We start from the raw sequence: 55,848 nt of genomic DNA, 5'->3' as shown, positions 1-55,848 counted from the left end.
GCCGCCCGGTGCTGCCCCCGCTCGGCCTGTCCCTGATCTGCCGGGTGATCGGTCAGCTGATCGGCATCGCCCTGCTCGCCGTCGCCGCCGCCGGGATCGCCCGGGTCGCGACCGACCCGACCGCCGCGATCGCCCCGACCGTGTGGACCCTGGTGGTCCTCTCCCTGGTCAAGGGCGTGCTGCGCTACCTGGAGCAGTTCTCCGGCCACGCGGTCGCGTTCCGGGCCCTCGCCATGCTGCGGGTGGACTTCTACGACCACCTGGCCCCGCAGTCCCCGGCCGGGGTGCTGTCCCGCCGCACCGGCGACCTGGTGAACCGCGCCACGAAGGACGTCGACCGGGTCGAGGTGTTCTTCGCGCACACCCTGGTGCCCGCGCTCAGCGCCGTCCTCGTGCCGGTGATCACGCTGACCGCCCTGGCCGTCACCACCGACCCGGTGCTCGCGCTGGTGCTGCTGCCGTTCCTGGTGCTGGTCGGGGCCGGGGTGCCTGCCTGGGGCCGCGGCCCGAGCGCCGAGGCCGCCACCCGGGTCCGCGGTGAGCGCGGTCGCCTCGCCCAGCTGGTCACCGAGTCCCTGCAGGGCGTCCGGGAAGTCCTGGCATTCGGTGCCGCACGTCGCCGTCGCGACGAGGCGCGGGAGCTGGCCGACCGGGTCGGCTCCGGCCTGGACGTGCTCGCGGTCTGGACCGCACGCCGCCGCGCCGCCAACGCGGTGCTGATGGTCGCCGCGGTCGCCGCGGTGGCGCTGATCGGCGCGGCCCGGACCGCGGACGGCCTGCTCGCCTGGGACGGCCTGGTCGTCACCGTCGTGGTCGCGCTCGCGGTCTTCACCCCGGTGCTCGCGGTCGAGGACGTCGCCCCCGACCTGGAACAGGCCTTCGCCGCCGCCCGCCGGATCTGGCGGATCACCGACGCCGCACCTGCCACCACCAGCCCCGCCGACCCGGTCCCGCTGCCCGACGGACCGCTCGACATCCGGTTCGAGGACGTCACCTTCGGCTATCCGGTGCCCGAGCTCGACCCCGACGACGCCCTGCCCACCCGGGCCCGCGCCGCCGGGCCGGTGCTCGACCGGGTCGGACTGGAGATCCCCGCGGGCAGCACCACCGCCGTGGTCGGCCCCTCCGGCTCCGGCAAGTCCACCCTGGTCAGCCTGCTCACCCGGGCCTGGGACCCGCAGTCCGGCCGGGTCCTGCTCGGCGGTGTCGACATTCGCGACGTCGCCCTGGACGACCTGCGCGCGCACATCGCCGTCGTCGGCCAGAGCACCTACCTGTTCAACGACACCCTGGCCGCCAACCTCCGGCTCGCCGCCCCCGACGCCACCGACGCCGACCTCGAGCAGGCCTGCCGTCGTGCCGCTCTGCACGACGCCGTCGTCGCCATGCCCGACGGCTACGACACCCGGGTCGGGGAGATGGGCGAGCGCCTGTCCGGTGGGCAGCGCCAGCGCCTGGCGATCGCCCGCGCCCTGCTGCTCGACGCCCCGATCCTGATCCTGGACGAGGCCACCAGCCAGCTCGACGTCGCCACCGAGGCGGAGATCCAGGACGCCCTGGTCGAGGTCTGCCGCGGCCGGACCGTGCTGGTGATCGCGCACCGTCCGGGGGCCGTGCGGACCGCGGACCGGGTGGTGGGGATCGGGGAGCTGAACGGCTGACGGCGCTCACCCCTGAAGTTCGCCCACTCAATCCCCGGGTTCGCGCACTCAACACGCCGTGATCCCCTGGACCAGGACCACCCAGCGCTCCCGACGATGCCCTCGACCGTTCAGCAACGGGGCTGGGGTGTCGCGAGCGGCCGAAAGAGGTGGTTCCCCATGACAGGACGCCAGGGTCATGGCGATCGAAGGTCCAGTGTGATCGCGATGGTGCTGCTGGCACTCGGCATCATCGCCGTCAGCCGTCTCCGAGTGTTCGCTGACGTGGCGGTGCTGTTCTGGCTCGCAGGATTCAGCATGCTCGTGGGGGCGGGCATCATCGCGCTCCACGTCGGCCGTGGACAGCGACCACCGCGCTGGACCGGTTCGGTGGTGGTCGCTGTGGCTGCGGCCCTGGTCGCATGCGGGCTGGCGACGGCGACGATCAGCGCGCGACCTCCCACCGTCCCGGACTCCCTCGTGCTGCCGTCCTCCGCGGTCGGCCTCGTGGCGACGCGCATCAGCGCGCCGGACACGACGGTGACGCCTGACCTGAGTGAGGGCGCGGTCTCGGACCTCGTGAGTGAGATCGCCGCGACGCAGAGTGAACTCGGCGCGGTATCGGACTCGCACGCGCAGGATGTTCTCGCAACGGTGCGGGCGGCAGGCTTCGTCCCGGCCAGCGGGTTGCGCGCCGATGACACGTCGGCGACCGTCCACACGATCGACGCCACCACCCTCGTGACGGTGCCGTTGATCGGCACCGACCTGCCCGAGGTGTCGTGCGTGACGTTCTCGATCGTCGGTGACGACGTCGCGATCGTGGAGATGGCTGCGCGATGGCGGGTGACGATGCCGTGGCCTTCCGGATGTGGGCCGACGGCGTTCTCGTCCAGGACCTGACCCTCCTCGATCCTGAGGCCGAGGTGTCATCCGCCGAGGTCGTGCCGGTGGGATTGAGCTGGAAGAAGCTCAACAACTGCCTGAACCAGATCGGGATCAACTGGGCCGTTCTCGCGGTCATCAGCGTCGCGTGCTCCGCCGCCTGCGCCACGATGGTGGCGTGCGCGCCCTGTATCGCCGTCGCAGCGGGATGGACGGGAGGCTCCATCGGCGCGTGTGTGAAGCACGCCTGGACCTGATCGACAGATCGAGGGCGGTCAGTCCACGGTCCTGACCCCTACCAGGTCCCGGATCGTCCGGCCCGCGTCCACGCCGCGCTGCTCGAACCGGGTCACCGGGCGGGTGGCCGACCGGGGGGCGAAGCCGCCGTGCGGGTTGCTCAGCCCGGGGTCCGCGGTCAGCACCTCCAGCATCTGCTCCGCGTAGGGCTCCCAGTCGGTGGCGCAGTGCAGCACGCCACCGGGGCGCAGCCGGGACCGGATCAGGGCGACGTGCTCGGGCGCGATGATCCGTCGCTTGTGGTGCCGTGCCTTGGGCCAGGGATCGGGGAAGAAGACGTGCACCGCATCCAGGCTGTCCGGTGCGATCCGGGTGCGGAACAGCTCGAGCGCGTCGCCGTGCGCCAGCCGGACGTTCGTGAGGTCGGCGTCCTCGATCAGGGTCAGCAGGTGCGCGATGCCGGGCAGGTGCACCTCGATCGCCAGGTAGTCCCGGTCCGGGTCGTCGGCGGCCATCGCGGCGGTGGCGTCGCCCATGCCGGAGCCGATCTCGACCACCAGGGGCGCCCTCCGGCCGAACAGGGCCGTGGTGTCGAGCGTGCCGGTGGACGTCAGCGGGGGCAGGCCGAGCTCGGGGTCGTGCACCGAGACCCCGTAGGACGGCCAGAGGCGTTCCAGGGCGTCCGCTCGGTGCGCCCCGAGCGGTGCCCGGCGTGGGTGGAAGGTGCGCAGCGGCCCCCCGCGCAGCTGAGGGGCGGGGTGGAAGTCGGAACCGGGCAGCCGGTCGGACGTGTCGTTCTGCACGGCGACGAGGGTAGTGCGCCGCACCGGGCCCGTGGGTGGACTCAGTCCCCGCCGAGGGCCCGCACGATCGGGCAGGGCGCCGCCGGGTCGGGACACTGGTCGTCGAGCAGACCGGTGGGTCCACCTCGCACCGTGGTGCAGGGTCAAATCGCTCAGCCCGCTCGACCCGCTCAGCCCGTGACCCAGACCGCCTCGGTCGACCCCACCGGCAGCGTCACCGCGCCGAAGTCGCCGATCGTCACGCTCAGGTCGCTGTCCGCCCGCACCCCGTCCGGCAGGGCGATCACGGTCGTGGCGGGCACGTAGTCCAGGGTGCACGGGCCGTCGGTCGGGGTCGGGAAGGTGACCGTCACGGCGCTGTCCGTACCGGTGGCGGGGGAGTCGGGGACCTGCGGGCAGGTGGAGGAGCCGAAGGTGACGATGGCGATCAGGCCGTCGTCGGCGATGCGGGCCGCACCGGCGGCGGAGTCGGTGGGTGCCGTGCCGAGCTCGGCGGGCAGGCCGATCATGCTGGAGCCGGCGGTCAGGTCCAGGGTCGCCGTGTCGCTCTCGGATGCGGTGGGTGTGGCGGTCGCGGCGGTGCCGTCGCCGGGGTCGACACCGCCGGCACAGCCGGCGAGCAGCAGGAGGGCGGCCAGGCCGGAGAGGGCGGGGCCCAGGGTCATCGGTCAGGCCTCCGGGGTGTCCGGCCGGCCGGTCGACATCAGGTAGAACCGCTCGCCGAAGGGTCCGGCGATCCCGGCGATCCGGCCGTAGGGGCTGTCCTCGGGCTCGTGGTGCACGGTGCCGCCGAGCCGCACGGCCTCCGCGACCGAGGCGTCGGTGTCGGCGACCGCGAAGGTGACGACCCAGCGGGCGATCTCCGAGCCGCCGCCCATGCCGCCGATCTCCCCGTGGCCGACGTCGAAGGTGGCGTACTCGAAGCCGGGGGCGCTCATGTCGTCGTAGTGGTAGCCGAACAAGGTCCGGTAGAAGTCCTGGGCGGCGGCGAGGTGCGGGGACATGTGCTCGTTCCAGTACATCGCGCCGGGCTCGTCGACGATCTGCGCGCCGATGTCGCTCTTGGCCTGCCAGAGTGCGAACACCGCGCCGAACGGGTCGGCGATCACGGCCAGGGTGCCGAACTCCATCACCGGCATCGGGGCACGGAGGACCTGTGCCCCGGCGGAGGCGGCGCGGGCGGCGGAGGCGGTGGCGTCTGCGGTGCTCAGGTGGGTGAGCCAGCCCGCCGGTTGCGGGGCGCCGGGCATCGGCGGATTGAAGGCCGCGGCACGGTGACCGTGCAGCAGGGCGGTGGTGTAGTGGTTCATCTCCGCGGGACCCCGGTCGAAGGTCCAGCCGAACAGCGGCCCGTAGAAGGCCTCGGCCGCGTCCAGGTCGGGTGTGGTCAGTTCGGCGAAACAGGGGGTGCCCTCGGGCCAGGGCTGGTCGCGCACGGTCATGACGCTCTCCTCGAGCTGGGCGGTCGTGACCTCTATCACAGCACCGGGGGTGCCGGATCGCCTCCCCTGGACGGCGGTCCGGCACCCCCGATGGGCCTCAGGCCGCGGGTGCGACGCTCCGGCCGAGCCCGGCGAACTCCCAGCCCGCCCCGCGCCAGGTCTGCGGGTCGAGCTTGCCGCGGGCGTCGATCACCCGCGGGGCGTGGGTCAGCGGGGCGAGGGCGGTGGGGTCGGCGGTGGTGAACTGGTCCCACTCGGTGAGGACCAGGACCACGTCGGTGCCCTCGACCGCCTCCTCGACGCTGGTCGCGTAGGACAGGGTCGGGAACGACCGGCGGGCGGTGTCCCCGGCCTCCGGGTCGAAGACGGTGACCTGGGCGCCGCGCAGGTGCAGCGCGGCGGCGACGTTCAGCGCGGGGGAGTCCCGGACGTCGTCGGTGTGCGGCTTGAAGGCCGCGCCCAGCACGCCGATCCGGTGGTTGAGCACCGAGCCGCCGCAGGCCTGGACCGCCAGGTCGAGCACGCGCTCGCGCTGGCCCATGTTGATCTCGTCCACCTGTTGCAGCAGGGCGGATGCGCGGTAGGCGCCGAGCTCGTTCGCCCGGTGCATGAGCGCGCGGATGTCCTTGGGCAGGCAGCCGCCGCCGAAGCCGAGTCCGGCGTCCAGGAACTGGCGGCCGATCCGGGTGTCGTGGCCGAGGGCGTCGGCGAGCACGGTGACGTCGGCACCGGCGGCCTCGCACACCCCGGAGATGGCGTTGATGAAGCTGATCTTGGTGGCCAGGAAGGCGTTGGCGGAGACCTTGACCAGCTCGGCGGTCGGCAGGTCGGTGACCACGACCGGGGTGCCCTCGGCGATCGGGCCGGCGTAGACCTCACGCAGCGTGGCCTCGGCCTGCGCGCTGGTGCCGCCGAGCACGATCCGGTCCGGGTGCAGGGTGTCCTGGACGGCCTTTCCCTCCCGGAGGAACTCCGGGTTCCAGACCAGCTCCGCCCGCAGCCCGGCGGGCACCTCGGCGGCGATCAGCTCACGAAGCCGGGCGGCGGTGCCGACCGGGACGGTGGACTTGCCGACGATCAGCGCGTCCTTGGTCAGGTTCCGGGCGATGGTGGTCGCGGCGGACTCGACGTAGGACAGATTCGCGGCGTGCGAGGTCTTCTGCTGCGGGGTGCCGACGCAGATGAAGTGCACGTCGCCCCAGGCGGCCGCTGCGGCGAGGTCGGTGGTGAACCGGATCCGACCGGCGTCCAGGTGCTGGGCGAGCAGTGGGTCGAGTCCGGGCTCGTAGAACGGCACCTTCCCCGCGGCCAGGGCGTCGACCTTGCTCTGGTCGGTGTCGGCGCCCCAGACCTCGAAGCCGAGTTCGGCCATCGCGACGGCGTGGGTGGCGCCCAGGTAGCCGGTGCCGAAGACGGCGATCCGGATCGGGGAGCCGTCGGGTGCCGGGGCGGGCACGGCCTCGGACAGGTCGGCGGCGGAGAGCTCGGCGGCGTTCAGGAACGGGTCGTTCATGGCGGTCTCCTCGGAAAGTCGGCGGGTGCGGCGGGTCGGGCGGTTCACGGGGTGGCCCCGGTGCCGCTGGCTGAGGGGGTGGGCGTGGGGTCGGCGCTCGTGCCGGGTGTCGCGGTCGGCTCGGCGGTGGGTACGGCCGTCGGCTCGGCGGTCGGCTCGGCGGTCGGCTCCGGGGTGGCCGCGGGTGCGGTGAGCTGGGCCTGGGCGGTGGACTGCTCGGTGGTCCCGGTGGTGGCCGTGGCGAGCACCTGTCCGCCGAAGTTCCGGGCCGGGTCGGCGAGGCCGGTGCTGAACGCGGCGAGCGAGTTCGCCCGGGAGTCCACCCGCCAGTCGTTGGTGGAGAGCTGTCCGTCGACGTAGGTGGTCACCGCGAGGTTGAACCAGGCGAAGCCGATCACGTCGTCGTTGCGGCCGGGGTCGAAGCCCTGGAAGAACGACTGCACCCAGGCGGGTTTGGTGCCACCGGTCTCGGAGGCGCCGACCTCGGCCAGGAGGATCTTCTTGTCGGTCAGCTGCCGGAGCTGGTTCAGCGTGCGGTCGAAGGTGTAGCTGAAGGTGGCGTCGTTGTCGGCCTTGTAGGGCGGGCGCTGGTAGCCGGAGACTCCGACCCAGTCGACGTAGTCGTCGCCGGGGTAGAGGCCCTGGAGGGTGTCCAGCCCCTGCTTGGCGGTGGGCAGGTTGTTGACGATGTTCGGCGACCAGACCCAGATCACCAGGTCGTTCGCGCCGTTGGCCTCGAAGATGTCGTGCACGTGCTGCCACATCTTCACGAAGTCACCAGGGCTGTTGCCGTTGATCGACTCGCCCGACCCGGTGGACTCGGCCCACGGGTACCAGACGCCGTTCATCTCGTGGTCGAGCCGGATCGCCAGCGGCAGACCGGTGGCGACGATGTCCTGGGCGTACTGGGTCAGGTAGGCGTCGAAGTCGCCGTCGATGATCTTCGGCAGCGTGTAGTCCGGCTCCTCGACCACGTCGTTCTTGGCGGCGATCGGCCGGGACTCCCAGGTCAGCATGGGCAGCAGCCCACGCTCCCAGGACCGGGTGACCGCGTTGGACCGGTAGGTCTGGTCCCAGCCGCCGAAGTAGCCGACCAGGTTCTGGCTGCGGCCGACCTCCTGCGCGGCGTCGTCGAAGGTCGCCCAGTTGAAGGGTGCCTGCTCGGTGTACATCCCGAAGTACCGGGTGCTGGGGTTCAGCAGCTCGGCCTTGGTCGGGGCGCTGGGCTTGGTGACCGGTGCGGGTGCGTCCGGCTCGGTGGGCTGCGGGGCGGAGGGGTTGGCGGCGCCGCCCTCGCTGCCGGCGGCCGGTGCGGCGGCACTGGCGGTGCCCCGGTTGCCCGAGCCCGAGGTGCGACCCGACGACCCGGACGAGGAGGACGACCCGGACGAGGACCCGGAGGACGCCGAGGACCCGGCCGAGGCCTGGCGCTCGGCCTCGGCCTGGGCGCGGGCGTCCTCGCCCTTCTTGCGGGCGGCCTGCTCGTCCGCGACCACGTCGCGGAGCGAGTCGGACTGCGCACGGGAGGTGTCGAGCTCGTCCTGGAGCCGCTGGTTCTCGGCCATCAGTTCCTGCTCGCGGGCGGTGAGCTCCGGTGTGGTGCTCTCCCCGGTGACGATCTGGGAGACCGTCGGCAGGTTCCACACCACCAGGGTGATCGCCAGCAGTGCGGCGACGATGGACACGGTCGCGATCCGGGCCTTGGTGGTCATCCGGCCCATGGAGGGCGCCCACCAGGCCTTGCCGGGTGTGGCCCCGGGTCCGGTCAGCTTGATCGGTGCGTCAGACATAGAGCAGGGCCTCCAGCGCGAAGATCACCACGGCGATGCCGTAGGGGATGGCGGCGAGCGGGTTGAGCCGGCGGCGCTTCGGGGCCGGCGCGGGTGCGGGCACCGGCGCACGGTGCGCGCGTCGGGTGGGTGCGGTGACCGGGGCGGTCCGGGTCTCGGTGACCAGCGCACCGTCGGCGGTGCGCTGGTCGACCGGCCGGGGACCGCCGAGGCCGGGCTCGTCCCGGTCCACCACGTCGACCGGAGCCGGACGGCTCATCAGCTCGAGCTCGGCCAGCAGTCCCCGGTCGTCCGGCTGTGGCGCGGCGGGTGCGGTCTCGGTGCCCGGGTCGCCACCGGCATAGGCCCCGGCGCGGGTGCCCCAGCCGGAGGCGTGCGCCATCCGCAGGAAGCCGAGCAGCCGGACCGGCATCAGGAAGAAGGTCGACACGATGATGAACACCGGCAGGCGGAAGAAGTCGCCAGGGACCTCCTGCAGGTGCCGGATCTGCCGGATCGCCATCGAGAGCACCGAGGAGGTGATCATCAGCGCGATCACCCAGAACCAGCCGGCATGGGCGCCGTAGGCCTCCAGCACCGCCTGGTAGAGGTTCACGCCGGTGCCGCTGGCCGAGCGGTAGATCCAGCCCGCGATCGTCCCGACCAGCAGGAAGGGCAGCAGGATGTCGGACAGGAAGAACACCGCCAGGATCGGGGCATGCCCGAGCATCCAGGGCAGCATCCGCAGGGTGTTGTACTGGCTGCCGCGTGCCCAGCGGAGCTGCTGCTTGAACAGCTTCTTCACCTCGAGCGGGGCGTCGGTGTAGACCAGCGAGGTGTGCTGGTAGACGGTCCGGTACCCGGCCTTGAGCGTGAGGTTGGTCAGCGTGCGGTCGTCGGAGACCTCCAGGAAGACGCCCATGAACCGCTGGGTCATGAAGTCCTCCATGACGTGGTCCAGGATCGTCCGCCGGAACGCGATGGTCCGGCCGGGCAGGCAGCCGACCTGGCCGAGCACCGACTGGGCGGGCATCGAGTACAGCGAGCGGGAGTTCTCCAGCCAGTCCGCCCAGCGGGTGATCCAGGAGCGGGTCGGCTCCAGGATCCGCTGCCGGGTGGTGACCCCGCCGATCTTCGGGTCGGCGAACGGCTTGACCAGCTCGCGGAGGGTCCCGGGGGTCCAGATCGTGTCCGAGTCCAGCAGCACCGTGATGTCGAACCGAGACAGCTCCGTCCCGATCTTCACCGCGTTCCGCTTGCCCGGGATCGGGGTGTGCACCCAGCTGACCAGCGGCGCGAATTCCTCGCAGATCGCCTCCAGGCCGGGGTTGGGCTTGCCGTTGATCACCACGATGACCTCGTCCGGCCGCTGCTCGGTGACCCGGGTCAGCACGTCACGGAACAGGTCGAGGGGCTCGTCGACCACGGGGACGACCACGCTGGTGGTCTCGTGGTGCTCCTCGAGGTAGGGCCGGTAGCGCCGGGACAGCGCGACCTTGATCAGCCAGAGCGCCCAGACCAGGGCGGAGAACACCGTGAACAGGTACAGCTCGGCCTGTTCGTCGAGCATGTGGCGGATCTGCAGGATGAAGATGAACATGCGCGTCACCTCGTCGGCTGTCGGAGCGGAGGGGCTCGGAGGATGCCGTCGGCGACGTTGACGCGGCGCTGGAGTGCGCTTCCCGGAGGTGGGACGTCAACTGGGTGCTGACGTCGTCGGGGAGGACTGCGCTGTGACTGGATCGGGGATCGTATCACCCGTTCAGGTGAACAGATCGGGTGAGAGGGAGGGGTCGGCTCGCTCGCCCGGTTCGCGGTGCGGCGAGGTGCCCAGACTGTGGGCGGCTGGTGCGGCGTGGCAAACCCAACTCAGGCGTTTGTGAGATGTGTCACACAAAGCTGCCCGGTGTGCCCGTATTTGTCCGGTCATGAATCGCCAGAACCAGACATAACACCGGAGTCTCGGCAGCTCCGTGCCCGCTACCTCTCCGGTCGCAGAGGCGTTACCGGCAGGTGTCCGCCGGGGGTCCGGGGAGTCACAGAACGGTGTGACTGCCGAGTCAACGCTCGGGCCGCCCGACTGTCACCCAGTTGCGGCTCCTCGCGACTCAAGGTTGAGCGGAATACACTCAACTTCGCCTCGGTTGGACCTGGTAGCAGTCATCGACACACACCCGGAGGGACAGCGTTGGACGCGAAGTTCACCACCAAGTCGCAGGACGCCCTCGGCGACGCCGTGCAGCAGGCGACCGCCGCGGGCAATCCCCAGATCGAGCCGGCCCACCTGCTGAACGCCCTGCTCCAGCAGGACGGCGGAGTCGCGAACGGGCTGCTGGACGCGGTCGGCGTCGACCGTCAGTCGCTGGGCCGCTCGGTGCGCGCCGTGCTGGTCGGGCTGCCGAGCGCATCGGGCTCCACGGCCGCGGCGCCCGCCGCCTCCCGGCAGCTCGCCACGGTGCTGACCACCGCCTCGGACGAGGCTCGCACCCTGGGTGACGACTACGTCTCCACCGAGCACCTGCTGATCGCGCTCGCGGCCGGGCAGACCGGTGTCGCCGACGCGCTGCGTGCCCAGGGGGCCTCCCGGGAGGCCCTGCTCGCCGCCCTGCCGTCCGTCCGGGGCACCGGCAAGGTCAGCAGCCCGAATCCGGAGGGCATCTACAAGGCCCTGGAGCAGTACGGCCTCGACCTCACCCAACGGGCCGCCGACGGTCGACTGGACCCGGTGATCGGCCGCGACTCGGAGATTCGCCGCGTCATCCAGGTGCTGTCCCGGCGCACCAAGAACAACCCGGTGCTGATCGGTGAACCCGGGGTGGGCAAGACCGCCGTCGTGGAGGGCCTGGCCCAGCGGATCGTGGCCGGAGACGTCCCCGAGTCGTTGCGCGGCAAGCGCCTGATCTCGCTCGACCTGGCCGCGATGGTCGCCGGGGCGAAGTACCGCGGGGAGTTCGAGGAGCGCCTGAAGGCCGTGCTGTCCGAGATCACCTCCTCCGACGGCGAGGTGATCACCTTCATCGACGAGCTGCACACCGTAGTCGGTGCCGGCGCGGGCGGTGAGGGTGCGATGGACGCGGGCAACATGCTCAAGCCGATGCTGGCCCGCGGCGAGCTCCGGCTGGTCGGTGCCACCACCCTGGACGAGTACCGGGAGCGGATCGAGAAAGACCCCGCCCTGGAGCGCCGGTTCCAGCAGGTGTACGTCGGCGAGCCCAGCGTCGAGGACACCGTGGCGATCCTGCGCGGGCTGAAGGAGCGTTACGAGGCGCACCACAAGGTCACGATCTCGGACGCCGCGCTGGTCGCCGCCGCCGGTCTGTCCGACCGGTACATCGCCGGTCGGCAGCTGCCGGACAAGGCGATCGACCTGGTCGACGAGGCCGCGTCCCGGCTGCGGATGGAGCTGGACTCCTCCCCGGTCGAGGTGGACGAGCTGCAGCGTGCGGTCACCCGGCTGGAGATGGAGGAGCTGGCGCTGGCCGAGGCGGACGACCCGGCCAGTGCCGAACGGCTGGAGAAGCTGCGCGCCGACCTCGCCGACCGCCGGGAGGAACTGGCGGGTCTGACCGCCCGCTGGGAGCAGGAGAAGGCCGGGCACAACCTGGTCGGCGACCTGAAGGCGAAGCTGGACGAGCTGCGCACGGCGGCCGACCGGGCGGTCCGGGAGGGCGACCTGGCGACCGCGAGCCGGATCAACTACGGCGAGATCCCGGAGGTCGAGAAGCAGATCGCGGCCGCGGAGTCCGCGGAGGAGGTCGCACTCGCCCAGGAGCCGATGATCGCGGACCGGGTCGGCCCGGACCAGATCGCCGAGGTGGTCGCCGCCTGGACCGGCATCCCGGCCGGGCGACTGCTGGAGGGCGAGACCGCGAAGCTGCTCCGGATGGAGGAGGTGCTCGGCGAGCGCCTGATCGGGCAGCAGCAGGCGGTCGCCGCCGTGTCGGACGCGGTGCGCCGGGCCCGGGCGGGCATCTCCGACCCGGACCGGCCCACCGGCTCGTTCCTGTTCCTCGGCCCCACCGGTGTCGGCAAGACGGAGCTGGCCAAGGCGCTGGCGGACTTCCTCTTCGACGACGAGCGGGCCATGGTCCGGATCGACATGTCCGAGTACGCCGAGCGGCACGCGGTCGCCCGGCTGATCGGTGCCCCGCCCGGCTACGTCGGCTACGAGGAGGGCGGCCAGCTGACCGAGGCGGTCCGTCGCCGGCCCTACTCCGTGCTGCTGCTGGACGAGGTGGAGAAAGCGCACCCCGAGGTGTTCGACATCCTGCTCCAGGTGCTGGACGACGGGCGCCTGACCGACGGCCAGGGCCGGACGGTCGACTTCCGGAACGTGATCCTGATCCTCACGTCCAACCTCGGCTCGCAGTTCCTCGCCGACCCGATGCTCGACCCGTCCGCCAAGCAGGACGCCGTGATGGGCGCGGTCCGCGAGCACTTCAAGCCGGAGTTCCTCAACCGGTTGGACGACGTGGTGATGTTCCAGCCGCTGTCCCTGGCCGAGCTGACCGAGATCACCGACCTGCAGGTGGCCGCGCTGGCGGCCCGGTTGCGCGACCGCCGTCTGCACCTGGACGTCACCCCCGCCGCCCGGGAGTGGCTGGCCATCGAGGGCTTCGACCCCGCGTACGGGGCCCGGCCGCTGCGCCGGCTGGTGCAGCGGGAGATCGGCGACCGGCTGGCCCGGCTGCTGCTCGCGGGGCAGGTGCACGACGGCGACACGGTGCGGGTGGACCGGCCGGCCGGCGACGTGTCCGGCCTGGACCTGACCCGTGTGGAGCCGGTGAACGACTGAGCGCCCGGCCACCGGCCGTGTGAGGATCACGGGGATGAATCCGACCCTCGCCCTGGCCGGTGGCCCCGCTGCGCCCATCACCGCTGCGTTCACGACCGCACCCCTGTCCGCCGCCGCGACGGGCGGCCCCGAGCTGACCGGCCTGGCCGGCTGGGTGGTGAGCGTCGTCGAGGCGCTCGGCCCGCTCGGCGTCGGCCTGCTGGTGGCGCTGGAGAACCTGTTCCCGCCGATCCCGTCCGAGGTGGTGCTGCCGGTCGCGGGATACGTGGCCTCGCAGGGCCAGATGTCCCTCGGCTGGGCGATCGTCGGAGCCACGCTGGGCGCGGTGCTCGGCGCGTGGGTCCTGTACGGGCTGGGTGCCTGGTTCGGCCGGGACCGGCTGCGGCGCTGGCTGGACCGGATGCCGCTGATGGAGGTCGGGGACCTGGACCGGGCCGAGGGCTGGTTCACCCGGCACGGCGGCGCGGCCGTGCTGATCGGCCGCTGCGTGCCCGTGGTGCGCTCGCTGGTGTCGATCCCGGCCGGGCTGGAGAAGATGTCCCAGCCGAAGTTCCTGCTCTACACCACCCTCGGGTCGGCGGTCTGGAACAGCGCGCTGGTCACCGCCGGGTACGTGCTGGGCGCCCAGTGGGAGGACGTCGGGCACTACTCGGACTACATCAACTACGCCGTGTACGCGGTGATCGTGGTCCTGCTGGCGAAGTTCGTCGTCGGGCGACTCCGCAACCAGCGCGCTCAGAACTGACCGAACAGCTCCGCGATGTCGGAGCTGAACAGGTCCTGGCCCTTGATCCGGCTGGTCTCCTCGGCGCCGAGGATCCGGCGCTCGCCGTCGGCGTCGACGATCTGGGAGGCCCCGCCCCGGGTGCCCAGCGGCAGGACGATCCGTTCCGGCTCGGGGTGGTGGGTGGCGGTGGGCCGCTGTCCGGCGATCAGCGCGCGCAGGTTCGCGGCGACCACGTCGGCGTGCGTGCGGGCCGCCGACGCGCGCTTGGACTCCGGGACGTCGGTGATGTCACCGACCGCGAACACGGTCGGCAGGCCGCGGACCTGCAGCGTCGGCTCCACCCGGACCTGGCCCAGACCGGTGCGCTCGGCGGCCAGCGCCCCGGCCAGGTAGTCGCTGGCGGCCTGGTTGCCGTAGCAGCGGAACCACATCTGTGCCTCGATCCGGGCCCCGGACTCGGTCTCCACCGCGAAGGGCTCGTACACGCCGACGTCGACCGGCGGCAGGTAGCCGAGCCGGGAGCCGAACACGAAGTCCACGCCGTCCAGCTGCTCGTGCACGGCGGTTCGCAGCTCGGGGGCGTACTCGCCGGTGCTCAGCGCGTCCTCGGCCTGGTCGACCACGGTGATCCGCAGTGCCGGGAAGTGCTCGCGGAGCTCGCCGACCAGCTCCAGGCCGACCGGCCCGGCGCCCACGACGAGCACCCGCTCGGCGGCGGCCAGGCCCTCGCGCATCCGGGCCAGGCGGGCCCGGGCGACCACGGTCTCGGACTCCAGGAACTTGGCCGGGAACGGGTAGGCGGTGCCGGTGGCGAGCACCAGGTAGTCGGCGTCGATCGTGGTGCCGTCGCCCAGCTGCACCCGGTCCGGCAGTGCGCGCTCGACCCGCTGGTGCACCACGGTGCCCCGGGTCAGCAGCCGGTCGTAGGGGACGAAGACCCGCTCCTCCCAGGCCGGGTCGACCGCGCCGCGCAGAGCCGCCGAGGCGTGCACGAAGGCGTCCTTCGGCTCGATCAGGGTCACCTCGGCCACGTCGTCGAGCAGCGAGGCCACCCGTGCGCCTCCGTAGCCGCCGCCGACCACCACGACCTGCGTCATCTCTCCGCGCCCCTCGTCCGTGGGCACCGTCCGCGCCCGACGCCGTCAGCCTCTCATCCGGCCTCCGACCGGCACCGGGACCACCGCCCCAGCCCTGACGTGATGCCTCCCACAACCCGCGGGTCCGGCACGTCGGCCGCGAGGTCGGTGCCCCGGTGGCCGACCTCGCGGCGGAGGTGCCGACGTCGGCAGCGAAGGCGACGGGCCCGCCGCGGAAGGATCCGTGGCGGGCCCGTCGTGGGGTGCGGGGTCAGACCCGGGCGAGCATGCCCTCGAGGCCGTCCTCGCCGGGGTCCACCATGCCGAAGCCGATCAGCGAGCGCAGCGGTGCGTCCGCCAGCATCGCGATCATCTCCGACTCGAGCATGCCCTCGGGCAGCAGACCGGTGAGCACCGCGCCGCCGGTCGGGTGGTGCAGCCACTCGTTGAAGGTCGACTCGGTGTCCAGCGGGGTCACGATCGGCTCGCCGGAGACGGTGACCTCGGCGGTGGCCCGGATGTCCCGGGAGGACGCGCCGACCTCGATCACGGTCCGGCCGCCGCCGACCACCCAGCGCCGCAGCACCGGGTGCCAGTAGGACAGGTCCCGGGCGTCCAGCTCGATCTCGATCAGGCGGGACTCGCCCGGTGCCAGCTCGACCTTCGCGAAGCCCTTGAGCTCGCGCACCGGTCGCAGCACCGCGGCCTCCGGGTCGCCGACGTAGACCTGCACCACCTCGGCACCGGCCCGGTCGCCGGTGTTGGTGACCGTGACGGCGACCCGCACCGCACTGTCCGCGCCGGTGCCGGAGACCTCGGCGGTCAGGCCGTCGTAGCCGAAGCTGGTGTAGGACAGGCCGTGCCCGAACGGGTACGCCACGTCGATCGCACGGGTGTCGTACCAGCGGTAGCCGATCAGGATGCCCTCGCCGTAGCGGACCTGCCCGCCCTCGCCCGGGAAGTTGCCGAACGCGGGGGTGTCCTCGATCCGGTGCGGGATGGTCTCGGCCAGGCGACCCGACGGGTTGCGGACGCCCAGCAGCAGGTCGGCGGCCGCGGAGCCACCGGCCTGGCCGCCCAGCCAGCACTCCAGCACCGCGACGGCGTCGTCCTGCCACTCGACGGTGACCGCCGAGCCGTTGGCCAGTACCACGGCCACCCGCGGGTTGACCGCGGCCACCGCGCGCAGCACGGCGAGCTGGTTGGCGGGCAGCCCGAGATGGGTGCGGTCGTAGCCCTCAGACTCGTCCGGCGCCGGCAGGCCCAGGAACAGCAGAACGGTCCCGGCGTCCTGCGCGGCGGCGACCGCCTCGGCCAGCAGCGCGTCGTCGTCCGCGTCCTGCGAGCCGGGGACCCCGGCCACCGAGAACCCGGCGGCGAACGGCAGCTCGGTCCCGGTGGCGGTCCGCAGCGCGGTCAGCGCGTCGTCCAGACGGGTCGGGTTCACCTGCGAGGAGCCGGCGCCCTGGTAGCGCGGAGTCCGGGCGAACTCGCCGATCACCACGGCGCGGGTCGCGTCGTCGCCGGTCAGCGGGAGCAGGCCGTCGTTCTTCAGCAGCACGGACCCGGCGGCGGCGGCCTCCCGGGCCAGCTCGTGGTGCGCGGGGTGGTCGAGGGTGCCCGGCTCGGCCAGGGCCGGCAGGGCGCGCGCGATCATGCCCAGCACCCGGCGGACCGCCACGTCCAGCACGGCCTCGTCCAGCGAGCCGTCCCGCACCGCGGCGACGAGCTCGGCGTCGGTGCGCCCGTCGGAGGCGGGCATCTCCAGGTCCAGACCCGCGGCCAGTGCGGCGACCCGGTCGAAGACGGCGCCCCAGTCGGAGACGACCAGGCCCTCGAAGCCCCACTCGTCCCGGAGCACCTCGGTCAGCAGCCAGTGGTTCTGCGAGGCGTAGGTGCCGTTGATCTTGTTGTAGGAGCACATCACCGTCCACGGCTGCGCCTCCTTCACCACCCGCTCGAAGGCGGGCAGGTAGATCTCGCGCAGGGTCCGCTCGTCGACCTCCGCGGAGACCCGCATCCGGTCGGCCTCCTGGTTGTTGGCGGCGTAGTGCTTGAGCGAGGTGCCCACGCCCTGGCTCTGCACGCCGGACACCAGGGCGACGCCCAGCCGGCCGGCCAGCGCCGGGTCCTCGGCCAGGTACTCGAAGTTCCGGCCGCACAACGGCGAGCGCTTCATGTTGATGCCCGGGCCGAGCAGGACCGCGACGTCGTTGGCCCGGGTCTCCCGGCCGAGGGCGGCGCCCACCCGGTGCAGCAGGTCGGCGTCCCAGGACGAGCCCAGCGCGGCGGCCGGCGGGAAGCAGGTGGCCGGCACCGAGTCGTTGAGGCCCAGGTGGTCGGCCTCGGTGGCCTGCTTGCGCAGACCGTGCGGGCCGTCGGTGACCATCACCCGGGGCACGCCCAGCCGGTCGGCCGAGTCGGTGTGCCAGAAGTCGGAGCCGGAGGTCAGGGCCGCCTTCTCCTCCAGGGTGAGCTCGGCCAGAACGCGCTCGACGTCGAAGACGTCGGTCATGGGGCACCTCCGCGTGCGATGGCCCGGGGGTCGGTCGCCGGGCGGTTGCTACTAACCTACCGTTCGGTCGGCATTGTGCCCAGCCCGCTCGGCGGGACTGGTCGGTGTCACAATCGCCTGTCGGCGCCGACCATCGACGGAGAGGGCGAGCGAATGAGCACCGAGGCATTGCCGGGATACGCCAAGGGGCGGGCCAAGAAGGCGGAGATCCTGGCGCAGGCGGTGGCGATCTTCGGCGAGTCCGGGTACCGCGGCGCCAGTCTGCGCGACATCGCCGCCCGGTGCGGCATCTCGCACCCGGGACTGCTGCACCACTTCCCGACCAAGGAGGCTCTGCTGCTGGCCGTGCTGGAGCAGCGCGACGTCGCCGCCCGGCGGCAGATGGCCGGTGCGGGCACCCGCGGGGTCGAGACGCTGCGGCGGACCGTCGACCTGGTGCGGCTGAACGCCGGCCGTCGCGGGATCGTCGAGCTGTTCGCGGTGGTCTCCGCGGAGGCGACCGCCGCCGACCACCCCGCGCACGACTACTTCGTCGACCGGTACGAGCAGAGCGTCGAGGCGATCGCGGTGTCCTACCGGGAGGCCGCCGAGGACGGCCAGCTGCGCGAGGGCGTCGATCCGCAGACCGCCGCGCGCCAGCTGATCGCGGTGATGGACGGCATGCAGGTCCAGTGGCTGCTGTCCGACGGTCGCATCGACATGCTCGCCCCGGTCCGCGCCCAGGTGCAGGCGAACCTCACCGTCGCGCTGTAGCTCAGAATCCGGTGCCGAACGCCCAGAGCACCAGCCCGAGGAGCGCGACCAGCGCCAGGATCCCGAGGGTGCCGAGCCCGCCCAGCACCAGGCCGGTGATCGCCAGGGCCTTGCCCTGCGCGCCGGTCCGCCGGACCCGGACCAGCGACCAGATGCCGAGCGCGAGACCGACCGGTGCGGCCAGCAGGAAGAACGGGGTCAGGAAGGCGAGCACGACCGCCGCGCCGCTGGTGGAGATCGAGGCGATCGCCAGGCCGTCGTAGGGCGGGGGCGGCGCCCAGATCTGGGGGTACCCGCCGGGCGTCGTGTACGACTGGCCGACGTAGGGCGGGAAGGGCGCGCCGTAGGGCACCGGCACCGGCGGCGGGTACCCGGGATGCTGGACCGGTGCCGGCTGCCACGACGGAGCGTTCCCGGTCGCCCAGGCCTCGGTGGATCGGGTCGGGTCCTGCGGCCCGGGCAGGAACGTGCCCGGCGGCGGCTGGTAGCCGGGGAGCTGCGCCGCGGCGCCCTGCGACTCCGCGGCGCCCTGCGGCTCTCCGGCGGCAGGCGTCCACCCGCCCGCAGGACCGTAGGGCGAGCGGCGCTCGGCACCCTGGTCGTCGCTGCTCATACCGGGCAACCTAGCCCAGCGGCGGTGTCGGCACCGGCGGGTTCACCCGGTCAGGCGGCGTCGGCGATCTCGAGTACCACCGGCACGTGGTCGGAGGCGCCCTTGCCCTTGCGCTCGTTCCGGTCGATGGTCACCTCGGACACCCGGGCGGCCAGGGTGGGGGAGGCCCAGGTGAAGTCGATCCGCATGCCCTGGTTCTTGGGGAACCGGAGCTGCTGGTAGTCCCAGTAGGTGTACGTGTGCTCGGCGGGCAGGTGCTCGCGGGAGACCTCGGTGTACCCCGCGGCGGCGAAGGCGGCGAACGCGTCCCGTTCCGCCGGGGTGACGTGGGTCCGCCCGGCGAAGACGTCGATGTCCCAGACGTCGGTGTCCAGCGGGGCCACGTTCCAGTCGCCGACCATCGCCACCGGCAGGGCCGGGTCCTCGGCGAGCCAGCGGGTCGACTCGGTGCGCAGCGCCTCCAGCCAGGCCAGCTTGTAGGCGAAGTGCGGGTCGTCGATCTCCCGGCCGTTGGGGATGTAGAGGCTCCACACCCGCACCCCGCCGCACGAGGCGCCGAGCGCCCGGGCCTCGGTGACCGGGTCCTCGCCCCAGCCGGGCTGCCCGGCGAAGGCGTGCTCGACGTCGGTGATCCCGACCCGGGAGGCGATCGCCACCCCGTTCCACTGGCTGAACCCGCTGGTGACGATCTCGTACCCGGCGGCCTCGAAGGCCTCGCGCGGGAACTGCTCGTCCTTGCACTTGGTCTCCTGCATGGCGAGCACGTCGGTGCCGGACCGCTCCAGGAAGGCGATCACCCGGTCGACGCGGGCACGGATCGAGTTCACGTTCCAGGTGGCGAGGCGCATGACGGGCACGCTACCGGTTCGTCCCGACAGTGCGGGGGAGTCCTGCGTAGGGTGACGCCCATGGGAACCGCACTCGTCACCGGAGCCTCCGCCGGGCTGGGCCTGGAGTTCGCCTGGCAGCTGGCCACCGCCCGTCACGACGTCGTCCTGGTCGCCCGGGACGCCGACCGGCTGGAGCGGTTGGCGGCCCAGCTGCGGGCCGCCGCGGGGATCCACGTCGAGGTGCTGCCCGCCGACCTCACGGACTCCGGCGACCTGGAACGGGTCGCCGAGCGGCTGCGGAGCACCGAGCGACCGGTCGGCCTGCTGGTGAACAACGCCGGGCTGGGGCTGCATCAGCGGTTCGTCACCGGTGACCTGGCGCGGGAGCTGGCGGCGCTCGACCTGATGGTCCGGGCGGTGCTGGTGCTGTCCCGCGCCGCGGCCGAACCGATGGTGCGCCGGGGCCGGGGCGCGATCCTCAACGTCGCGTCGGTGGCCGCGCTCACCGCCACCGGCACCTACTCCGCGCACAAGGCATGGGTCCGGACCTTCACCGAGGGCCTGGCCTCCGAGCTGCACGGCACCGGGGTCACCGCGACCGTGCTGTGCCCCGGTCTGACCCACACCGAGTTCCACGAGCGGGCCGGCATCGACCAGCGCGTCCCGGAGATCGCCTGGTTGAGCGCGGAGCGCGTGGTCGCCACCGCGCTGGCCGACGTGCGCCGCGGCGCGGTGATCTCCACCCCGAGCCTGCGCTACCGGGCCGGCTCGGCCCTGCTGCGGGTGCTGCCCCGTTCCGCGGTGCGCGCGCTGAACCAGCCCCGGCGGACGCTGGGCTTCGGCGACTGAGCCGTACCCTGGGGGACGTGAACACCGCGATGTCCCCCACCCCGCGCGAGCAGCTGCGCGACCTGATCACCGAGCTGGCCGTCGTGCGCGGCAGGGTCACCCTGTCCTCGGGCAAGGAGGCCGACTACTACGTCGACCTGCGCCGGATCACCCTGCACCACCGGGCCGCCCCGCTGGTCGGCCACGTGCTGCTGGACCACCTGGAGGAGGTCGGGCTCGGCACCGCGGACATCGAGGCGGTCGGCGGCCTGACCCTGGGCGCCGACCCGGTCGCGACCGCGCTGCTGCACGCCGCGGCTTCCCGTGGCCAGGACCTGGACGCCTTCGTGGTCCGCAAGGAGGCCAAGGCGCACGGGATGCAGCGCCGGATCGAGGGCCCGGACATCGCCGGTCGCCCGGTGGTGATCCTGGAGGACACCTCGACCACCGGCGGGTCGCCTATCACCGCGCTGGAGGCCGCCCGGGAGGCCGGTGCCGACGTGCGCGGCGTCGCGGTGATCGTGGACCGGGACACCGGGGCGCAGCAGAAGATCGAGGCCTACGGCGTGCCCTACCACTATCTGTTCAGCCTGTCCGACCTCGGGCTGGCGTGACGCCGCGCAGGCTCGACCCCTTCCCACTGGCCCTGCTGGCGCTCGCCGTGGTCGGCGGGGTCGGCGCCGCCGTGCTGGACGGCCCGGAGCGGGGCTGGGCGTTGCTCGTCCTGGTGCCGATGATCGCCCTGGTGGGGTTCTCGGTGCTGCGGACCCGGTCCCGGCAGCGGCGCGAGGCGGTCGCGGACTGGGCCGGGCGCAACGGGTGGACCGCGACCGTCGCCCCCGACGGCCCGTGGCGCGGGTCGCCGCCGTTCACCGAGCCGACCGGCCGGGCGAGCGAGGAGCTGGGCCGGTCCTACCGGGGGTTCCCGGTCAGCTCGTTCACCTGGACCTGGAACGGCCGGCGGCGCCCCGGCACGACGACCACCCCGCAGCACCAGCGGCACGTGATCGTGCTGGAGCTGCCCGGTGACGGCCCGGTGGTGCAGCTGACCCCGCGGATCCTGGCCCCGACCCTCGAGCTGATGCCCGAGTCGCCCACCGGCGACCCGCGGTTCGACGCGGTGTGGCACGTCGGGGCGGTGGAGCCGGGGGTCCTGGTGCTGGACGAGCAGCTGCGCAACCGGCTGCTGCGGGAGGACGCCCAGCTGCAGGTGCTGCGGTTCCAGGGCGGCAGTGCGCTGTCCTGGGCGGTCGGGGAGACCGACGTCGAGCGGATCCTGCCCCGGGTGGCGACGCTGTGGGCGGTGGCGGACCTGCTCGGCCGGACCGGCTGACTCAGAGCACCAGCAGCGTGCCGGCGACGACCGCGACCGTCGCGACGACCTCCCCCGCGCCGACCACCGCCGGACGCACCCGGTCCCGCCGCGGCAGCAGCGCGGCCCGCAGCAGCAGTGCGACCGCGATCGCCACCAGCAGCCAGGTCCGCCCCGGGCTGCCCGGCCACCAGGCGGCCTCCGACGCCCCGATCAGCAGCGCCGCGTGGTACCCGAGGGAGATCCGGTAGGTGCGGGGCTTCCCCCGGTCCCGGATCATCGTCTTCACATAGGGCACGGTGCCGAGGAAGTACGCCGCGAGCAGCCCCGCCGCGATCCAGGAGTCACCGGGAGCAGGACCGTCCAGCCCCGCGGCGACCACGGTCATCAGCGACGCGGACAGCACGGTGACCACGTCGTTCAGCCAGGACCGGTCGGCCCGGCGGTGCGAGCAGACCAGGGACACCGCCAGCAGCACCGCGTAGACCGGCGCCCACCGGAGCAGGCCGGGCCGGGCGATCAGCAGCCCGCCGCCGAGCACCACCAGGAGCGCGGCGTGCCCGAGCAGCGGTGGGCGGTACCGCGCCCGCCGTCCCGACCGCAGCCAGCGGGTCGCGGCGAAGTAGGTGCCGTACGACGACAGCCAGGCGACGGCCAGCAGCAGGTGCCACCAGGAGGTGTCACCGATCAGCGAGCCGACCAGGACCGGGGCGAGCAGCATGGCCCACGCGCCGTGCTGGTCCGGGATCCAGCCCTTCGGCACCCGCACGTCCCCGGCCCCTCAGCGCTCGGCGGCCCAGTCCGGCACCCGCTCGACCAGGTCGGCGATCGAGTCGACGACCTGGGTGGGCCGGAACGGGTAGCGCGCGACGTCGTCCGGGCGGGTCGAGCCGGTCAGCACCAGGAAGGTGCGCAGCCCGGCCTCGATCCCGGCCACCACGTCGGTGTCCATCCGGTCGCCGATCATGGCGGTGGTCTCCGAGTGCGCGTCGATCCGGTTCAGCGCGGACCGGATCATCATCGGGTTCGGCTTCCCGACGAAGTACGGCTGGCGGCCGGTGGCGGCGGTGATCATCGCGGCGACCGCGCCGGTGGCGGGCAGGTCGCCCTCCTGGCTGGGGCCGGTCACGTCCGGGTTGGTCGCGATGAATCGCGCGCCGCCCTGGATCAGCCGGATCGCCCGGGTGATCGCCTCGAAGGAGTAGGTCCTGGTCTCGCCCAGCACCACGAAGTCCGGGTCGGCGGAGGTGAGGGTGTACCCGGCCTCGTAGAGCGCGGTGGTCAGCCCGGCCTCGCCGATCACGTAGGCGGAGCCGTTCGGCATCTGGTCGGTGAGGAACTGCGCGGTGGCCAGCGCCGAGGTCCACAGCGACGACTCGTCGATGTCGATCCCGGACCCGGCCAGCCGGGCGCGCAGGTCGCGCGGGGTGAAGATCGAGTTGTTGGTCAGCACCAGGAAGGGCAGTTCGGCCTCGCGCAGGCTGCGGACGAACTCCGGTGCGCCGGGCAGGGCCACGCCCTCGTGCACCAGCACGCCGTCCATGTCGGACAGCCAGGAGGAGATCGGCCGTGCGGTCATGCCGCGCTCCCCGGTGTGCTCCGCTCCCGCTTCGCGTCGCGGCGGGCCCGGAGGATCTCGATGCCCATCGGGATCACCGAGACCAGCACGATCAGCACGATCAGCGCCTCGATGTTGTCCTTGACGAACTGGATGTTGCCGAGCGCGTAGCCGAGCAGTGTGACCCCGACCCCCCAGAACAGGGCGCCGAGCACGTTGAAGGACACGAAGTGCCGGTAGCTCATCCTGCCGACCCCGGCCGCGACCGGGGCGTAGGTCCGCACGATCGGCACGAAGCGGGCGATGATGATGGTCCGGCCGCCGTACTTGTCGAAGTACTTGTAGGTCTCGTCGATGTACTTCTGCTTGAAGATCCGCGAGTCCGGGCGGGAGAACAGCTTGCGGCCGCCCTTGGCTCCGATCAGGTAGGCCAGCTGGTCGCCGGCGAACGCCGCGGTGAAGATCAGCAGGCAGAGCAGCCAGAGCGGGAAGTCCAGCTGCTGCTGGGCGACCAGCGCGCCGGCGGTGAACAGCAGGGAGTCGCCGGGCAGCAGCGGGAACAGCAGGCCGGTCTCGATGAAGACCACGATGACGATCCCGATCAGCGCGTAGGTCCCGAAGGACTGGATCAGGTGATCGGCGTTCAGCCAGTCCGGGCCCAGCGCCGGCCGGGGTCCGATCATGGGGAGGGCGGCCAGCGTGGTCGTCAGGGACATGACCACCAGCGTACGGCCGCCGGGCCGCGCGGCCCCCGGGACCCGGTGTGAGGGCACTGTGCGGATCGGGGACGATGTCCGGTGTGACCAACGATGACCGTGAGGTGGGCGTCGGGCCCTGGACCGGGCCGCTGCCCGACGACCCGCGCTACGACCCGCAGCTGCTCGCCGAGGGCGACCGCCGCAATGTCGCCGACCGGTACCGGTACTGGACGGTGGAGGCGATCGTCGCGGACCTGGACACCCGGCGGCACCCGTTCCATGTCGCGATCGAGAACTGGGCGCACGACCTCAACATCGGGTCGGTGGTGCGGACCGCCAACGCGTTCAACGTGGCCGGGGTGCACGTGGTCGGCCGGCGGCGCTGGAACCGGCGCGGGGCGATGGTCACCGACCGCTACCTGCACGTCCGGCACCACCCGGAGGCCTCGGACCTGGTGGCGTGGGCGGCGGAGGCCGGGCTGCCGGTGATCGGGATCGACAACGTGCCGGGGTCGGTGCCGCTGGAGGGCTACCCGCTGCCCCGGGAGTGCGTGCTGCTGTTCGGGCAGGAGTCGACCGGGCTCACCCCGGCCGCCCAGGAGGCGGCCGAGGCGGTGCTGCACATCACGCAGTACGGGTCCACCCGGTCGATGAACGCGGGCGCGGCCGCGGCGATCGCGATGCACGCCTGGATGCTGCGGCACGCCTGACCTCAGGCGTGGCTCAGCGGCTCCCGTGCGGTCTCCCGGGCGCGGAGCACGACGACCAGGGTGACCGCCGCGGCGGCCATCACGTAGAACGCCGGGGCCAGGTTGTCGCCGGTCCGGCTGATCAGGAAGGCGGCGAAGGCGGGGGTGATGCCGCCGAAGATCGCCACCGAGACGTTGTACGCGATGGACATGCCGCCGTAGCGGATGTTGGTCGGGAACAGCTCGGCCATCGCGGCGTTCATCGCGCCGTCGTACGCGGCCATGAACAGGCCGAGCAGGGCCATCGCGAGCGTGGCCGCCCAGAAGTGCCCGGAGCCCATCAGCATCAGCGTCGGGTAGCTGAACAGCAGGAACCCGGTGCAGCCGAAGATCATCACCGGTCGGCGGCCGATCCGGTCCGACAGCAGGCCGAACACCGGCACCAGCGCGGCGATCACGATGAAGCCGATCACGGTGGCGCCGTAGGCGACGGTGGCGCTGTAGCCGAGGTCCTGCTTGAGGTAGCTCGGCATGAAGGTCTGCAGGATCCAGTGCCCGACCGCCTTGATCACCACGAACCCGACGCAGAACAGCAGCGACCTCCAGCCCTTGGTGATCGACTGCCGCAGCGGGTTCTTCACCGTGTCGCCGGAGGCCTTCGCGGCCTGGAACTCCGGGGTGTCCTCCAGCCGGGACCGCAGGTACAGCCCGATCAGGCCGAGCGGCAGCGCGAGCATGAACAGCACGCGCCAGGCCCAGCCGTTCAGCACGTCCTCGCCGGCCAGCGCGGTCACCAGGAACACCAGCCCGCCGCCGACGATGAATGCCGCGAAGCCGAACACGTCGATGAAGCTGGTGACGAACCCGCGGCGGTTGCTCGGGGCGTACTCCGCGAGCAGCGCGGTCGCCCCGGAGCTCTCGCCGCCCGCCGCGAATCCCTGCACCAGGCGCACGACCACCAGCAGCGCCGGCGCCAGCAGCCCCACCGACTGGTAGGTCGGCAGCAGGCCCATCACGAAGGTCGCCCCGCTGGTCAGCAGGATGACCGACGCGAGGGTGGTCTTGCGGCCGATCCGGTCGCCCATCGAGCCCCAGAACAGGCCGCCGAGCGGTCGCATGACGAAGCCGGCGCCGAAGATCGCGAAGGTGGACAGCATGGCCGCCTGGGCGTTGCCCTCGCGGAAGAAGTGCATCGAGATGACGGTGGCGAGCGTGCCGTAGAGGCCGAAGTCGAACCACTCGACGAAGTGCCCGGCGCCCGCGGTCAGGATCACCTTGCGCATCCTGCGCTGGCGGTCGCCGTCGCTCATCACGGCCTCGCCGCTGTCGCGGCTCGCCTTCCTCAGGTCCTCGGTCATCGGATCCTCACCTCGTCGTGGAGAACGTCGCCCCTGCGGTGCCGCAACGTAGCACTGTTCGGGGATTAGTTGCCACTGAGTGGGAATACACACCCGCTGGATGGGTATAGCCTCGGGTCATGCAGTCACGCACCGTCGCGTTCGATGTCGTCGTCATCGGAGGCGGGCTGGCCGGCACCGCCGCCGCCGTCTCCGCCGCCCGTCTGGGGTCCCGGGTCGCCCTGATCACCAACCGGCCGGTGCTGGGCGGGAACTCGTCCAGCGAGATCCGGGTGTGGGTGGTCGGGGCCACCGCACACGGCACCCAGCGGTTCGCCCGCGAGACCGGGATCATGGGCGAGCTCTTCCTGGAGAACCAGTTCCGGAACCCGCAGGGCAACGCCATCTACTGGGATCAGGTGGTGCTGGACCTGGTGCGGGCCGAGCCCAACGTCTCCCTGCACCTGAACACCGACGTGCGCACCCTCGCGCTGGCCGACGACGACCCGTCCCGGATCGCCTCGGTCACCGGCTGGACCATGGGCTCCGAGATCGAGACCACCTTCACCGCGCCGGTGTTCCTGGACTGCACCGGGGACGGCCTGATCGGCGCGATGGCCGGGGCCGAGCACCGGATCGGCCGGGAGGGGCGCGCGCAGTACGACGAGCCCTGGGCGCCCGAGCTCCCCGACGACGAGCTGCTCGGCTCCTCGATCTTCTTCTCCACCCACGACACCGGGAAGCCGGAGAAGTTCGTCCCGCCGAGCATCGCCCGGGACATCGCCGGCACCCCGATCCTGGCCAACCGCGCGATCCGCACCGGGGACAACGGGTGCAACTACTGGTGGATCGAGTGGGGCGGCGAACTGGACACCGTCGCGGACAACGAGCGGATCCGCGACGAGCTGTGGAGCGTGGTCTACGGCATCTGGGACCACATCAAGAACTCCGGCAGCTTCGAGGCCGACACCCTCACGCTGGACTGGGTCGGGGCGATCCCCGGCAAGCGGGAGTACCGGCGGTTCGTCGGCGATCACACCCTCACCCAGCAGGACCTGCTGGAGCAGCGCCGGTTCCCGGACGCGGTGGCCTTCGGCGGCTGGTCGATCGATCTGCACCCGGTGGAGGGCGTGTACGCGGAGAAGGCCGGCGCCCAGCAGCGGTACACCGACGGCACCTACGACATCCCGTTCCGGAGCCTCTACTCCCGGAACGTGACCAACCTGCTGTTCGCCGGGCGGGACATCTCCGCCTCGCACGTGGCCTTCGGCTCCACCCGGGTGATGGCCACCTGCTGCACCCAGGGCCAGGCAGCGGGCACGGCGGCGCACCTGATCACCACCCGGGGCCTCACCCCGCGCGACCTCGGCACCGTCCCCGAGCACACCCGGCTGCTGCAGCAGACCCTGATCCGGACCGACGCGCCGTTGATCGGGGTCCGGGCCGACGACCCCACCGACCTCGCACCGGGCGCGAGTCTCACCGCCACCAGCGAGCTCACCGCGCTCAGCACCCTGCCGTACCCGGTGGAGGGCAGCTTCGACCTGGACCGGGACGCGGCGGTCGTGCTGCCGGTCGACCCCGCGATCGGTACCCTGCGGCTGCGCACCGAGTCCGACGAGGCCACCACGCTGCACGCGGAGCTGTGGTCCACCGGCCGGCCGCAGAACTACGTGCCGGTCCGGCACCTGCGCTCGCTGACCGCCCCCGTGCCGGCCGGATCGGGGGAGACCGTGCTGAGCCTGGACCACCACGACGACGGGAACGTCGTCCTGGTGCTGCGTGCCGCACCCGGCGTGCGCCTGCCGCTGACCACCGGTCACCCGTACGGCGTGCAGATCATGCGGGCCAAGCACGCCGGCGACCAGGCCTTCGACGACCACATCCCGGACGAGCAGGACCAGCCGGTCACCGACTGGGAGGTGCGCTCGCTGCGCGGCCGGTCGTTCGCGTTCTCGGTCGACGAGCCCTCCGGGGCGTGGCGCGCGGAGCGGGTCGCCGACGGGTACCAGCGACCGTTCGGCGGGCCGCACCTGTGGTCGTCGCGGCCCGGGGCCCTGGCGGACGGCCCGGTCGCCCTGGAGCTGCGCTGGCCGGAGCCGGTCGCCGTCACCGAGGTCGACCTGGTGCTGAACGACGACGTCGACGCCGACCTGATCAACCTGCACCACCACCGCACCCACTGGGAGGTCGCCCCCGACCTGCTGCGCGACTACCGGATCGAGGCCCTGGCCGACGGGGAGTGGACCGTGCTGACCGAGGTCACCGGCAACCGGCACCGGCACCGGGTGCACCCGGTCGCCGAGACCCGGACCACCGGTCTGCGGCTGGTCGTCACGGCGACCAACGGGTCGCCCGCGGTGACCGTGTGCGCGGTCAAGGTGCACTGAGTGCCACCTGCCACACTGTCGGCCATGCCGAACACGCCGCCGAACCAGAGCATCGAGCGGGCAGCACTGGTGCTGCAGGCCCTCGGGTCCGCGGAGACCGGTGCGCTGCGCGCCTCGGACATCGGCCGTGCGGTGGGGCTCGGGCCCTCGACGACCAGCCGGCTGCTCACCACCCTGGAACGTCTGGACTACGTCCGCCGTGACCCGTCGACCCAGGAGTACCGGATCGGCACCGCCGTGCTGCTGCTCGCCAGCCAGGGCCTGAACCACAACCCGGTGCACCGCGAGTCGCGCGCGGCGGCCCAGGAGCTCGCCCACCGCACCGGCCTGACCGCCAACGTCGCCGTGCGCGACCGGGACCACGCGGTCTACCTGTGCCACTTCGAGGGGGCGCTGACCCGCAAGTCGCACACCATGGTCGGGATGGCCCAGCCGCTGCACGCCTCGGCGCTCGGCAAGGTGCTGCTGCTCGACCTCAGCCAGGCGGAACGGGTCGAGCTGCTGGGGGACCTGGAGCAGTACACCGAGCGCACTCTCACCGACCACGACGCCCTCACCGCCGACCTGTGCACGTCGGCCGCCCGGGGCTGGTGCTACGAGGACCAGGAGCTCGCCCTGGGCCGGTTCTGCGTGGCGGTGCCGATCCGGAACGCCGGCGGGTCGGTGGTGGCGGCGCTGAGCATCTCCGGGGGCCTGACCGTGCTGCGCGACCGGGACCTGGCCGGGATCGCGGAGGACCTGATCGAGGTCGGGGACCGGATCAGCGTGGGACTCGGGCTGCTGGGCGCGGTGCGGACGTCGGCGGCGCAGACCGGACGATGAGGTCACGACCTGTGGATTCGCCGGTCCGGCGTCTCATGGGCACAGGGTCCCGTCCACCCACTGCCGAGAACGTGCCAGACTTTGACCGATAGCGAACCCTTCCGACAGGAGCTGCCGCGATGCCCATCGCAACCCCCGAGGTGTACGCCGAGATGATCGACCGGGCCAAGGCGGGCAAGTTCGCCTACCCGGCCGTGAACGTCACCTCTTCCCAGACTGTCACCGCGGCGCTGCAGGGCTTCGCCGAGGCCGAGTCCGACGGCATCCTCCAGGTGTCCGTCGGTGGCGCGGAGTACGCCTCCGGCTCCACCGTCAAGGACCGCGTCTCCGGCACCCTGGCGCTGGCCGCCTACGCCCAGGAGGTCGCGAAGGGCTACGGGATCACCGTCGCCCTGCACACCGACCACTGCGTGAAGAAGAACCTGGACTCCTGGGTCCGCCCGCTGCTGGCCCTGGAGGCCGAGCAGGTCAAGCGCGGTGAGAACCCGACCTTCCAGTCGCACATGTTCGACGGTTCGGACATCCCGCTGGACGAGAACCTCGTGATCGCCGCCGAGCTGCTCGAGCTCTCGCAGGCCGCCCGCACCATCCTCGAGATCGAGGTCGGCGTGGTCGGTGGCGAGGAGGACGGCCACGAGGCCGAGATCAACGAGAAGCTCTACACCACCGCCGAGGACGGCCTGGCCACGGTCCGTGCGCTGGGCTCGGGCGAGAAGGGCCGCTACCTGACCGCCCTGACCTTCGGCAACGTGCACGGCGTGTACAAGCCGGGCGCGGTCAAGCTGCGTCCGTCGATCCTGGCCGACATCCAGAAGGCCGTCGGCGCGGAGCTCGGCAAGGAGTCGCCCTTCGACCTGGTGTTCCACGGCGGCTCCGGCTCCACCGCGGAGGAGATCTCCGAGGCGGTCGACAACGGCGTCATCAAGATGAACATCGACACCGACACCCAGTACGCGTTCACGCGTCCGGTCGTGGGTCACATGTTCAGCCAGTACGACGGCGTGCTCAAGATCGACGGCGAGGTGGGCAACAAGAAGGCCTACGACCCGCGCGCCTGGGGCAAGCTGGCCGAGGCCGGCATGGCTGCTCGCATCGTCGAGGCCAGCCAGCAGCTGCGCTCGGCCGGTCAGCGCATGCGCTGATCCACCGCCGGGCCGACGCCCGACAGCACGAGGCCCCGCGCACCTCAGGGTGCGCGGGGCCTCGTCGTGCGTGCTCCGGGAGGCGTGCGCCGCGGGTCAGGCCTGCGGGTCCTCGACCACGTCGAGCAGTTCGCCGATCCGGGTGATCTCCAGCAGGAACTGCACGGTCGGCGGGACGTTGATCAGCCGGATCCGGTGCTCGGTGCGCTGGGCCAGACGGGCGAGGAACGCGACGCCCGAGGAGTCCATGAACGTGACGTGGTGGGCGTCGATGTCGATCGGCAGCCCGGCCGCCTCGGCGTCGTCCCCGGCCTGGGCCAGATCGGCGCCGAGATCCGCGTCCACCTCGCCGGACAGCACGATCCGGGTGCGGTCCTCCGCCCGGATCACATGCACCGAACCGGGCTCGCCGGCGTCGTGCGGGGTGCCGGCGGTGGCGGGGTCGGGCTGATCCGCGCGGTGGCCCGTGCTGGGCCCGCTCGGCGGGGTGCTGTTACCGTCGCGCACGGTGCTCCTCTCGTCCGGTTCTCGGACCGGATGACTGACCCGTCATTCTGCCCTTGGCATCGCCTGCCGGGAACGCTAGACGATCGGAGGTGGTGGTGGTCAACTCCGCTGAGCGCGCCGACGCCTCCGGACGTCTGGACGCCCTGCTCGACGGCGCCTCCCATCTGACCGGGCTGCCGGTGCTGGTGGTCTCCGCGACGGCGCCGGGACGACCCGTCGTCTTCGTGAACGCCGCCTTCACCGAGATGACCGGTCTGGGTCTGGACGACCTGGTGGACCCGGTCGACCGGTTGCGCCGGACCACGGGTGACGCGGCGCTGTCCGCGGTGCGCGGCGCGCTCGCCGAGGGCCGGCCGTCCAGTGTGCTGATGCGGCTGCCGCGGGCGGACGGCGGCACGCTCTGGGCCCGCAGCGTGCTCACTCCGGTGCGGGACGACGAGGACGCGATCACGCACTGGATCGTGGTGATGGTCGACGTGTCGGCCGAGGTCGAGCGGGACGCGGTGCTCTCCGCCGAGGTCGAGGGCGCACGCCGGGAGAGCGCGGCGCTCGGTCTGGTGGCCCGGGTCTCCGACCTGATCATGGACCTGGAGGACCCGGGCGGTCTGCGGGACATCGCCGACCTGCTGGGGGCCAGCGTGGTCCGGTGGGCGGCGTTCTACCTGGACGACGGCGGGCTCGCGCACGCGGACGGCGTCGCCCCGGAGCTGCCCGCGGGCCGGCGCCCGGTGGCGCCGGGACCGACGAGCGGGCACCCGCGCCGGTTCTCCAACGCCGGCTGCGACCCGGTGCAGCGGCTGCTGGACGAGCCGCTCGAACCGGTGGTGCTGGACCTCGCGGACGCCGCACCGGGCACCGCCTCCGGGTGGCTCGCCGCCGACCTGCGCCTGCGGATGGCGGGCACCGCGGCGGAGGGGTCGGAGCAGGTGCTGGTGCTGCCGGTGCCCGGTCGGCACCGGGTGCTGGGCGTGATGGTCGTGGTGCTCCGGCCGGTCGAGGGCGCGGCGGATCCGGAGACCCGCACGGTGCTGACGCTGACCGCGCGCCGGGTCGGGCTCGCGGTGGAGAACGTGCGGCTCTACGCCCGTGAGCACCGGGTGGCCGAGACCCTGCAACGCGCGATGCTGCCCGAGCAGGCCGAGGTCGACGGGCTGGACGTGTGGTCCTACTACGCGCCGAACGTGGTCTACGCCCAGGTCGGCGGGGACTGGTACGACGTGGCGCAGATCGACCCCGATGTGGTCGGGATCGTGATCGGCGACGTGGTCGGGCACGACGTGGAGGCCGCGGCGGCGATGGGCCAGCTGCGTTCCGTGGTGCGGGCCTACGCCTTCGAGGTCACCGAGCCGGGGTTGGTCCTGGAGCGGGTGGACACCCTCGTCGCCGGGATGCGGATCCCGCGTTCGGCCGGTCTGGTGCTGACCACGCTGACCCGTCGGCGGGACGAGGGGTCCGGGTGTCCGTCCTGGCGGTTGGCGTACTCGCGGGCGGGTCACCTGCCGGCACTGCTGGTGCGGTCCGGCGCGGTGACCACCTTGGACGGTGCCGGTGGCCCGCTGGTCGGGTTCGGGAACGGCCCGCGGAAGACCGCGGAGATCGACCTGGAGCCGGGTGACGTGCTGATCTTCTACACCGACGGCCTGATCGAGCGCCGGGCGCGACCGTTGCGGGACGGGCTGTCCGCCCTGCAGCAGGTGGCGGCCGGGGCGACGGCGGTGGACGCGGCGGGCATCGGTGAGGAGTTGCTGGCCCGGCTGGCCGACGGGCCGGAGGACGACGTCGCGGTCGTGGTGGTGCGGATCCCGGACCTGGCCGACGGGGTCGGGGTCGCGGGCAACGTGCGCAGCCGGCGGTGGCAGCTGCCCGGTGAGCCGGCCTCGATCGCCCGGGCGCGGCACGCGGTGGTCCGCACCTGCGCGGCCTGGGAGCTGGGCGACCCGGCGAATGCCGAACTGGTGGTCTCCGAGCTGGTGGCGAACGCGGTGCTGCACGGCTGGGGCCGCGTGACGCTGCGGCTGCACGACACCGGCGACGGCCTGCGGATCGAGGTCGAGGACTCGAATCCGGTGCCCCCGGTGGCCACCGAGGGTCATCCCGGCCGGATCGGCGGGTTCGGGATGCGGATCGTCGAACGACTGGCCGACTGGGGGTGGCGCCCGTCCCGCGCCGGCAAGGTGGTGTGGGCGCGGGTGCGACCCGACGTCGAGGCGCTGTCCCGCAGGTGAGTCTCAGGCGGTGCTGCCGGCCTCCGTGGCTGCGGCCCGCTCGGTGTCGCGCGGCGGACACTCGTGGTCGTTGTCCAGCCGGAACAGCTCCAGGGCGCCGCAGATCTCCAGCACGAACAGGTCGCGGGGGTCCGCGCCGCGCAGCACCGTCGCGCCGCCGCGCTTGCGGGAGGAGTCGGCGAGCGAGATCAGGAACGCGGCGCCGGTGGAGTCCATGAAGGTGACTCCGCACATGTCGATCACCAGGAGCTGCCGGCGCAGGCCGACCACGCGCGCGGTGATCTCGGGGAACTGGTCCCGCTCGGCCAGGTCCAGATCGCCGGAGATGGCGATCGTGGTGGTGGTGGCCGAGGTGGCGATCTCGATCATCGATCCTCCGGCGCGGGCGGGGCAGGGGGAGGGGTCCGCGACACGCGCGCGATCGAGGGTAATCAGCAGTCGTGCCCTGCGCACGCCGGTCGGGCATGCGGGTGACAGACTGGCGCGATGACCGGTCACAATCTGCTCCAGCCCGAGCCCACCCTGCTCCCGGAGGGCGCGGACGGCGACGCGCGCGTCGTGCTCGGTTCCGGGGGCGACCCGCGCGAGGCCGCGCGTCAGGTCCCGGCGTCGTCGCTGGCCTGGGCGCTGCTGGCCGAGCGGGCGCTCGCGGACGAGGGCGACCCGGTCGCGGCCTACGCCTACGCCCGGACCGGTTACCACCGGGGGCTCGACGCGCTGCGTCGGGCGGGCTGGCGCGGGCAGGGGCCGATCCCCGCCGACCACGCCCCGAACCAGGGCTTCCTGCGGGCGCTGCTGGCCCTCGCCGAGGCCGCGGAGGCGATCGAGGAGGACGAGGAGGCGGCCCGGTGCGCCCAGTTCCTGGTGGACTCCGGGACCTCCGCGGCCGAGGTCGCCGCGCTGCGCTGAGCCTCGGCGCTGACCAGCGGGGGTGCCGCCCGGTACGCTCTGACGATGGTGCGCGGCTGCCTGCTGCCCTGCGCCCGGGCTGTCCGCGTGAGCGGGGCCCGACGCTGGAGCGGGCGGGAGTGGTGAGGACATGCCGGCAGTCGTGGTGCTCGGGACCCAGTGGGGCGACGAGGGCAAGGGCAAGGCCACCGACCAGCTCGGGTCGCGGATCGACTACGTGGTGAAGTTCAACGGCGGCAACAACGCCGGGCACACCGTGGTGGTCGGCGGCGAGAAGTACGCCCTGCACCTGCTGCCCAGCGGGATCCTGTCGCCCGGTGTGGTGCCGGTGATCGGCAACGGCGTCGTGGTCGACATCGAGGTGCTGTTCGAGGAGATCGACGCGCTGGAGGCCCGGGGCGTCAGCGCCGAGCGGCTGCTGGTGTCCTCCGCGGCGCACGTGATCGCCCCGTACCACCGCACCATCGACAAGGTCACCGAGCGGTTCCTCGGCAAGCGCCGGATCGGCACCACCGGTCGCGGGATCGGCCCGGCCTACGCCGACAAGATCAACCGGGTCGGCATCCGGATCCAGGACCTGTTCGACGAGAAGATCCTGCGGCAGAAGGTCGAGGGTTCCCTCGACCAGAAGAACCACCTGCTGCTGAAGGTCTACAACCGCCGGGCGATCACCGTGGACGAGGCGGTCGAGGACCTGCTGCGCTACGCCGACCGGCTGCGCCCGTACGTCGCGGACACCCCCCTGGTGCTGAACCGGGCGCTGGACGAGGGCAAGACCCTGGTGTTCGAGGCCGGGCAGGCGACCATGCTGGACATCGACCACGGCACCTACCCGTTCGTGACGTCCTCGTCGGCGACCGCGGGCGGTGCCTGCACCGGCTCCGGCGTCGGTCCGACCCGGTTAGACCGGATCGTCGGCGTCGCGAAGGCGTACACCACCCGGGTGGGTGAGGGCCCGTACCCCACGGAGCTGTTCGACGAGGACGGCGAGTGGCTGCGCCGGACCGGCGGCGAGTTCGGCACCACGACCGGTCGTCCGCGCCGCACCGGCTGGTACGACTCCGTGGTCGCCCGGTACTCCTCCCGGATCAACGGCCTGACCGACATCGTGCTGACCAAGCTCGACGTCCTGACCGGCCGGGACCGGATCCCGGTGGCGGTGGCCTACGACGTCGACGGCCGCCGGGTGGACGAGATGCCGGACGACCAGAGCGACTTCCACCACGCGAAGCCGGTCTACGAGTACCTGGACGGCTGGACCGAGGACATCACCGGCGCCCGCGAGTTCGACGACCTGCCGCTGAACGCGCGCCGCTACCTGGAGCGCCTCGAGGAGCTGTCCGGGTGCCGGATCTCCGCGATCGGGGTCGGTCCCGGCCGGGAGGCGACGGTCAGCCGGTACGACCTGCTGGGCTGAGTCCGTCAGTCGACCATCCGCTGGCGGACGGTCGCGAGCGGGTAGGCGAGGACGAGCAGGGCGAGCAGCGTCGCGGCGAGCAGGGCGGTGCCGACGCCCGCGTGCCCGGCGACCACGCCACCGAGCAGGGCACCGAGCGGCATCAGGCCGTAGCCGATCGCCCGGGAGGCACCGCCGACCCGGCCGAGCAGCCGACCGGGGATCAATCGCTGGCGCAGGGACTGGCTCAGCACGTTCGACCCGGTGCTCGCCATCCCGATCAGGGCGAGGGCCGCGCCGATGGCGACCGGGTGCGGGACGGCCACCGGCACCAGGAGCAGGAGCGGCATCAGGACCCAGCCGCCGAGCAGCACCCGGATCTCGCCCAGTCGGCGGACCAGGGGCTCGACCAGCACCGAGCCGGCGAGGGCGCCGAGCGCCAGACCGGTGGTCAGCAGCGGGTAGAACCCGGCGTCCAGCCCGACCCGGGAGCCGGGGCCGACCACCCAGAGCACGAGCATGGTCGTGTAGGCGGTGAAGCACATGTTGGTGACCGACCCGCTGACCAGCAGCGGGCGCAGCACCGGGTGGCCGAACAGTGCGGCGAAGCCCTCGCGCAGGTCGGGGGTGACGAGCCGGCTCCAGCCACGGGGTCGCGGCTCGGCGGCCGGGCGGTCGCCGCCCTCGTCGGAGGGTGCCGGTGCGGCGGCGCGGTAGCGGCCCCGGACGCCGAGCAGCAGGACCAGGACGGCGACCGCGGCGATCAGCGCGGGGGTGCCGAAGACCCACCCCGCGCCCAGGGCGAGCAGCAGCCCGGCCAGCGGAGCGCCCAGGAATGCCCCGGCGACCTGCTGCGCACCGATGATCCGGCCGTTCGCGGCCGCCAGCCGGGCGCGCGGCACCAGGTCGGGCACCAGGGCGGACTCGGCCAGGTCGACCAGCACGTCGGTGACCCCGTAGAGCAGGAGCAGGACGATCAGCGCGGTCATCGACATCGCGCCGGTGATCGCGAGGACGGCGGCGGCGGACAGCAGGGCGACGCGTGCGCCGAGGGCGAGCGCCTGGACCCGGCGGCGGTCGGTGCGGTCGACCAGGACCCCGGCGTGCGAGCCGAGCAGCAGCCAGGGCAGCCAGGCGGCGGCGGTGAGCAGGGCGATCTGGCCGGGGTCGCGGGTCAGGGTCAACGCGTAGAGCGGCGCGGCGGCCTGGATCACACCGTCGGCGAGGTTCGCGGCGGCGGTGCTGCCGAGCAGCGCGTGGAACCGGCGGCCGAGCGGGGCCGGTCGCGGGTCGGCCGTGTCCGTGTCCCTGGGGTCGGTGTCCGCGGGGGACACGGTGGCGGTGACGGACATCGGACCTCGCTAGGCTGAGAGAGGAAGATCTGCAAAGAAGTCTCTGCAAAGGTATCTCTGCATATGTCCGATGGCAACCGTCCCGTCGACGCCAGCGCGCTCAAGGCGCTGGCGCACCCGCTGCGCACCGCGATGCTCAGCCGGCTGATGGACCACGGCTCCGCCACGGCGACCCAGCTCGCCAAGGAGCTCGGGGAGAGCACCGGGCAGACCTCGTACCACCTGCGCCAGCTGGAGCGGCACGGGCTGGTGGAGGACGACCCGGAACGTTCCGGCGGGCGCGAGCGCTGGTGGCGGCCGGTCGCGTTCCGGGCGGAGGCAGCCGAGCTGCGGGACGACCCGCAGGGCAGGGCCGGTCTGGACAGCGCGCGGCAGTGGGCGCTGGCCGACCGGGTGCAGGCGCTGACCCGGTGGGGCGCGCGGGCCTTCGACGACCGGGTGTGGTCCGAGCCGGCGACCATGCTGACCAGCGGCGGCCGGCTCACGGTGGCGGAGGCCGAGGCGCTGGGCGGCGCACTGGAGGCGGTCGTCGTCGACCACCTGGACCGGGCCCGGGCGGCGGAGGCCGAGGGCGGGCACGACCCGCGGCGCCGGATCCGGGTCTACGTCGACGTGGTCCCGGTGGTGGACGACGACGCCCCCGCCCCGCACGACTGAGCGCGCGGACCGGGGGCGGCGAGGGGGCGGACGGACTCAGGGGGTCGGCGTGCCGCCGTTGACGTTCAGGGTCTCCCCGGAGACGTAGCTGGACTCCTGGGAGGCCAGGTACACATAGGCCGGGGCGAGCTCCGCGGGCTGACCGGCCCGGCCGAACGGGGTCTGCTCGCCGAACTCCGGCAGCTTCTCCGGCGGCTGGCCGCCCGCGACCTGCAACGGGGTCCAGATCGGACCCGGAGCGACCACGTTCACCCGGATCCCCTTCGGCGCGAGTTGCTGGGCCAGCGCCTTGGAGATCGTGTTGATCGCGGCCTTCGTCGTCGCGTAGTCGACCAGGATCGGTGACGGGTTGTACGCCTGGATCGAGGAGGTGTTGATGATGCTCGCGCCCTTCGGCAGGTGCGGCAGCGCCTCCTGGACGATCCAGAACAGCGCGTGCACGTTGGTCCGGAAGGTCTGGTCGAAGGACTCCGAGCTCAGGTCGGCCAGGTCCTCGACGAACTGCTGGCGACCGGCGATGTTCGCGATGAGGTCGAGGCCGCCCAGCTCGTCGACGGCGGTGTGCACCAGCGACCGGGCGTAGGTCTCGTCCGCGACGTCGCCCGGGGCCAGCACGGCGCGGCGACCGGCGTCCCGGACCAGCTGGGCGATGCGCTCGGCGTCCTCCTGCTCCTCGGGCAGGTAGGAGAGCACCACGTCGGCCCCCTCGCGGGCGAAGGCGATCGCGACCGCGGCGCCGATCCCGGAGTCGCCACCGGTGATCAGGGCCTTGCGGCCGGTCAGGCGGTCGGAGCCGCGGTAGGTGTCCTCGCCGTGGTCGGCGCGCGGGGTCAGGGCGCTGTCCAGTCCGGGGCCGTCCTGGCTCTGCTCCGGCGGCTGCGGCATGGGGTACTGGGCGATCGGGTCCTGGAAGGTGTACTGATCGGACATGGGTCGCGTCCTCCTGCTCCTGGGGTGAAGGCGGACGGCGCCCACCGTCGTCGTGGACGGAGGGCGCCGCGCTGGGGCGATCCTCCGGTCGTGGCGCCGGGTCCGCAACCGGACGGGGAGCCCGTCGGACGCCGGGCCTGGGTAGGGTCACCCGCGTGAAGATCCTCATCGTCGGCACCGGGGCGCGGGAGCACGCGCTGGCCCGGTCGCTGTCCCTGGACCCCGCCGTCACCGAACTGCACGCCGCCCCCGGGAATCCCGGCATCGGCACGGTCGCCACCCTGCACGAGGTGGACCAGCTGGACGGGGACGCGGTGACCGCGCTCGCGACCCGGCTGGGTGCGGAGCTGGTGGTCGTCGGACCGGAGGCGCCGCTGGTGGCGGGGGTGTCGGACGCGGTGCGGGCCGCCGGGATCCCGGTGTTCGGGCCCAGCGCCGCCGGTGCCCGGCTCGAGGGGTCGAAGGCCTTCGCCAAGGAGGTGATGGCCGCCGCCGGGGTGCCGACCGCGGAGCCGCGGGTGGTGACCGAGCCCGGACAGATCGACGCCGCACTGGACGCGTTCGGAGCGCCCTACGTGGTCAAGGACGACGGGCTGGCCGCGGGCAAGGGCGTCGTGGTCACGTCGGACCGGGCGGAGGCCGCGGCGCACGCCGCGGAGTGCCTGGCCAAGCCGGGCGGCCGGGTGGTGGTCGAGGACTTCCTGGACGGGCCGGAGGTGTCGCTGTTCGTGCTCTGCGACGGCACCCGGGTGCTGCCGCTGGTCCCGGCGCAGGACTTCAAGCGGGTGGGCGACGGTGACTCCGGCCCGAACACCGGCGGCATGGGGGCGTACTCGCCGCTGCCGTGGGCGCCGGCCGGTCTGGTGGAGGAGGTCGTGCAGCAGGTCGCCCAGCCGACCGTGGACGAGATGGCCCGGCGCGGCACGCCGTTCGTGGGGGTGCTGTACTGCGGGCTGGCGCTGACCGGGCGAGGCACCCGGGTGGTGGAGTTCAACGCCCGGTTCGGCGACCCGGAGACCCAGGTGGTGCTGGCCCGGCTCGCGACCCCACTGGCCGGGGTGCTGCACGCGGCGGCGACCGGGGCGCTGGACACGCTCCCCGCCCTGGAATGGCGCGACGACGCGGCGGTGACCGTGGTGGTCGCCTCCGCGGGCTACCCGGCCGCACCGCGCACCGGTGATCCGATCACCGGGCTGGCCGAGGCCGAGTCGCTGGACGCGGTGCACGTGCTGCACGCCGGCACCCGGCAGGAGGGCGACGCGGTGGTCTCCGCCGGGGGCCGGGTGCTGTCGGTGGTGGGCGTCGGAGCGGATCTCGCGACGGCGCGGACCGCCGCCTACGCGGGGGTGGAGCGGATCGGCCTGGCCGGGTCGCACCACCGGACCGACATCGCCGCGAAGGTCTGAGCCTCAGACCAGGGTCAGGACGCCCAGCACGACCAGCAGGACACCGAGCAGCAGCGAGACGCCGATCAGGACCAGGTGCACGGTGAGGAAGGTGGTCGGGCGTCCGTCGGCGTCCCGGGCCCGCGGGTCCTTGGCGATCCGCTGCCCGAACCGGGGCCAGACGATCAGGTTCCACAGTCCCGCGACCAGGACCAGCAGCGACCACACCAGGGGAAGATCCATGGGGCGAGCATCGCACGCCCTGCGGCAGGATGGACGCCATGACCGCTCCCACGCTGCCCGGCTGGACCCACACGTACTCCGGCAAGGTCCGCGACCTCTACGTCCCGGACACCACGCAGGAGGAGGGGGCAGCGGTCACCGAGGCGCACGGCGACGTGGTGCTGGTGGTCGCCTCGGACCGGGTGAGCGCCTACGACCACGTGCTCAGCCCCGGCATCCCGGGCAAGGGCGTGGTGCTGACCCAGCTCAGCCTGTGGTGGTTCGACCAGCTGGCGGACCTGGTGCCGCACCACGTGGTCGGTGCGGCGGCGCCGGACGTGCCGGTCGACGTGCTCGGCCGGGCGATGGTCTGCCGGCGGCTGGACATGTTCCCGGTGGAGTGCGTGGCCCGGGGCTACCTGACCGGGTCGGGTCTGGCGGAGTACGTGACCGGTGGTGAGGTGACCGGGATCCCGCTGCCCGCCGGAATGGTGGACGGATCCCGGCTGCCGGAGCCGATCTTCACCCCTGCCACGAAGGCCGAGCTGGGCGAGCACGACGAGAACGTCACGCTGGCGCAGGTCGCCGAGCGGATCGGGGCCGACCGGGCCGAGCAGCTGCGCGACCTGACCCTGGCGGTCTACGCCCGGGCCGAGTCGATCGCGCGGGACCGGGGCGTGATCCTGGCCGACACCAAGCTCGAGTTCGGCATCGACCCCACCACCGGGCAGGTCGCGCTCGGCGACGAGGTGCTCACCCCGGACTCCTCCCGGTTCTGGCCCGCCGACGGGTGGCAGCCGGGGCGCGCGCAGCCGAGCTTCGACAAGCAGTTCGTCCGGGACTGGCTGACCTCGGCCGAGTCCGGGTGGGACCGGTCGGGCGACACGCCGCCGCCGGAGCTGCCCGCCGACGTGGTCGAGCGCACCGGCGAACGGTACCGCGAGGCCTACCGGCGGCTGACCGGCACCGACCTGCCGTTCTGACCGCTCAGGCGGTCGGGAGCAGCACCACCACGGGATCGGTGGTCGGGGCGTCGGAGCCGCCGGCCGGCTCCACCGTCAGCGCCAGGCCGTCGCCGGCCCGGTACGCGGTGGTGTCGATCTGGAAGCCGTCACCGGTCAGGCCGGTGGTGGCGTCCGGCACCGGCACACCGTCCCGCATCACCCAGAGCTGGTAGACCTTGCCGTCGCCCGGGTCGGCCACGCCCTCGGCACTGACCAGGGCCGCGTCGTCGGTGACGACGGCGGTCGCGGTGCCACCGGAGGTCAGGTCCCCGGAGAGCAGCTCGGCGCCGGGGCTGGCCAGCAGGGCGGTGATCCGGTCGGCCCGCGCCTCGGCCTGGACAGCGCGCTGGTGCTGCTGCCAGGCGGTGACCGACGGCAGCGCGATCGCGACCGCGAGAACCGCGGCGACCAGGACGGTGCGCACCCGGCGGAACGTCCGGCCGCCGGGACGCCGGGCGTCGGTGCGTCCGCTCGGACGACGGCTGCCGGAGCTCCGGCCGGCCGGCGGGATCACGTCGCCGGGCCCGCGGCCGAGGGTGTCGATCTCGGCCAGCACCCGATCGCGCAGGGAGGGCGGCGGGGCCACCGAACGGGCGGCGCCCAGCACCGCGGCGGTGGCCAGGAACCCGGCCGCCTCGTCGGCGAGCGCGGGGTCCTCGGCCATGGCACGCTCGACGGCGGCGCGCTCGTCGGGGTCGACGGCGTCGATCGCCCAGGCGGCGAGCAGATCGTGCGGGTCGTGGGGGCTCATGCTGTCCTCGGTCATCGGGTCACGCCCAGGCAGTCGCGCAGGCGGATCAGCCCGTCGCGGATGCGGCTCTTGATGGTGGGGAGTGCGGCGTCCAGGTCCTCCGCCACCTCCCGGTAGCTGAGGCCGCCGTAGTAGGCGAGCGTCACCGACTCACGCTGGGTGTCGGTGAGGCCGTCCATGCAGTGCCTCAGTCGTTCGGCCTCCAGCCGGCCCTCGACCTGCTCGGCCACGTGGTCGTAGTCCACCGGCCGGTCCCGGTCGAGTGCGGCCTGGTCCCGGGTGCGCTGGGCCTGGACCGACCGGACCCGGTCCACCGCCCGGCGGTGCGCCATCGTGGTGGCCCAGGTGCGCGGGGAGCCGAGGCGGCGGTCGTAGCGGGAGGCGGTGCGCCAGATCTCCACCATGACCTCCTGGGTGACCTCGGCGGCGTGGTCCGGGTCGCGGAGCACCGCCAGGGCGGTGCCGTGCACCGCCGGGGACACCGCGTCGTAGAGGGCGGCGAAGGCGTCCTGATCACCGGCGGCGACCCGGTCGAGGGTGTCGTCGGCGAGGGGGTGGGTTCCGGGTACGGGCACGCGCGACAGTGTGCCGCACGCACCCGCACCCGGCCCAGTGGGCGTGGCGCCGGCCGGCGCGTTGGAGAGGACCGGCGCCACGGCTCATCAGCCGACCAGCGTCTTCGCGAGCGAGTCGATCGCGCCCGCGAGGGTCGACACGTGCATGCCCAGACCGGCGGCGACATCGGCGGACGGCAGCTCGCCGTCGCTGATCTTCTCGAAGAAGTCGCCGGCCTGCGGGCGGTAGCCGTCCAGGTCGAGCAGCGCCTGCTGACGGGCGTCCTCGTCACCGGTGGCGTCGGCCACGGCGTAGTCCACGAAGAACCCGATGTGCTCGCGCCACAGGTCGAGGAAGGCGCTGCCGTTGTCCGCACCGGCCAGCGAGGTCACCGCGTCGGACAGGGCGACCGAGTTGGCGTCCAGGGTGGCGGCCGCGGCGGTGAAGGCCTCGGAGTCGACGCCTCCGTCCGCGGTGTAGGCCGTGAACACGGCGTACGAGGCCAGGTAGACGTGCTCCTGCAGCAGCGCGGTCAGGTTCGACCGCAGGGTGGAGGCGTCGTCCATCGGGTCGCCGGACAGGTCGGCGCTGGTGGCCAGCCCGGTAGCGATCGTGGCGGCGTCCATCCCGACGTGATCGGCCGCGGCGCGCAGTGTGTCCGAGGCGGTCGGATCGCCGGCGGCCAGGGCGTCGATCGCGGCCGACATGGTGGACACGTGCATGGCCAGCGCCTCGGTCACGGCGGCGGCGGGCAGAGCACCGTCGGAGATCTGCTCGAAGAACGCCCCGGCGTCCTGGGTGTACGTGGTCAGATTGGCCTGGGCGGCGTCCGCCGCGGCCTGGTCGCCGGACTTCTTGGCGACCGCGTAGTCCACGAAGTAGCCGACGTGGTCGGTCCAGACCTGGTCGAAGGTCTGTGCCGCGTCGTCCCCGGCGATCGAGCCGATCGCGTCGGTCAGGTCCTGGGTGTTGCCGTCCAGGGCGGACTTGGCGGCGGCGAACTCGTCCGAGTCGGCGCCCGCGGTGTAGGCGGTGGCGACCCCGATGCCGGTCAGGTAGACGTGCTCCTGCAGCATGGCGGTCAGGTTGGCGCGCAGCGTGGCGGCGTCGGAGTCGACCTCGCCGGCTGTGTCGGTGGCCTTGGCCAGTCCGGTGGCCAGGGTCAGCCCGGTCTCCGGCATGTGGGCCGCGGCGGTGCGGGCGTCGGCGAACGGGTCGCCGGTGCTGACCGGCTCGACGCCGGTGTCCATCGCCATGTCGGTGTGCTCGTCCGTGGCCTGGCTGGAGGCGCTGCTCGCGCCGGAGGTCATGGAGTCGTCGCCGCCGGAACAGGCGCCGAGGGTCAGGGTCAGGCCCGCGGCCATGATGGCCACGGCGTAGCTGGTGCGCTGGGTGCGGAGTCGCATCGTCGCTCCTCGAATCGTTCCTCGGGTGTCGGTCGAGGAGGGTTCGGAGCGGGAGGCGGGCCGGATGGGTGGATCAGGACGCGGACGGCAGGGGAGTGACCATGACAGGTCCATCGGTGGACGAGCCCTGACCCCGACCATCCGGGGCGGGTGAATCGGACGTGTCAGGAACCCTCGGCACCGGGACCAGCGTCAGCACGACTCGGCCGAGGTAGGTACTCAGAAGGGGACGAAGCACGGCGATCGCACCGCACTGAGTGCTCGGATCGGGCCGACGGGGTGCGTAGGAGGGCCGGAACCCCTGCTGAGTAGGGCATCGCCACCCAGAGAGTGAGCGGTGTGAACGGACGATTCGAGGGACCCCCGCTGCTCGGTGTGGCCGACCAGGCGTTCGCCGACATCCGGCGCTGGCTCGCCCTGGGCCGGGACGTGCTGGTGTCCGGTGACGTCGGCTCCGGCCGCACCCTGATGCTGCGCCAGCTGCTCGCGCACGCCTCCCGCCAGGGCACCGGCAGCGTGCTGCTGCGCGCGGCGGGGGAGTCCCCGCTGGCCGCGTTCCTCACCCACCCCTCCTTCCCGCAGAACGCGACCCCGGGCCGGGCGGCGGAGGCGGCGGGGTGGTTGCTGGGCGAACTCGGCGGGCGGCGGGCGATGGTGCTGGTGGACGACCTCGACCAGCTGGACGAGGCGTCCTGCACGGTGCTGCTGCGGGTGGTGCGCACCCGTCGGGTGACCCTGGTGGCGACGGTCCGTTCCGGCGCGGGTCAGCTGCCGGACGCTCCGGCCCGGCTGGTCGCGGAGCGGGCACCGGCCCGGCAGGCGCTGGCCCCGATGGGCTTCCGGGCGATGGCCCGGCTGATCTCGGGTGCCCTGGACGGTCCGGTGGACGTGCCGCTGACCTCCGCGGTGCTGTCCCGGTCCGCCGGGAACCCCCGGGTGGCGTTGGCCCTGGTCGACGGGGCACGGCATGCCCGGGTGATCGATCGCCGGGACGGGATCTGGCAGAAGACCGGCCAGTTCGACGACGTGCCGGGCGACGCCGTGGCGCACGCCCTGCTGGCCCGTGCCACACCGGAGCAGGTGGCGGCGCTGGAGCTCTTGTCCTGGCTGGGGCCGGTGGACCGGGACACCGGTGAGCTGCTGATCGGCGGCGGGCTGCTCCGGGAACTGGTCGGGGCGAACCGGGTGATCGAGCACGCCCGGACCGGCGGTGGGCAGCCGCAGCTGGCGGTGGCGCCCCCGGCGCTCGGCACCGCGCTCCGGTCGGCGATCACCGCCGACCGGGCCCGGCAGCTGTCCCGCCAGGCCACCGAGCGGTGCGGGTCCGGGGTGGACCTGCCGTTCCGGCACGACGACGACCTGCGCGCGCTGCTGTCGGCGCGCACCCGTCGGGCGGCCGAGGACTACGTCCGGTGGAGCGTGGAGGTCTCCGACCTGGTGCTGGCGGACGCGGCGGCGGAGGAGTCGGCGGCCGCCCGGGGCTGGCTGGACGATCCCACGGTCCCCGCCGCGAACCGGTACCTCGAGCGGCTGCAGCGCCGCCCGGCCCGCACCCAGCTGGAGGCGGTGTTCACCGGCACCGTGGTCACCGGACGGGAGGACGTCCAGGAGCTGGTGCGGTTCTGCCTGCAACGGATCCGATGGGCGCGCTGGAGCGGGATGGGCGCCGAGCAGCTGGCGTCGCTGCCGGGCGCCCGGCACCCCCGGGTGCTGGCCGCGATCCAGGGGGTGGAGGGCCTGCGGACCCGGGTGCTGGAGCGCGCGGAGGGTGCGCTGCCGGTGCCGGCCACCGGGCTGCCGTGGCTGGACGCCTGGCAGACCGTGGTGGCCGCGGGGGCGCTGCTGGACGCCGGCCGGCCGGATCTGGCACTGGAGCACGCCGAGTCGGTGCCGGCGGAGGTGGCGCCGGACGCCGCCTACTACGCGGACGGCATCCGGGTGTTGGCCCTGCTGATGAGCGGGGAGGCGGCCGCCGCCGAGCGCTGGGGGCGCCATCTGCTGGAGGCCGCCTACGACGCGCGCTCGCTGACCGGGATCCGGGTGCACTCGGCGGCCCTGACCGAGGTGCTGTTCCACGCGGGACGGAACGAGGAGGCGTGGCGGGTGCTGAACACCGCGCTGAGCCTGGGGTCGCCCGGTCCGGCGGACCACACCTTCTACCGGCGGGGCCTGAGCATCGGGGCGGCGATCCTGGCCGCCGCGGGGGACGACGACATCGTGGACGTGCTGGCCCGGGAGCTCGGTGAGCGGCCGCACCACGCCCAGGTGCTGTGCGCGCTGAGTCCCCTGGCCCGGGCGGCGGTGTGCCGGGCCGCGGGGGATCCGGTGGCAGCGGCCCGGGTGCTCACCGACGCCGGGGACCGCGCCGCGGACCAGGGGATGGACGCGTGCGCGCTCACGTACTGGCTGGCGCAGGACCGGATGCCGCCACCGGAGCAGGCGGCGCGGATCGAGGCCGTGTTCGCCCGGGTCCGGTCGCCCCTGCTCGCGCCCTACCTGCGCCTGGGCCGCGCGATCGTCGCCGAGGACGCCGCCGCGATCGCCGCCGCGCTGCCCCGGGTGAGTCCCGCGGTGTCACCGGGGATGGTCGGCACCGCGGTCGAGCTGCTGCAGGAGCTCGGCACGGGGACCGACGGGCTGGTGGACGAGGGCGTGGTGCCCCGCCCCGGCCTGCACCACGACGACCGGCTGGACCGGTTGACCGCCCGGGAGCGCGAGGTGGCGGTGATGGCCCGCCGTGGACTGAGCAACCGGGAGATCGCCCGGCGGCTGCGGTTGAGCGTGCGGACGGTGGAGAACCACATGGCGGCGGTGCTGCGCAAGCTCGGGCTGGAGGGCCGGGACGGGCTGCGCAACTGGAACTTCGTCTGAGTGCCGGCCGACACCCAGCTCGCAGGGACCGGTCTGGGTGGCGGCGGGGTCACGAGGTGCCCCCGCTCCGGCTCAGGACGCGACGGCCCGCTCGGCGCGGCGTGCCCGCTGCGCCGCGGGATCGGGCACCGGGGCGGCCGCGAGCAGCCGGCGGGTGTACGCGTCCTCCGGCGCGGACAGCACCCGGGATCGCTCGCCGACCTCGACCAGCGTCCCGTGGTGCATCACCGCCACCCGGTCGGCGAGCTCGTCCACCACGGCGAGGTCGTGGCTGATGAAAAGGCAGGCGAACCGGAGCCGGCGCTGGATGTCCCGGAACAGATCGAGCACGGTCGCCTGCACGGACACGTCCAGGGCGCTGGTCGGCTCGTCGGCGATCAGCAGCTCGGGGTCCAGGGAGATCGCCCGGGCGATGGACACCCGCTGCCGCTGGCCGCCGGAGAGCTCGTGCGGGTAGCGCTCGGCCCAGGCGGCGGGCAGCTCGACCGAGTCGAGCAGCTCGGCGACCCGCGCGTCCAGGGCGGCGCCGCGCAGCCCGGCGTGCACCCGCAGCGGCTCGGCCACCGACTGGCCGATGGTGTAGCGCGGATTGAGCGAGGCGGCCGGGTTCTGGAACACCACGCCGATCCGGGTGCGGGCCGCGCGGATGGCCCGCGGGGTGTCCTTGCCCAGCCGGGTGCCGACCACCTCGACCGTCCCCGACGTCAGCGGCGCCAGGCCCAGCGCGCACCGGCCGAGGGTCGACTTGCCCGAACCGGACTCGCCGACCAGCGCGACCATCTCACCGGGCTGGATCCGCAGCGTGACCCCGTCCACCGCGCGCACCACGCGGCCGCGCCGGTCCCGGTACTCGACCACCAGCTCCTCGATGTTCAGGGTCGGCCGGACCTGGGTGTCCGCGTCCGAGGGCCGGGGCGTGGCACTGATCCGCGGGACCGCGGCCAGCAGGGTCCGGGTGTAGTCCGCGTGCGGGTCGGCGAACAGCTGGGCCACCGGGGCGGTCTCCACCACCGCGCCGTCCCGCATCACCACCACCCGGTCGGCCAGGTCGGCCACCACGCCCATGTCATGGGTGATCAGCACGATCGCGGTGTGCGTGCGCTCGCGGAGCCGGCGCAGGACGTCCAGCACCTCCTGCTGGACGGTGACGTCCAGGGCGGTGGTGGGCTCGTCGGCGACCAGCACCTCCGGGTCGCAGGCCAGCGCCATCGCGATCATCACCCGCTGGGCCTGACCGCCGGACAGCTGGTGCGGGTAGAACCGCAGCCGCTGCTCGGGGTCGGGCAGCTCCACCAGGGTCAGGAGCTCCACCGACCGGGCACGACGGGCCTGGCGGTCCAGGTCCGGCAGGTGCCGGCGCAGCATCTCGTCCAGCTGGGCGCCGATGGTGAACACCGGGTCCAGCGAGTTGGACGGGTCCTGGAAGATCATCGCCACCCGCTTGCCGCGCACGTCGGACAGCTCGCGGTGGGTCAGCCCGACCAGCTCCCGTCCGCCGAGGGTGGCCGAGCCGGTGACCCGGGCGGTGCCGGGCAGCAGTCCGAGGATCGCCAGCGAGGTCACCGACTTGCCCGAGCCGGACTCGCCGACCACCGCGAGCACCTCCCCGGCGTGCAGCTCCCAGGAGATCCCGCGCACGGCGTCGACGTCGGGTGCGCGACCGTCGTCGATCCGGAAAGTGACGGTGAGGTCCCGGACGGTCAGCAGGGGTGCGCTCATCGTGCTCCGTTCTCCGGGGCCAGACCGTCGCGGTAGGCCTCCCACTCGGCGAGCATCTGGCGGTGGTGGCTGGCCAGCCACTCCATGTAGTGACTGGCGTTGTCCAGGCGGGTGCGCGGACCCGGTGCCCCTCCGGCGTGCGCGAGACCCTGTTCGATCACCTTCTGCAGCTTGGGCAGGTACAGCCGCTCGGTCGCCAGCCAGGAGCCCCAGATGTCGTCCTCGACCCGGAAGTAGTGGTTCCGGTCCCCGGGCACGACGTGCCGCTTGATGAAGCCCACCTCGACCAGCCTCCGGGTCGCGGTGGAGACCGCCCCGGCGCTCGCGGTGAGCAGGGCGGAGATCTGCTGCGAGGACAGGTAGGGCGCGTCCGCGATCATCAGCAGGCCGACGATCCGGCCCTCCATCCGGGCCGAGTGCGAGCCGTCCCAGGTCAGGGCGAACTCCTCCACCCAGGCCAGGGCCTCCGGGTCCAGGGCGTCGTCGCTCATCGCCGGGCCGTCATCTCGGTGCGGCGCGCGCGGAAGTCGTCGATCGGCCACTGCGTCATCGCGGATCGGATCGAGCGGATCGAGCCGTCGTCGTGCCGGTCCAGGGTCAGCACCTCGCCCACGGTGCCGAAGCCCGGCCCGGCGTGGATGCGCAGGTGGTCCTCGTCGATCACGGTCAGCTCCTCGTACCCGGCGGTGGCCTCCGCGGCGGTGGGGCGGATCAGGACCAGGCGACCACCGAGCTCGACGATGTCGCTGATCCCCCAGAGGTTGGCGAACCGGCCGGTGTACCGCTCCGGGTGCGCGACCGGGGTGCTGTCGGCGGGCGGGTCGAGGGCCAGGTCGATCAGCTTGATCAGGCCGACCGCGATCGGGTCCGCGGGTCCGTCGAGGGCATTGGTGAGCACGCTGACCACCAGCTGCCCGACCGGGTCGATGTAGGTGCGGGTGATGTGCCCCGGATAGCCGCCGGAGTGCCCGACCAGGTCCCGATCGCCGATCGTGCGCAGGTCCATCCCGACGCCGTAGCGACCGGTCTCGGTGCCGTAGGCGGTGACCACCGACTCCTGGCGCTGGATCAGGCGCTTGGACGCGTCGGTCAGCAGGGTGTCGTCGCCGTGGAAGTGCGCGGCGCCGTAGCTGGTCATCTCCCGGGCGGTGGAGTAGAACCCGGTGGCGGCGGCCATCGCGCGGGTGTCGACGTGGTCGATCCGCTCCCGGCGGTCGCCGGCGTCCAGCAGGCTGGTGTGACCGGCGGCGTACTCGGTGGACCGGGCCGGGTCGTACTCCGCGCCGGTCCGGGTCAGGCCCAGCGGCTCGATCACGGCCGTGCGCAGGTGGTCCGCGTACGTCGTGCCGGTGACCGCCTCGATCGCCAGACCGAGCAGCGAGTAGCCGACGTTCGAGTACTTGAAGTGCTGGTTCGGGCCGAAGACCTCGCCGTGGGCCAGCACGTCGTCGAGCAGGGCAGCGCGGTCCGGGAACGGGCCGTCGAGCTGCCAGAAGTCGGCGGCGTCGCCGTCCCGGATCACGCCCGCCTGGTGTCCGAGCAGCTCGCGCAGGGTGCGGGTCGCGACCGGGTGGCCCGACAGCTCCGGCACGTACTGCCCGATCGGGTCGTCGAGCCGGAGCCGGCCCTGCTCGGCCAGCTGGAGCACGGCGGTGGCGGTGAACGTCTTGGAGTGCGAGGCGATCCGGAACAGATGGTCGGTGCGCAACGGCTCCCCGGTGGTGACGTCCGCGAGACCCCAGGCACCGTCCAGCACCACCTCCTCGCCGGAGCGGATCGCCACCTGGACGCCGGTGGCCCGGCGGAAGGCGGCCTGCTGGGCGACCCAGCTGAGCAGCCACGGTGCTGCGGAGCGGATGGTCTCGGTGCGGTGCGTCATGGAGTCCCTTTCAACGGCCCTTGGGGTCGAGCACATCACGGAGCGTGTCGCCCAGAGCGATCATGGCGAGCACGGTCACGGTGAGGAAGATGCTCGGGAAGATCAGCATGTGCGGACTGGTCTGGAAGTAGGTCTGCGCGCTGGACAGCTGCAGGCCCCAGGAGATCGACGGCGACCGCAGTCCGAGCCCCAGGAAGGTCAGCGTCGACTCGGAGACGATCACACCGCCGACCATCGTGGTGGCGATCGCCAGCACCGGGCCGATCGAGTTCGGCAGCACGTACCGGGCGATGATCCGCCGGTCCCGCAGGCCCATCGACTGCGCGGCCTCCACATAGGGGGCGTTGCGCACGGCGCGGACCGACCCGCGCACCAGCCGGGCCATGGTCGGCCAGCTGAACAGCGCCAGCACCAGGGCCACCGTGACCGCCGACCGGGTGCCGATGCTGGTCAGCACCACCACCGCGCCGAGCAGGAACGGGAAGCCCAGGAACACGTCGGTGAGCCGGGCGATGACCCGGTCCAGCAGCCCGCCGTAGAACCCGGCCAGCGTGCCGACCACCAGCGCCACCACCAGGGCGAGCGCGGTGCAGAGCAGACCGACGGTGAGCGACGCCCGGGTGCCGTAGATGACATTCGCGTACACGTCGCAGCCCTGGACGTCGGTGCCGAACACGTGCCCTCCGCCCGGGGCCCGGCCGGAGTTCGTCAGGTCGCAGGCGCGCGGGTCGCCGTGCCCGAACCACCCGGCGAACCAGGACGGGGCCAGTGCGATCAGGGCCAGCACCGCCAGCACGGCGGCCGACACCCAGAACACCGGACGCCGGCGCAGGGTGCGCCAGACGCCGCGACCGGCGGGGGGCAGAGCGGTGGGGGCCAGTGCGGCCACGGTGTCACTCATGGCGGATCCTCGGGTCGAGCACGGAGGAGAGCAGGTCGACCACCAGGTTGGTCAGCAGGAAGATCAGGATCAGCGCGGTGGAGACGCCGACCACGGTCGGGCCCTCGTGGGTGCGGATCGCCTGGAACAGGAGCTGTCCGACACCGGGCAGGTTGAACACGCCCTCGACCACGACCGTGCCGCCGAGCAGGTAGCCCAGGTCGATCGCCAGATAGGTCATCACCGGCAGCGCGGAGTTCCGCATCACGTGCACCCCGACCACCCGGCGCTCCCGGAGCCCCTTGGCCCGCAGCGTCCGGACGAAGTCGGAGTTCAGCGTGTCGATCACCGAGCCGCGCATCAGCCGGGTGACCGACGCCAGGCCGAAGATCGCCACCACGGTCGCCGGCAGCAGGTATCCGGACGGCCACCCGTCGGCGGTGCCCGCCACCGGGAACCAGCCCAGCCGGACCCCGAGCACCAGCTGCGCGGTCACCGCGACCACGAACACCGGCACGCTGGTCGCCAGGATGGTCCCCGCCAGCACCAGGCGGTCGCCGAACCGGCCCTTGCGCAGTCCGGCGAACAGGCCGAGCAGCACCCCGAGCACGACCTCGATGCCCCAGGCGGTCAGGGCCAGGGTGATGGTCACCGGCCAGCGCGAGCTCATCCGGTCCGCCACCGACTGCCCCTGGAACGTGGTGCCCAGGTCCCCGGTGAACAGGCCGCCGAGGTAGCGCAGGTACTGCTGGAGCACCGGCTCGTCCAGGTGGTAGCGGCCGCGCAGCTCGGCGATCACGTTGGCAGGCAACGGGCGGTCGCCGCCCAGGGCCGCGATCGGGTCGCCGGGCAGCGCGAACACCATCAGGAACACGATCAGGGTCACGCCGAGGAAGACGATCACCAGCTCGACGGCCCGCCGGCCGAGGTACCGGGTCATGCGCTGCCGTCCCGGACGCCGATCAGGCGGGACAGCGCCAGGGTCGCGCCGTACTGGACGCCGACCAGACGGTGCACGTCCAGCACCCGCAGCCCCTCGGTCCCGGCCCGGGCCTCCTCCGCCCAGTCCACGTACAGCGCGGTCATCCGCTCGTGCACCCGCCGGACCCGCGCGGTGGCGACCCCGGCCGCGACCTCGGCGTCCAGCGCGCGCAGCAGCATGCCGCCGTACCGCAGGCGGAAGCAGCGCACCACGTCCTGATTGCTGAACACCTCGGCGACGGTGGCGATCCGGTCGTCGGCGGTGAGCGCGTCCGCGCGGCGCTCCTCCGCGACCGCCTGGGTGGCCATCATCGGGACGAAGGCCTCGCTGGCCCGGAGGAACGGGCTGCGGATCGTCAGGTCGGGTGCGGCCTCGGCCAGCACCTCGGTCAGGGCGGCGGACATCGACGCCAGCCCGGCCGCCCGCTCCCGGATCACCGCGGAGTACCGGGTGCCGGACGGCGAGGTGTCCTCCGCGGCCGAGTGCGACCAGTAGGGCAGCTCGGCGATCAGGGACACCGTGCCGTGCCGACGGGCGTACTCCGCGGAGCCCTCGCCGCCGACCATCGACGCGGCGTCCAGGCCGAGCGACTCCAGGTAGTCGTAGTCGTCGCGGGCGGACCCGGCGAGGAACACCGCGGGGGCGAGCTGGGTCAGCGACGGCGACTCCGGCTCCCCGGTGTCCAACGGCAGGCCGACCGCCGGGGCGACCGCGTGCAGCGCCTCGATCGCGCCGGGGACCTGCTCGGAGAGGTAGTAGTAGACGCCGCCGAGCTCGGCGTTGTGCAGCGAGACCATCAGGTCCGGCTGCACCTCGTCGATCACCCGCATCAGCGCCTGGGTCTCCGGGATCACGTCGTCGAAGTAGGCGTCCTTGTGCGCGAACGGGAACGTCCACTCGACCTGCTCGGTCCCTGCCGGCCGGTAGAACCGGCGGGCGTAGGCGATCCGGTCGGCGGGGTCGGCGAACCAGCCCTCGTTCAGCCGGGTGCCGTCCGGGTCGATGCACGGGATCAGGTGCCAGGTGGCGTTGCTCTCCGTCAGCAGGACCGGGTCGGTGACCAGCTCGGACGCCAGGTGCTGCAGGGTGCGGAAGCCGATCGGCTCGTTCGGGTGCACCCCCGCGAACAGCAGATGGGCGCGCGGGCCGTGGCCGACGGTGAACATCGGGATCGGTTCGCCCAGCCGCGAGGTGCCGATCCTGCGGCGCGTGATCAGGTCCGGATGCCCGGTCGCCAGGTCGTCGAACCAGGCGATCAGCTCGTCCACCGGCGGGAAGCCGTCGACGGGCGGGACCCGGCGGGCCCGGTCGAGGATGTCGCCGACATCGCCGTGCGGGCCCGCCGTGATCGGTGCGCTCATGCGCCCTCGTTCAGCACGACCGCGGTGTAGGTCGGATTGCCCACCGCGGAGGTCGGCAGCTCCGCGACCCGCTCGCTGGTCACGTAGGAGTAGGTCTCGAAGAACAGCGGCGGGGCCGGGAAGTCCTGGATGATCCGCTCCTGCACCGCGGCGTAGGCCTCGGCGGCCGCGTCCGGCTCCACCTCCGCGTCGGCGGCGGCGATCAGCTCGGCGACCTCCGGCTCGTAGTAGGGGATGCAGTTGGCGCACCCGCCGTTCTCCACGTAGAACGCCCGCAGCGTGTTCTGCTGGCTCGGGTACAGCGCACCCCAGCGGGAGAAGAACGGACCGGTCAGGTTGCCCGCCAGGCGGGTGTCGTAGAACTCCGCCCAGTCGGTGGACGGGGTGGCCACGGCCTCGACCCCCAGGTTCTGCCGCAGGTTGTTCGCGATCGCGTTGTACAGGTCGTCCAGGCCGCTGCCGCCGGGGTAGTAGATGTCGATCGTGCCGTCGAACCCGCCGGCCTCGTCGAGCAGCGCCTTGGCCGCCTCGGGGTCGTACTCGCAGTACTCCCCGCAGATGCCCTCCGGGGTCCCCGCCTCGACCGCCGGGGTCAGCGCGGTGGCCGGGGTGAAGGTCCCGCCGTAGATGACCTCGTTGATGGTGTCGCGGTCGATCGCCATCGAGATCGCCTGCCGGACCCGGACGTCCGCGTAGCGCGGATCGGTCAGCGGCAGGCCGAGGTAACTGATCCCGGCCGCCTCGAAGGAGTAGAGCCGATCGCCGAAGTCCGCGCTCGCCTGCGGCAGCCGGGCCGCCGGGACCCCCGCGATGTCGATGTTCCCGGCCTGCACGTCGGTGTAGGCGGTGGTGGTGTCGGTGTACGGGACGAAGGTGATCCGGTCCACCGTCGGCTCGGTGCCGGCGTAGTCGTCGTAGCGCTCCACCACCAGCGACTCGTTCTCCACGTAGTCGTTGGTCAGCTGGAACGGCCCGTTGCCCACCGGGTGCGTGTTGTAGGCGTCGAAGTCGTCGAAGGCGGACTCCGGCATCGGGTACATCGCGGTCTGCCCCTGCGAGACCTGCATCGGGAACTGGCCGTCCGGGCCGGTGAGCTCGACGGTGAAGGTGAGGTCGTCGACGACCGTGAGGCCGGACATCTCGGTGGTGGCCGGCTCGCCCTCGGCCGGGTTCAGGTCGGTGTAGCCGACGACGTTCGCCAGCTGACCGGAGTTCTCCCAGGCGTTCGGGCCGTAGGCGACCGCGTTCCAGGAGTCGACGTAGGACTGGGCGGTGACCGGCGTGCCGTCCTGGAAGGTCCAGCCGTCCTGGAGGGTGATCGTCCAGGTGGTGGCGTCCTCGGACTCGATCGACTCGGCGGCCAGCATGCTGGTCTCCCCGGCGTCGTCCACCCAGGTCAGCGGGGCCCACACCGCCATGTTGAAGTCGTAGGCCACGGTCTGGCGACCGGGGATCAGCTGCACCGGGTCGGTGATCGCGACACTGATCGCGGCGGTCGGACCGCCCGCGTCGGTGCTGCCGTCCGGGTCGCTGCCGCCGCTGCCGCAGGCGGTCAGGGCGACGGCGATCACCAGGGCACCGGCGGCCAGCCGGAGACGGGTCCTGCTCATGGGGGTCCTCCACTCGGGCGCCGACGGGCGCCTCTCACACTGCACAGGGGGCGGAGCATGGGGATGAGGCTCATCGCGGAGCGGCGCGGGGGGTGATCGGCCGACCGGAGTGGGGCCAGTCGAGCCCACCGCGAAACGCCCGGTCAATAGCTTGGATGCTGAAAGTTCAGTAGGAAATGAAACTGTTACCGGCCCGACATACCCGTCCTGCCCGGACGGTGGTGAGATGGCCGCGTGATCCACACCACCGACTATCTGCTGGCCGACGAGGCCCGGGTGCGCGCCCTGATCCGCGAGCACGGCTGGGCGACGCTGGTCTCGGTCACCGACGACGGCCCGGTCGCCTCGCACGTCCCGGTGCTGCTGGACACCGCCGACGACGTGCTCGCTGCAGCTCCCGGCCCGGTCACCGGCCGACTGCCCGACCGCTGGTGCCGGCCCGCCGCGCCGCTGACCGTGCTCAGTCACCTGGGGCGTCCGGACGAGGTGCTGCACCAGATCGACGGCACGCGCGAGGCGTTGCTGATCGTCGAGGGCCCGTACGGCTACATCTCGCCCGGCTGGTACGGCTACACCCCCGCCGTGCCGACCTGGAACTACGTCGCCGTGCACCTGTACGGCACCGTCGAGCTGCTGGACGCCGAGGAGTCGTACCGGATCATGGCCGACACCGTGGACCGGTACGAGGCGCCGATGCCCGACCCGGTCGCGGTGCCCGAGGAGTACGCGCACCGGATCGCCCCCGGGGCGGTCGGCTTCCGGCTGCGGGTCAGCCGGTGGCAGGGCAAGGCGAAGCTCAGCCAGGACAAGCCACGGGCGGTGGCGGAACGGGTGGTGTCCGCGCTGGAGACCGACCCGACCTACGCCGACCCG

The 55,848-nt window shown here is 72.9% G+C and carries 50 protein-coding genes; 21 read left to right on the top strand and 29 right to left on the bottom strand.

The window, feature by feature from the left end; genetic code table 11:
• From cydC to OGL89_RS08800, 3 genes are all read left to right on the top strand, one after another.
• Positions 1-1,661: thiol reductant ABC exporter subunit CydC (cydC, locus tag OGL89_RS08810; protein ID WP_263119600.1), on the top strand; the 1,661-nt coding region annotated here is incomplete at its 5' end.
• Positions 1,662-1,859: 198 nt separating this feature from the next.
• Entirely contained in the window at positions 1,860-2,543 is a 684-nt protein-coding gene (locus OGL89_RS08805) for a hypothetical protein (protein ID WP_263119599.1), read from the top strand.
• Positions 2,498-2,782 carry a hypothetical protein gene (locus tag OGL89_RS08800; protein ID WP_263119598.1) on the top strand — a complete coding sequence of 95 codons (285 nt, stop codon included), beginning with the start codon at positions 2,498-2,500 and terminating at the stop codon, positions 2,780-2,782. Before OGL89_RS08805 ends, OGL89_RS08800 begins: the two co-directional genes overlap by 46 nt.
• Positions 2,783-2,800: 18 nt before the next feature.
• Here the strand turns inward: OGL89_RS08800 and trmB are convergent, their stop codons facing one another.
• The 6 genes from trmB to OGL89_RS08770 all read right to left on the bottom strand — a co-directional run bounded on the left by trmB (position 2,801) and on the right by OGL89_RS08770 (position 9,889).
• Positions 2,801-3,565 carry a tRNA (guanosine(46)-N7)-methyltransferase TrmB gene (gene trmB / locus OGL89_RS08795; protein WP_346770693.1) on the bottom strand — a complete coding sequence of 255 codons (765 nt, stop codon included), beginning with the start codon at positions 3,563-3,565 and terminating at the stop codon, positions 2,801-2,803.
• Between the two features lie 170 nt (positions 3,566-3,735).
• A complete protein-coding gene (locus OGL89_RS08790) occupies positions 3,736-4,230 on the bottom strand; it encodes a hypothetical protein (RefSeq protein ID WP_263119597.1) in 495 nt (164 codons plus the stop codon).
• 3 nt (positions 4,231-4,233) lie between these two features.
• Entirely contained in the window at positions 4,234-5,007 is a 774-nt protein-coding gene (locus OGL89_RS08785) for a VOC family protein (RefSeq protein ID WP_263119595.1), read from the bottom strand.
• A 97-nt stretch (positions 5,008-5,104) separates the two neighbouring features.
• A complete protein-coding gene (locus tag OGL89_RS08780) occupies positions 5,105-6,520 on the bottom strand; it encodes a UDP-glucose/GDP-mannose dehydrogenase family protein (protein ID WP_263119593.1) in 1,416 nt (471 codons plus the stop codon).
• Positions 6,521-6,564: 44 nt separating this feature from the next.
• Complete coding sequence (locus OGL89_RS08775; protein ID WP_263119591.1) at positions 6,565-8,310, bottom strand: glycosyl hydrolase; 1,746 nt, start codon at positions 8,308-8,310, stop codon at positions 6,565-6,567.
• The gene (locus OGL89_RS08770; RefSeq protein ID WP_263119589.1) at positions 8,303-9,889 is read right to left on the bottom strand and encodes a glycosyltransferase family 2 protein; all 1,587 of its coding nucleotides are present in this window, start codon (positions 9,887-9,889) and stop codon (positions 8,303-8,305) included. Before OGL89_RS08770 ends, OGL89_RS08775 begins: the two co-directional genes overlap by 8 nt.
• A gap of 588 nt (positions 9,890-10,477) precedes the next feature.
• Here OGL89_RS08770 and clpB point away from each other — a divergent pair.
• Complete coding sequence (gene clpB, locus OGL89_RS08765; RefSeq protein ID WP_263119587.1) at positions 10,478-13,084, top strand: ATP-dependent chaperone ClpB; 2,607 nt, start codon at positions 10,478-10,480, stop codon at positions 13,082-13,084.
• Positions 13,085-13,118: 34 nt separating this feature from the next.
• Positions 13,119-13,829 carry a DedA family protein gene (locus tag OGL89_RS08760; protein ID WP_263119586.1) on the top strand — a complete coding sequence of 237 codons (711 nt, stop codon included), beginning with the start codon at positions 13,119-13,121 and terminating at the stop codon, positions 13,827-13,829.
• Here the strand turns inward: OGL89_RS08760 and OGL89_RS08755 are convergent.
• Both OGL89_RS08755 and OGL89_RS08750 read right to left on the bottom strand, forming a co-directional pair.
• Positions 13,820-14,908 (bottom strand): FAD-dependent oxidoreductase, encoded by a 1,089-nt coding sequence (locus tag OGL89_RS08755; protein WP_263119584.1) that lies wholly within the window; start codon positions 14,906-14,908, stop codon positions 13,820-13,822. The two genes, OGL89_RS08760 and OGL89_RS08755, sit on opposite strands and share 10 nt — an antisense overlap.
• 250 nt (positions 14,909-15,158) lie before the next feature.
• Positions 15,159-17,402: a glycoside hydrolase family 3 C-terminal domain-containing protein gene (locus OGL89_RS08750; RefSeq protein ID WP_263119582.1), complete on the bottom strand. Its 2,244-nt coding sequence runs from the start codon at positions 17,400-17,402 to the stop codon at positions 15,159-15,161.
• Positions 17,403-17,555: 153 nt separating this feature from the next.
• Between OGL89_RS08750 and OGL89_RS08745 the strand changes: the two genes are divergently transcribed.
• Positions 17,556-18,155 carry a TetR/AcrR family transcriptional regulator gene (locus tag OGL89_RS08745; RefSeq protein WP_263119581.1) on the top strand — a complete coding sequence of 200 codons (600 nt, stop codon included), beginning with the start codon at positions 17,556-17,558 and terminating at the stop codon, positions 18,153-18,155.
• A 1-nt stretch (position 18,156) separates the two neighbouring features.
• Here the strand turns inward: OGL89_RS08745 and OGL89_RS08740 are convergent, their stop codons facing one another.
• Both OGL89_RS08740 and OGL89_RS08735 read right to left on the bottom strand, forming a co-directional pair.
• On the bottom strand, positions 18,157-18,768 hold the full coding sequence (locus OGL89_RS08740; protein ID WP_263119579.1) for a DUF4190 domain-containing protein: 612 nt from the start codon (positions 18,766-18,768) through the stop codon (positions 18,157-18,159).
• A gap of 50 nt (positions 18,769-18,818) precedes the next feature.
• Positions 18,819-19,616, bottom strand: a complete 798-nt coding sequence (locus tag OGL89_RS08735) for an exodeoxyribonuclease III (protein ID WP_263119576.1) — start codon at positions 19,614-19,616, stop codon at positions 18,819-18,821.
• A gap of 60 nt (positions 19,617-19,676) precedes the next feature.
• Between OGL89_RS08735 and OGL89_RS08730 the strand changes: the two genes are divergently transcribed.
• Genes OGL89_RS08730 through OGL89_RS08720 form a run of 3 tightly spaced genes read left to right on the top strand, consistent with a single transcriptional unit; the run spans position 19,677 to position 21,759 of the window.
• Positions 19,677-20,447: an SDR family NAD(P)-dependent oxidoreductase gene (locus OGL89_RS08730; protein ID WP_263119574.1), complete on the top strand. Its 771-nt coding sequence runs from the start codon at positions 19,677-19,679 to the stop codon at positions 20,445-20,447.
• Between the two features lie 29 nt (positions 20,448-20,476).
• Positions 20,477-21,040: an orotate phosphoribosyltransferase gene (gene pyrE / locus OGL89_RS08725; protein WP_263119602.1), complete on the top strand. Its 564-nt coding sequence runs from the start codon at positions 20,477-20,479 to the stop codon at positions 21,038-21,040.
• Positions 21,037-21,759 (top strand): hypothetical protein, encoded by a 723-nt coding sequence (locus tag OGL89_RS08720; RefSeq protein ID WP_263119572.1) that lies wholly within the window; start codon positions 21,037-21,039, stop codon positions 21,757-21,759. Before pyrE ends, OGL89_RS08720 begins: the two co-directional genes overlap by 4 nt.
• Before the next feature lies 1 nt (position 21,760).
• On the opposite strand, the gene OGL89_RS08715 is transcribed toward OGL89_RS08720, so the two are convergent.
• From OGL89_RS08715 to OGL89_RS08705, 3 genes are read right to left on the bottom strand one after another with little or no spacing between them, the layout of a single operon-like run.
• Positions 21,761-22,501, bottom strand: a complete 741-nt coding sequence (locus OGL89_RS08715) for a YwiC-like family protein (protein ID WP_263119570.1) — start codon at positions 22,499-22,501, stop codon at positions 21,761-21,763.
• An 18-nt stretch (positions 22,502-22,519) separates the two neighbouring features.
• Complete coding sequence (locus OGL89_RS08710; protein WP_263119568.1) at positions 22,520-23,317, bottom strand: HAD-IIA family hydrolase; 798 nt, start codon at positions 23,315-23,317, stop codon at positions 22,520-22,522.
• A complete protein-coding gene (locus tag OGL89_RS08705; RefSeq protein WP_263119565.1) occupies positions 23,314-24,012 on the bottom strand; it encodes a VTT domain-containing protein in 699 nt (232 codons plus the stop codon). The genes OGL89_RS08710 and OGL89_RS08705 overlap by 4 nt, the downstream gene beginning before the upstream one ends.
• A gap of 83 nt (positions 24,013-24,095) precedes the next feature.
• Between OGL89_RS08705 and OGL89_RS08700 the strand changes: the two genes are divergently transcribed.
• Positions 24,096-24,704 carry an RNA methyltransferase gene (locus tag OGL89_RS08700; RefSeq protein ID WP_263119564.1) on the top strand — a complete coding sequence of 203 codons (609 nt, stop codon included), beginning with the start codon at positions 24,096-24,098 and terminating at the stop codon, positions 24,702-24,704.
• Between the two features lie 2 nt (positions 24,705-24,706).
• Here OGL89_RS08700 and OGL89_RS08695 read toward each other — a convergent pair whose 3' ends face one another.
• Entirely contained in the window at positions 24,707-26,041 is a 1,335-nt protein-coding gene (locus OGL89_RS08695; RefSeq protein WP_263119562.1) for an MFS transporter, read from the bottom strand.
• A 119-nt stretch (positions 26,042-26,160) separates the two neighbouring features.
• Here OGL89_RS08695 and OGL89_RS08690 point away from each other — a divergent pair, with 119 nt between their 5' ends.
• From OGL89_RS08690 to fbaA, 3 genes are all read left to right on the top strand, one after another.
• Positions 26,161-28,410 (top strand): FAD-dependent oxidoreductase, encoded by a 2,250-nt coding sequence (locus tag OGL89_RS08690; RefSeq protein WP_263119560.1) that lies wholly within the window; start codon positions 26,161-26,163, stop codon positions 28,408-28,410.
• Positions 28,411-28,434: 24 nt separating this feature from the next.
• Positions 28,435-29,232, top strand: a complete 798-nt coding sequence (locus tag OGL89_RS08685; protein ID WP_263119558.1) for an IclR family transcriptional regulator — start codon at positions 28,435-28,437, stop codon at positions 29,230-29,232.
• A gap of 119 nt (positions 29,233-29,351) precedes the next feature.
• Positions 29,352-30,374, top strand: a complete 1,023-nt coding sequence (gene fbaA, locus OGL89_RS08680; protein WP_263119557.1) for a class II fructose-bisphosphate aldolase — start codon at positions 29,352-29,354, stop codon at positions 30,372-30,374.
• Between the two features lie 96 nt (positions 30,375-30,470).
• Here fbaA and OGL89_RS08675 read toward each other — a convergent pair whose 3' ends face one another.
• Positions 30,471-30,770, bottom strand: coding sequence for an STAS domain-containing protein (locus OGL89_RS08675; protein WP_263119601.1), 300 nt, complete (start codon positions 30,768-30,770; stop codon positions 30,471-30,473).
• Between the two features lie 206 nt (positions 30,771-30,976).
• Between OGL89_RS08675 and OGL89_RS08670 the strand changes: the two genes are divergently transcribed.
• Positions 30,977-33,106 carry a SpoIIE family protein phosphatase gene (locus OGL89_RS08670; protein ID WP_263119555.1) on the top strand — a complete coding sequence of 710 codons (2,130 nt, stop codon included), beginning with the start codon at positions 30,977-30,979 and terminating at the stop codon, positions 33,104-33,106.
• A 3-nt stretch (positions 33,107-33,109) separates the two neighbouring features.
• Here the strand turns inward: OGL89_RS08670 and OGL89_RS08665 are convergent, their stop codons facing one another.
• Positions 33,110-33,475, bottom strand: a complete 366-nt coding sequence (locus OGL89_RS08665) for an STAS domain-containing protein (protein WP_263119553.1) — start codon at positions 33,473-33,475, stop codon at positions 33,110-33,112.
• 117 nt (positions 33,476-33,592) lie between these two features.
• Between OGL89_RS08665 and OGL89_RS08660 the strand changes: the two genes are divergently transcribed.
• Together OGL89_RS08660 and OGL89_RS08655 are read left to right on the top strand one after the other, a co-directional pair.
• Positions 33,593-34,015, top strand: a complete 423-nt coding sequence (locus OGL89_RS08660; protein WP_263119551.1) for a DUF3151 domain-containing protein — start codon at positions 33,593-33,595, stop codon at positions 34,013-34,015.
• Positions 34,016-34,145: 130 nt separating this feature from the next.
• Complete coding sequence (locus OGL89_RS08655; protein ID WP_263119548.1) at positions 34,146-35,432, top strand: adenylosuccinate synthase; 1,287 nt, start codon at positions 34,146-34,148, stop codon at positions 35,430-35,432.
• A gap of 5 nt (positions 35,433-35,437) precedes the next feature.
• Here the strand turns inward: OGL89_RS08655 and OGL89_RS08650 are convergent, their stop codons facing one another.
• A complete protein-coding gene (locus OGL89_RS08650) occupies positions 35,438-36,763 on the bottom strand; it encodes an MFS transporter (protein ID WP_263119545.1) in 1,326 nt (441 codons plus the stop codon).
• 63 nt (positions 36,764-36,826) lie between these two features.
• Between OGL89_RS08650 and OGL89_RS08645 the strand changes: the two genes are divergently transcribed.
• On the top strand, positions 36,827-37,420 hold the full coding sequence (locus OGL89_RS08645; RefSeq protein WP_263119543.1) for a helix-turn-helix domain-containing protein: 594 nt from the start codon (positions 36,827-36,829) through the stop codon (positions 37,418-37,420).
• 36 nt (positions 37,421-37,456) lie between these two features.
• Here the strand turns inward: OGL89_RS08645 and OGL89_RS08640 are convergent, their stop codons facing one another.
• A complete protein-coding gene (locus tag OGL89_RS08640) occupies positions 37,457-38,350 on the bottom strand; it encodes an SDR family oxidoreductase (RefSeq protein ID WP_263119542.1) in 894 nt (297 codons plus the stop codon).
• A gap of 155 nt (positions 38,351-38,505) precedes the next feature.
• Here OGL89_RS08640 and purD point away from each other — a divergent pair, with 155 nt between their 5' ends.
• On the top strand, positions 38,506-39,756 hold the full coding sequence (gene purD, locus OGL89_RS08635; protein WP_263119541.1) for a phosphoribosylamine--glycine ligase: 1,251 nt from the start codon (positions 38,506-38,508) through the stop codon (positions 39,754-39,756).
• Between the two features lie 3 nt (positions 39,757-39,759).
• Here the strand turns inward: purD and OGL89_RS08630 are convergent, their stop codons facing one another.
• Positions 39,760-39,978 carry a hypothetical protein gene (locus tag OGL89_RS08630; protein WP_263119540.1) on the bottom strand — a complete coding sequence of 73 codons (219 nt, stop codon included), beginning with the start codon at positions 39,976-39,978 and terminating at the stop codon, positions 39,760-39,762.
• Between the two features lie 29 nt (positions 39,979-40,007).
• On the opposite strand from OGL89_RS08630, the gene OGL89_RS08625 reads away from it, so the two are divergent.
• Entirely contained in the window at positions 40,008-40,940 is a 933-nt protein-coding gene (locus OGL89_RS08625) for a phosphoribosylaminoimidazolesuccinocarboxamide synthase (RefSeq protein ID WP_263119539.1), read from the top strand.
• Positions 40,941-40,944: 4 nt separating this feature from the next.
• Here the strand turns inward: OGL89_RS08625 and OGL89_RS08620 are convergent, their stop codons facing one another.
• The 3 genes from OGL89_RS08620 to OGL89_RS08610 form a co-directional block, all read right to left on the bottom strand.
• Positions 40,945-41,712, bottom strand: coding sequence for an anti-sigma factor (locus tag OGL89_RS08620; RefSeq protein ID WP_263119538.1), 768 nt, complete (start codon positions 41,710-41,712; stop codon positions 40,945-40,947).
• An 11-nt stretch (positions 41,713-41,723) separates the two neighbouring features.
• On the bottom strand, positions 41,724-42,287 hold the full coding sequence (gene sigK / locus OGL89_RS08615) for an ECF RNA polymerase sigma factor SigK (protein ID WP_263119537.1): 564 nt from the start codon (positions 42,285-42,287) through the stop codon (positions 41,724-41,726).
• 87 nt (positions 42,288-42,374) lie between these two features.
• A complete protein-coding gene (locus OGL89_RS08610; protein WP_263119536.1) occupies positions 42,375-43,673 on the bottom strand; it encodes a hypothetical protein in 1,299 nt (432 codons plus the stop codon).
• A gap of 339 nt (positions 43,674-44,012) precedes the next feature.
• On the opposite strand from OGL89_RS08610, the gene OGL89_RS17175 reads away from it, so the two are divergent.
• On the top strand, positions 44,013-46,544 hold the full coding sequence (locus tag OGL89_RS17175; RefSeq protein WP_263119535.1) for a helix-turn-helix transcriptional regulator: 2,532 nt from the start codon (positions 44,013-44,015) through the stop codon (positions 46,542-46,544).
• Between the two features lie 72 nt (positions 46,545-46,616).
• Here the strand turns inward: OGL89_RS17175 and OGL89_RS08600 are convergent, their stop codons facing one another.
• The 7 genes from OGL89_RS08600 to OGL89_RS08570 are packed head-to-tail and all read right to left on the bottom strand — an operon-like array spanning position 46,617 to position 54,975.
• Entirely contained in the window at positions 46,617-48,263 is a 1,647-nt protein-coding gene (locus OGL89_RS08600) for an ABC transporter ATP-binding protein (protein ID WP_263119534.1), read from the bottom strand.
• Positions 48,260-48,754: a transcriptional regulator gene (locus tag OGL89_RS08595; RefSeq protein WP_263119533.1), complete on the bottom strand. Its 495-nt coding sequence runs from the start codon at positions 48,752-48,754 to the stop codon at positions 48,260-48,262. The genes OGL89_RS08600 and OGL89_RS08595 overlap by 4 nt, the downstream gene beginning before the upstream one ends.
• Complete coding sequence (locus OGL89_RS08590; RefSeq protein WP_263119532.1) at positions 48,751-50,142, bottom strand: serine hydrolase domain-containing protein; 1,392 nt, start codon at positions 50,140-50,142, stop codon at positions 48,751-48,753. The genes OGL89_RS08595 and OGL89_RS08590 overlap by 4 nt, the downstream gene beginning before the upstream one ends.
• A 10-nt stretch (positions 50,143-50,152) precedes the next feature.
• Complete coding sequence (locus tag OGL89_RS08585; protein ID WP_263119531.1) at positions 50,153-51,043, bottom strand: ABC transporter permease; 891 nt, start codon at positions 51,041-51,043, stop codon at positions 50,153-50,155.
• Positions 51,036-51,962, bottom strand: a complete 927-nt coding sequence (locus OGL89_RS08580; protein ID WP_263119529.1) for an ABC transporter permease — start codon at positions 51,960-51,962, stop codon at positions 51,036-51,038. Before OGL89_RS08580 ends, OGL89_RS08585 begins: the two co-directional genes overlap by 8 nt.
• Positions 51,959-53,365: a M14 family zinc carboxypeptidase gene (locus tag OGL89_RS08575; protein WP_263119528.1), complete on the bottom strand. Its 1,407-nt coding sequence runs from the start codon at positions 53,363-53,365 to the stop codon at positions 51,959-51,961. The genes OGL89_RS08580 and OGL89_RS08575 overlap by 4 nt, the downstream gene beginning before the upstream one ends.
• A complete protein-coding gene (locus OGL89_RS08570; RefSeq protein WP_263119527.1) occupies positions 53,362-54,975 on the bottom strand; it encodes an ABC transporter substrate-binding protein in 1,614 nt (537 codons plus the stop codon). The genes OGL89_RS08575 and OGL89_RS08570 overlap by 4 nt, the downstream gene beginning before the upstream one ends.
• A gap of 234 nt (positions 54,976-55,209) precedes the next feature.
• Here OGL89_RS08570 and OGL89_RS08565 point away from each other — a divergent pair.
• Positions 55,210-55,848: FMN-binding negative transcriptional regulator (locus tag OGL89_RS08565; protein ID WP_263119525.1), on the top strand; the 639-nt coding region annotated here is incomplete at its 3' end.

The organism is Cellulomonas sp. RIT-PI-Y (assembly GCF_025642745.1).
GTDB lineage: Bacteria > Actinomycetota > Actinomycetes > Actinomycetales > Cellulomonadaceae > Cellulomonas.
Note: the sequence above shows the minus strand (reverse complement) of the source record. Positions and strands in the feature narration are given on the sequence as shown.

Coding starts and splice junctions, on each gene's coding strand:
- OGL89_RS08735 (WP_263119576.1), bottom strand. CDS start 19,616: ATGCGCCTCGCCACCTGGAACGTGAACTCGATCCGTGCCCGCGTCGAC.
- OGL89_RS08600 (WP_263119534.1), bottom strand. CDS start 48,263: ATGAGCGCACCCCTGCTGACCGTCCGGGACCTCACCGTCACTTTCCGG.
- OGL89_RS08625 (WP_263119539.1), top strand. CDS start 40,008: ATGGACGCCATGACCGCTCCCACGCTGCCCGGCTGGACCCACACGTAC.
- OGL89_RS08780 (WP_263119593.1), bottom strand. CDS start 6,520: ATGAACGACCCGTTCCTGAACGCCGCCGAGCTCTCCGCCGCCGACCTG.
- OGL89_RS08730 (WP_263119574.1), top strand. CDS start 19,677: ATGGGAACCGCACTCGTCACCGGAGCCTCCGCCGGGCTGGGCCTGGAG.
- OGL89_RS08590 (WP_263119532.1), bottom strand. CDS start 50,142: ATGACGCACCGCACCGAGACCATCCGCTCCGCAGCACCGTGGCTGCTC.
- OGL89_RS08620 (WP_263119538.1), bottom strand. CDS start 41,712: ATGAGCCCCCACGACCCGCACGATCTGCTCGCCGCCTGGGCGATCGAC.
- OGL89_RS08630 (WP_263119540.1), bottom strand. CDS start 39,978: ATGGATCTTCCCCTGGTGTGGTCGCTGCTGGTCCTGGTCGCGGGACTG.
- OGL89_RS08610 (WP_263119536.1), bottom strand. CDS start 43,673: ATGCGACTCCGCACCCAGCGCACCAGCTACGCCGTGGCCATCATGGCC.
- OGL89_RS08690 (WP_263119560.1), top strand. CDS start 26,161: ATGCAGTCACGCACCGTCGCGTTCGATGTCGTCGTCATCGGAGGCGGG.
- OGL89_RS08785 (WP_263119595.1), bottom strand. CDS start 5,007: ATGACCGTGCGCGACCAGCCCTGGCCCGAGGGCACCCCCTGTTTCGCC.
- OGL89_RS08695 (WP_263119562.1), bottom strand. CDS start 26,041: ATGACCGAGGACCTGAGGAAGGCGAGCCGCGACAGCGGCGAGGCCGTG.
- OGL89_RS08660 (WP_263119551.1), top strand. CDS start 33,593: ATGACCGGTCACAATCTGCTCCAGCCCGAGCCCACCCTGCTCCCGGAG.
- OGL89_RS08655 (WP_263119548.1), top strand. CDS start 34,146: ATGCCGGCAGTCGTGGTGCTCGGGACCCAGTGGGGCGACGAGGGCAAG.
- OGL89_RS08755 (WP_263119584.1), bottom strand. CDS start 14,908: ATGACGCAGGTCGTGGTGGTCGGCGGCGGCTACGGAGGCGCACGGGTG.
- OGL89_RS08705 (WP_263119565.1), bottom strand. CDS start 24,012: ATGTCCCTGACGACCACGCTGGCCGCCCTCCCCATGATCGGACCCCGG.
- OGL89_RS08710 (WP_263119568.1), bottom strand. CDS start 23,317: ATGACCGCACGGCCGATCTCCTCCTGGCTGTCCGACATGGACGGCGTG.
- OGL89_RS08640 (WP_263119542.1), bottom strand. CDS start 38,350: ATGTCCGATCAGTACACCTTCCAGGACCCGATCGCCCAGTACCCCATG.
- OGL89_RS08645 (WP_263119543.1), top strand. CDS start 36,827: ATGTCCGATGGCAACCGTCCCGTCGACGCCAGCGCGCTCAAGGCGCTG.
- OGL89_RS08585 (WP_263119531.1), bottom strand. CDS start 51,043: ATGAGTGACACCGTGGCCGCACTGGCCCCCACCGCTCTGCCCCCCGCC.
- fbaA (WP_263119557.1), top strand. CDS start 29,352: ATGCCCATCGCAACCCCCGAGGTGTACGCCGAGATGATCGACCGGGCC.
- OGL89_RS08665 (WP_263119553.1), bottom strand. CDS start 33,475: ATGATCGAGATCGCCACCTCGGCCACCACCACCACGATCGCCATCTCC.
- OGL89_RS08760 (WP_263119586.1), top strand. CDS start 13,119: ATGAATCCGACCCTCGCCCTGGCCGGTGGCCCCGCTGCGCCCATCACC.
- OGL89_RS08770 (WP_263119589.1), bottom strand. CDS start 9,889: ATGTTCATCTTCATCCTGCAGATCCGCCACATGCTCGACGAACAGGCC.
- OGL89_RS08790 (WP_263119597.1), bottom strand. CDS start 4,230: ATGACCCTGGGCCCCGCCCTCTCCGGCCTGGCCGCCCTCCTGCTGCTC.
- OGL89_RS08595 (WP_263119533.1), bottom strand. CDS start 48,754: ATGAGCGACGACGCCCTGGACCCGGAGGCCCTGGCCTGGGTGGAGGAG.
- OGL89_RS08575 (WP_263119528.1), bottom strand. CDS start 53,365: ATGAGCGCACCGATCACGGCGGGCCCGCACGGCGATGTCGGCGACATC.
- OGL89_RS08650 (WP_263119545.1), bottom strand. CDS start 36,763: ATGTCCGTCACCGCCACCGTGTCCCCCGCGGACACCGACCCCAGGGAC.
- OGL89_RS08740 (WP_263119579.1), bottom strand. CDS start 18,768: ATGAGCAGCGACGACCAGGGTGCCGAGCGCCGCTCGCCCTACGGTCCT.
- OGL89_RS08775 (WP_263119591.1), bottom strand. CDS start 8,310: ATGTCTGACGCACCGATCAAGCTGACCGGACCCGGGGCCACACCCGGC.
- OGL89_RS08745 (WP_263119581.1), top strand. CDS start 17,556: ATGAGCACCGAGGCATTGCCGGGATACGCCAAGGGGCGGGCCAAGAAG.
- OGL89_RS08570 (WP_263119527.1), bottom strand. CDS start 54,975: ATGAGCAGGACCCGTCTCCGGCTGGCCGCCGGTGCCCTGGTGATCGCC.
- OGL89_RS08750 (WP_263119582.1), bottom strand. CDS start 17,402: ATGACCGACGTCTTCGACGTCGAGCGCGTTCTGGCCGAGCTCACCCTG.
- OGL89_RS08685 (WP_263119558.1), top strand. CDS start 28,435: ATGCCGAACACGCCGCCGAACCAGAGCATCGAGCGGGCAGCACTGGTG.
- pyrE (WP_263119602.1), top strand. CDS start 20,477: ATGTCCCCCACCCCGCGCGAGCAGCTGCGCGACCTGATCACCGAGCTG.
- OGL89_RS08580 (WP_263119529.1), bottom strand. CDS start 51,962: ATGACCCGGTACCTCGGCCGGCGGGCCGTCGAGCTGGTGATCGTCTTC.